39 protein-coding genes (2 of these 39 running past the window's edge) are annotated in these 57,671 nt (G+C 40.5%); 7 read left to right on the forward strand and 32 right to left on the reverse strand.

All coding sequences use genetic code 11. The features are described 5' to 3' along the window. Nucleotides 1-130: the final stretch of a hypothetical protein gene (locus tag ABDW32_RS14615; protein ID WP_343563624.1), read on the forward strand. Its footprint begins 764 nt before the window's first position; the window shows 130 of its 894 coding nt (coding positions 765-894); its start codon lies beyond the left edge, outside the window; its stop codon occupies nt 128-130. A gap of 36 nt (nt 131-166) precedes the next feature. Here the strand turns inward: ABDW32_RS14615 and ABDW32_RS14620 are convergent, their stop codons facing one another. The 12 genes from ABDW32_RS14620 to ABDW32_RS14675 form a co-directional block, all read right to left on the reverse strand. Continuing rightward, the gene (locus ABDW32_RS14620) at nt 167-457 is read right to left on the reverse strand and encodes a chaperone modulator CbpM (protein WP_343563627.1); all 291 of its coding nucleotides are present in this window, start codon (nt 455-457) and stop codon (nt 167-169) included. A 4-nt stretch (nt 458-461) separates the two neighbouring features. Then, nucleotides 462-1,394, reverse strand: coding sequence for a J domain-containing protein (locus ABDW32_RS14625; RefSeq protein ID WP_343563629.1), 933 nt, complete (start codon nt 1,392-1,394; stop codon nt 462-464). Nucleotides 1,395-1,522: 128 nt separating this feature from the next. Then, nucleotides 1,523-3,097 (reverse strand): M28 family peptidase, encoded by a 1,575-nt coding sequence (locus tag ABDW32_RS14630; RefSeq protein WP_343563631.1) that lies wholly within the window; start codon nt 3,095-3,097, stop codon nt 1,523-1,525. A gap of 252 nt (nt 3,098-3,349) precedes the next feature. Continuing rightward, nucleotides 3,350-3,796 (reverse strand): ribose 5-phosphate isomerase B, encoded by a 447-nt coding sequence (gene rpiB / locus ABDW32_RS14635; RefSeq protein ID WP_282250232.1) that lies wholly within the window; start codon nt 3,794-3,796, stop codon nt 3,350-3,352. Nucleotides 3,797-3,809: 13 nt separating this feature from the next. Beyond that, on the reverse strand, nt 3,810-4,670 hold the full coding sequence (gene tatC / locus ABDW32_RS14640; RefSeq protein ID WP_343563633.1) for a twin-arginine translocase subunit TatC: 861 nt from the start codon (nt 4,668-4,670) through the stop codon (nt 3,810-3,812). 76 nt (nt 4,671-4,746) lie between these two features. Then, nucleotides 4,747-6,102 (reverse strand): acetyl-CoA carboxylase biotin carboxylase subunit, encoded by a 1,356-nt coding sequence (gene accC / locus ABDW32_RS14645; protein ID WP_343563635.1) that lies wholly within the window; start codon nt 6,100-6,102, stop codon nt 4,747-4,749. Between the two features lie 72 nt (nt 6,103-6,174). Continuing rightward, a complete protein-coding gene (gene accB, locus ABDW32_RS14650; protein ID WP_343563637.1) occupies nt 6,175-6,660 on the reverse strand; it encodes an acetyl-CoA carboxylase biotin carboxyl carrier protein in 486 nt (161 codons plus the stop codon). A gap of 75 nt (nt 6,661-6,735) precedes the next feature. Continuing rightward, the gene (locus ABDW32_RS14655) at nt 6,736-7,725 is read right to left on the reverse strand and encodes a beta-ketoacyl-ACP synthase III (protein WP_343563638.1); all 990 of its coding nucleotides are present in this window, start codon (nt 7,723-7,725) and stop codon (nt 6,736-6,738) included. A 6-nt stretch (nt 7,726-7,731) separates the two neighbouring features. After that, a complete protein-coding gene (gene plsX / locus ABDW32_RS14660) occupies nt 7,732-8,670 on the reverse strand; it encodes a phosphate acyltransferase PlsX (protein WP_077437805.1) in 939 nt (312 codons plus the stop codon). Between the two features lie 106 nt (nt 8,671-8,776). After that, complete coding sequence (rpmF, locus tag ABDW32_RS14665) at nt 8,777-8,968, reverse strand: 50S ribosomal protein L32 (protein WP_077437804.1); 192 nt, start codon at nt 8,966-8,968, stop codon at nt 8,777-8,779. 14 nt (nt 8,969-8,982) lie between these two features. Beyond that, nucleotides 8,983-9,519 carry a DUF177 domain-containing protein gene (locus tag ABDW32_RS14670; RefSeq protein ID WP_046672268.1) on the reverse strand — a complete coding sequence of 179 codons (537 nt, stop codon included), beginning with the start codon at nt 9,517-9,519 and terminating at the stop codon, nt 8,983-8,985. A 102-nt stretch (nt 9,520-9,621) separates the two neighbouring features. After that, nucleotides 9,622-10,272 (reverse strand): epoxyqueuosine reductase QueH, encoded by a 651-nt coding sequence (locus ABDW32_RS14675; RefSeq protein ID WP_343563645.1) that lies wholly within the window; start codon nt 10,270-10,272, stop codon nt 9,622-9,624. Between the two features lie 178 nt (nt 10,273-10,450). On the opposite strand from ABDW32_RS14675, the gene ABDW32_RS14680 reads away from it, so the two are divergent. Then, on the forward strand, nt 10,451-11,593 hold the full coding sequence (locus ABDW32_RS14680; RefSeq protein ID WP_343563647.1) for a hypothetical protein: 1,143 nt from the start codon (nt 10,451-10,453) through the stop codon (nt 11,591-11,593). A gap of 12 nt (nt 11,594-11,605) precedes the next feature. On the opposite strand, the gene ABDW32_RS14685 is transcribed toward ABDW32_RS14680, so the two are convergent. Both ABDW32_RS14685 and ABDW32_RS14690 read right to left on the reverse strand, forming a co-directional pair. After that, nucleotides 11,606-12,457: a transglutaminase-like domain-containing protein gene (locus ABDW32_RS14685; RefSeq protein ID WP_343563650.1), complete on the reverse strand. Its 852-nt coding sequence runs from the start codon at nt 12,455-12,457 to the stop codon at nt 11,606-11,608. Between the two features lie 97 nt (nt 12,458-12,554). Next, complete coding sequence (locus ABDW32_RS14690) at nt 12,555-13,214, reverse strand: ABC transporter ATP-binding protein (protein ID WP_077437800.1); 660 nt, start codon at nt 13,212-13,214, stop codon at nt 12,555-12,557. A 163-nt stretch (nt 13,215-13,377) separates the two neighbouring features. Here ABDW32_RS14690 and ABDW32_RS14695 point away from each other — a divergent pair, with 163 nt between their 5' ends. Further along, nucleotides 13,378-13,503 (forward strand): hypothetical protein, encoded by a 126-nt coding sequence (locus ABDW32_RS14695; RefSeq protein WP_343563653.1) that lies wholly within the window; start codon nt 13,378-13,380, stop codon nt 13,501-13,503. 38 nt (nt 13,504-13,541) lie between these two features. Here ABDW32_RS14695 and ABDW32_RS14700 read toward each other — a convergent pair whose 3' ends face one another. After that, nucleotides 13,542-15,944 (reverse strand): ABC transporter permease, encoded by a 2,403-nt coding sequence (locus tag ABDW32_RS14700; RefSeq protein WP_343563655.1) that lies wholly within the window; start codon nt 15,942-15,944, stop codon nt 13,542-13,544. Between the two features lie 242 nt (nt 15,945-16,186). After that, nucleotides 16,187-16,411: a helix-turn-helix transcriptional regulator gene (locus ABDW32_RS14705; RefSeq protein ID WP_121126274.1), complete on the reverse strand. Its 225-nt coding sequence runs from the start codon at nt 16,409-16,411 to the stop codon at nt 16,187-16,189. 136 nt (nt 16,412-16,547) lie between these two features. Here ABDW32_RS14705 and ABDW32_RS14710 point away from each other — a divergent pair, with 136 nt between their 5' ends. Beyond that, nucleotides 16,548-17,222, forward strand: coding sequence for a hypothetical protein (locus ABDW32_RS14710; RefSeq protein WP_343563658.1), 675 nt, complete (start codon nt 16,548-16,550; stop codon nt 17,220-17,222). Nucleotides 17,223-17,373: 151 nt separating this feature from the next. Here the strand turns inward: ABDW32_RS14710 and ABDW32_RS14715 are convergent, their stop codons facing one another. The 16 genes from ABDW32_RS14715 to ABDW32_RS14790 all read right to left on the reverse strand — a co-directional run bounded on the left by ABDW32_RS14715 (nt 17,374) and on the right by ABDW32_RS14790 (nt 54,301). After that, complete coding sequence (locus ABDW32_RS14715) at nt 17,374-19,770, reverse strand: FtsX-like permease family protein (RefSeq protein ID WP_343563660.1); 2,397 nt, start codon at nt 19,768-19,770, stop codon at nt 17,374-17,376. A 27-nt stretch (nt 19,771-19,797) separates the two neighbouring features. After that, nucleotides 19,798-22,203: an ABC transporter permease gene (locus ABDW32_RS14720; RefSeq protein ID WP_343563662.1), complete on the reverse strand. Its 2,406-nt coding sequence runs from the start codon at nt 22,201-22,203 to the stop codon at nt 19,798-19,800. Nucleotides 22,204-22,502: 299 nt separating this feature from the next. Beyond that, nucleotides 22,503-24,887 carry an ABC transporter permease gene (locus ABDW32_RS14725; RefSeq protein ID WP_343563664.1) on the reverse strand — a complete coding sequence of 795 codons (2,385 nt, stop codon included), beginning with the start codon at nt 24,885-24,887 and terminating at the stop codon, nt 22,503-22,505. Between the two features lie 49 nt (nt 24,888-24,936). Next, on the reverse strand, nt 24,937-27,342 hold the full coding sequence (locus ABDW32_RS14730; protein ID WP_343563666.1) for an ABC transporter permease: 2,406 nt from the start codon (nt 27,340-27,342) through the stop codon (nt 24,937-24,939). 16 nt (nt 27,343-27,358) lie between these two features. Then, entirely contained in the window at nt 27,359-29,743 is a 2,385-nt protein-coding gene (locus tag ABDW32_RS14735) for an ABC transporter permease (protein WP_343563668.1), read from the reverse strand. Nucleotides 29,744-29,778: 35 nt separating this feature from the next. Then, complete coding sequence (locus tag ABDW32_RS14740; protein WP_343563670.1) at nt 29,779-32,142, reverse strand: ABC transporter permease; 2,364 nt, start codon at nt 32,140-32,142, stop codon at nt 29,779-29,781. A gap of 23 nt (nt 32,143-32,165) precedes the next feature. Continuing rightward, nucleotides 32,166-34,556 carry an ABC transporter permease gene (locus ABDW32_RS14745; protein WP_343563671.1) on the reverse strand — a complete coding sequence of 797 codons (2,391 nt, stop codon included), beginning with the start codon at nt 34,554-34,556 and terminating at the stop codon, nt 32,166-32,168. Between the two features lie 212 nt (nt 34,557-34,768). Next, nucleotides 34,769-37,129: an FtsX-like permease family protein gene (locus ABDW32_RS14750; protein ID WP_343563673.1), complete on the reverse strand. Its 2,361-nt coding sequence runs from the start codon at nt 37,127-37,129 to the stop codon at nt 34,769-34,771. Nucleotides 37,130-37,214: 85 nt separating this feature from the next. Continuing rightward, nucleotides 37,215-39,596, reverse strand: a complete 2,382-nt coding sequence (locus tag ABDW32_RS14755) for an ABC transporter permease (protein ID WP_343563675.1) — start codon at nt 39,594-39,596, stop codon at nt 37,215-37,217. Between the two features lie 58 nt (nt 39,597-39,654). Then, complete coding sequence (locus ABDW32_RS14760) at nt 39,655-42,063, reverse strand: ABC transporter permease (RefSeq protein WP_343563677.1); 2,409 nt, start codon at nt 42,061-42,063, stop codon at nt 39,655-39,657. 46 nt (nt 42,064-42,109) lie between these two features. Continuing rightward, nucleotides 42,110-44,512 (reverse strand): FtsX-like permease family protein, encoded by a 2,403-nt coding sequence (locus ABDW32_RS14765; RefSeq protein ID WP_343563679.1) that lies wholly within the window; start codon nt 44,510-44,512, stop codon nt 42,110-42,112. A gap of 57 nt (nt 44,513-44,569) precedes the next feature. After that, nucleotides 44,570-46,987: an ABC transporter permease gene (locus tag ABDW32_RS14770; protein WP_343563681.1), complete on the reverse strand. Its 2,418-nt coding sequence runs from the start codon at nt 46,985-46,987 to the stop codon at nt 44,570-44,572. Between the two features lie 198 nt (nt 46,988-47,185). Beyond that, the gene (locus ABDW32_RS14775) at nt 47,186-49,561 is read right to left on the reverse strand and encodes an ABC transporter permease (RefSeq protein ID WP_343563684.1); all 2,376 of its coding nucleotides are present in this window, start codon (nt 49,559-49,561) and stop codon (nt 47,186-47,188) included. Between the two features lie 254 nt (nt 49,562-49,815). Further along, on the reverse strand, nt 49,816-50,493 hold the full coding sequence (locus ABDW32_RS14780; RefSeq protein WP_343563714.1) for an ABC transporter ATP-binding protein: 678 nt from the start codon (nt 50,491-50,493) through the stop codon (nt 49,816-49,818). Between the two features lie 101 nt (nt 50,494-50,594). Further along, a complete protein-coding gene (locus ABDW32_RS14785; protein WP_343563686.1) occupies nt 50,595-52,961 on the reverse strand; it encodes an ABC transporter permease in 2,367 nt (788 codons plus the stop codon). An 86-nt stretch (nt 52,962-53,047) separates the two neighbouring features. Further along, complete coding sequence (locus ABDW32_RS14790; RefSeq protein ID WP_343563688.1) at nt 53,048-54,301, reverse strand: HlyD family efflux transporter periplasmic adaptor subunit; 1,254 nt, start codon at nt 54,299-54,301, stop codon at nt 53,048-53,050. A gap of 324 nt (nt 54,302-54,625) precedes the next feature. Between ABDW32_RS14790 and ABDW32_RS14795 the strand changes: the two genes are divergently transcribed. The 3 genes in view from ABDW32_RS14795 to ABDW32_RS14805 are tightly spaced (at most 31 nt apart) and all read left to right on the forward strand, a layout consistent with a single transcriptional unit that may run on beyond the window. After that, nucleotides 54,626-56,005 carry a TolC family protein gene (locus ABDW32_RS14795; protein ID WP_343563690.1) on the forward strand — a complete coding sequence of 460 codons (1,380 nt, stop codon included), beginning with the start codon at nt 54,626-54,628 and terminating at the stop codon, nt 56,003-56,005. Between the two features lie 31 nt (nt 56,006-56,036). Continuing rightward, on the forward strand, nt 56,037-57,398 hold the full coding sequence (locus ABDW32_RS14800) for a sigma-54 dependent transcriptional regulator (RefSeq protein ID WP_343563692.1): 1,362 nt from the start codon (nt 56,037-56,039) through the stop codon (nt 57,396-57,398). A gap of 3 nt (nt 57,399-57,401) precedes the next feature. Continuing rightward, nucleotides 57,402-57,671, forward strand: partial view of an ATP-binding protein gene (locus ABDW32_RS14805; protein WP_343563694.1) — the start only. 1,050 nt of this gene lie beyond the right edge of the window; the window shows 270 of its 1,320 coding nt (coding positions 1-270); its start codon is at nt 57,402-57,404; the stop codon falls past the right edge of the window.

The raw sequence follows: 57,671 nt of genomic DNA on the forward strand, positions 1-57,671 counted from the left end.
AATGAAGCCCAGAGATTTTTATGGGTCCTTTGTTGTCTGCAAAGGCGATTATGAGATTATCTATACAACACTACAGGATAAAATTGTCTGGCAGACCAAAATCAATACGGAGCAGGATGTTGTATTCTAGTTCTTCTATTTTATGGGGGAATATGAAAGCCCGGGATTAATAATCCAGGGCTTTTAATTTATTTTTAAGCTGTACAATTTCATTTTGGAGTTGTTCGACCTTATTCAATAGCTGATGGGCCACCTGAATCCCCTGTGGATTTACTTCCAGTTCATAATAGAGATTGGAGAAGCGTTCCAGTTTTTTGAGTTCATCTTCGTCAATGAATTGTTCTTCTTCTTGTATGACAATATGTATAAGACCATATTCCTCCATGGTCTGCAGGAAAGTTGTTTCAACTTTTCTGGATTGACAGAAGTCTATAACTTTTATGAGTGTTGTTTCCATGAGATTAATGCTTTAAATCCTTCAGTTGCTGAAACAATGCCTTTTCTTCTTCAGATAAATTGCTCGGCATTTTAATATTTAGGCTGACATATAGATCGCCAAATTCGCCCTCTTTCCGATAGACCGGGAATCCTTTGCCTTTGAGCCGCATTTTTGCTCCGTTTTGACTTTCAGGTTTAATCTTTAATTTGATCTTACCGCCGAAGGTATCCAGCGTTGCCTCTCCGCCTAAAATGGCTGTATAGAGATCTACATCCAACGAAGTATACAGGTCATTTCCCTGACGTTTGAAATTGGCGTCGGGAGTGATATTGATTGTAATATACAGATCGCCTTTAGGTCCGCCATTGATTCCTTCACTGCCATAGCCCTTTAATTTGATTTTCTGTCCGTCTTCGACACCTGCATGAATCGTAATGCGGATGCTCTTGCCGTTGATGTTAAAGGTTTGTTGGTGAGTTGTATAGGCCTGTTGGAGTGATAAACTCAGTTCGGCATTGAAGTCCTGCCCACGGAAGGTACTTTGTCTGCCTCCACCGCGTCGACTGCCAAACATCTGTTCGAAAAAATCTGAGAATTGACCATCATCAAAATTTCCGGTATACTCGTAAGAACCTGAGCCGCCAAAAGGGTTGCCCCCTGTGCCAAAAGGATTGCCACCAGCAGATTGGGATTGTCTGTATTGCTGTTGTGCCTTTTCATATTCCTCGCCATGCTGCCAATGCTCGCCATATTGGTCATATTTTTTGCGTTTTTCGGGATCGGACAATACCTCATTTGCTTCATTAATCTCCTGAAACCGTTGTTTAGCCTCATTATCATTGGGGTTGACATCAGGATGGTATTTACGCGCTAGTTTTCGATATGCTTTTTTGATATCATCAGCCGAAGCCGTTTTATCAATGCCGAGCACTTTATAGTAATCTACAAAAGCCATATGTATTTTGTTGTCTTGTAATAAATATAACAAATTATTGAGGGCTTTGTTCTGGATGATCTTCAAAAAAAGGGAGTCCCAGTGTTTAAACACTGGGACTCCCTTTTTTTGAACACAAAGTTGACTTATTATTCTTTGTTGCTATCGATAATTAATCGCTGATCTCTATTCGCGATCTGCCATGCCGTAAAAAAGACCAATTTTTCCCGTTTAACCATCAATGGGAAGTCTATTTTGTCATAGGTATCGGCCGGTGTATGATAGTCCGGATGGAGCCCCGAAAAGTAGAAGATGGATGGTATTCCTTTTTTCGCAAAGTTATAATGATCTGACCGGTAATAAAGACGCATTGGATCTTTCGGATTATCATACATATAATCTATTTCCAGCTTGCTGTGTTTTTCATTTTCATCCTTATTGATCTGATATAGCTCGGAACTCAGTTTGTCTGAGCCGATTGCATGGATATAGTCATGGTTTCCTTTGAGGTGTTTATCATCTACACGACCAATCATATCAATGTTAATGCAGGCAACGGTATTTGCCAACGGAAAGATGGGATTTTCGGTGTAGAATTTAGAACCCAGTAGCCCTTTTTCTTCAGCCGCATAGGTAACAAACAGGATACTGCGTCTTGGACCATTCCCCTCGGCCTTTGCGCGGGCAAAGCTTCGGGCAAGTTCCAATACTGCCGTTGTTCCGGAGGCATTGTCATCCGCACCAAAGAAGATAGTTCCTTTGGAATCTTTGCCGTCATGATCGTAATGTCCGCCAATGACTATAATTTCATCTTTTTTGTCGGTTCCCTCCAGGTATCCCAAAACATTGGGGTCAGTTAAAGGTTTGGCATTGGTGCCGAATTCAGCCTTAAGCTGGGTGTTGATAACAAAGGAATTTGCCTGTCCTGAACGGTTGATTTTGCCGACAACAGCAGCCAGATTTGTGCGTGCAAGATTAAAAATATAATTTGCAGCATGGTCGGTAATGTTGATGACCGGAATCATCGGCGACTTTTCGGGGGCAGGTTGATCAACAGCAAGGTTATAACGTCCTTCTGTCGCGCGGTCTCCAGCCTCTTCAAGTAATTGGGATAACTGGCTGTTGACGGCTAATATTAATTTTGGTTTCTTCTTGAGAATTTCTTTTATTTTTTTGTTCCTGCTCGTCGACCAGTCCGATGGTGTTTTTTTTCCGGTGATCCATGAATTTCCTTTATCATCAGTAGGTTCACCTTCGTTTAATAATAGCACAACTTTATTGGTCAGGTCAAGTCCCGCAATATCGGAGTATTTTGAATCCTCAATGCCGTAGCCTATAAAGATAATCTCATCGCTTTCAAAGAGTTTATTCTCGTTGTTGCCAATGATGAAAATATCTTTTCCATTTAGGAACGGTCGGTCATTAATTGTAAATTGTTTGACCTTAAAACTATTGTGTATAAGCTGAAGGGGTTGGAAATATGATCCATTTACTGGTGCTGAAAGGCCATATTTTTTGAACTCGTTTGCGATATAATCTGCAGCCAGTTGACCGCCTTTCTGCCCTGTTCCTCTTCCTTCAAAGTCTACAGAAGCAAGCGTGCGCAGATGTTTTTGTGTAGATTCTACGGTGATTTCACTCGCGTACTTGCTGCTGACATCCTGTGCCTGAGCACAGCTTACCATAGACAACGCTATCCAGATCAGGTTATGTATTTTCTTCATTTCGTATTGAGAATTTGGTATTGCGTATTGAGATCCGGGGCTGTAAGCTTAGATTCTCGTTGTACGCAATACTTATTGTTAAATATAGGATGATCGTTTGATAGCTATTAACGACTGTGCGTTATTATGTTCATAACAATATGAGTGATAGCAATGCCAATTTTGATCACCTTAATTATATACAATATAACTAAAAAAGCGGATGAAAAGTATCTTCTACCCTTCATCCGCTTCTTAAAATATGTTAATTTATTAACAGCTGCAAGCTATTTTATTGACACGATTAGCATGACGTCCACCTTCAAATTCGGTTGTCATAAAAGTTGATACGATCTTTTTAGCTAGATCAAGATCGATAAAACGGGCTGGGACACATACCACATTGGCATCATTATGTTGACGTGCCAATGCCGAAATTTCTTCCAACCAACAGATCGCGGCGCGGATATTCTGATGTTTATTGGCCGTGATCGCAACACCATTGGCACTACCACAGATTAATACACCTGCATCAGCCTCTTTATTTTCTACCGCAGATGCGACGGGATGTGCAAAATCTGGGTAATCGACCGAATCTGGGGAGTTTGTTCCAAAGTCGGTTACTTCATAACCCAATTCATTTAAAAAGCTAACCAATGCCGTTTTGTATTCAAAACCTGCATGGTCACTTCCGATCGCGATTTTCTTTACACTGCTCATTTCTCTTGTTATTTTATTTTTCTTGTGCTAATTTTTTTCTTTTGACATCCGCGGAGACCATGATACTTATTTCATATAATAAGAACATAGGCGCAGCAACGGTCAACATGGTAATAATATCTGCAGAAGGTGTAATTACTGCTGCGATAACTAAAATGATTACTGTTGCATAACGACGACTTGCACGCATAAATTCAGGCGTCATAATGCCTATTTTAGATAGAATAAATACCATGATCGGTAGTAGGAACACAATCCCGCAACCTAATGTCAACGTCGCGATGGTAGACAGATAGTTGTCTATTGTAATCTGGTTGACGATTTCATCACTTAAGGATACATTCGCTAGGAAATTGATGGATAATGGTACAACAATGTAATATCCGAACAGTGCGCCTAAAATAAACAATACAGAAGAGTAAAACACAAATCCACGTGCGGAACGTCTTTCCACATCTGTCAAAGCTGGTTTTACAAATAGCCAAATTTCGAAAAGAAGATAAGGGAAACCCATCATCAAAGCCATCAACAAGCAGGAGTTGATCTGGAGCATAAATTGCCCCGCCAATTCTGTATTGATAATATTAAAAGGGATTTTCTTGACACAGAAATCAGCCAAATTGAATACCTCAGCGGCTTTACACATCATGCGGTAGGTCCAAAAATCCAGATTTTTGGGTCCCATGATAATATCTTTAAATACAAAATCGTAGAATGTGAATGCGATACCTGCAAAGATACAGATAGCGATAGCTGAACGGACCAAATGCCATCTTAAGACCTCAAGATGGTCAAAGAAAGACATCTCGGCTTCTATATTCTTCCCCTTATTTTTGATAGCTTGTATTAGATCTTTCGAATTTGGTGTACTCATAAAAATTGTTTGAAAACAAAAATACCATTCTTATTGTAAAGAATGGTATTTTTTATGTATGTAAAGATAATTTTATTTAATCTTCTACAGGATATTCAGTTAGGTCAAATGTTTCCATAAACTTTGTGGTGAAATTGCCGGCTCTAAAGTTAGGGTCACGCATCAATCTCAGGTGCAAAGGAATGGTTGTTTTGATACCTTCAATCACGAATTCGCTCAATGCACGCTCCATGGTACAGATGGCCTCTTCACGAGTCTGTGCCACACAGATCAATTTTGCGATCATCGAATCGTAGTTTGGCGGAATGGTATAACCCGAGTATACGTGTGTATCTACACGTACACCATGACCTCCCGGTGAATGGAAGTTCGTGATTTTGCCTGGTGAAGGACGGAAGTTGTTGAACGGATCTTCGGCATTGATACGACATTCGATCGCGTGCATTTCCGGTTCATAATTTTTTCCGGAGATCGGAATACCAGCAGCAACCTTGATCTGTTCTTTGATCAGATCGAAGTTGATTACTTCTTCCGTTACGGGATGCTCTACCTGAATACGTGTATTCATCTCCATAAAATAGAAGTTGCGGTGTTTGTCAACCAAAAATTCGATTGTACCGGCACCTTCATAGTTTACAGCTTTTGCACCTTTCACCGCAGCTTCACCCATTTTAGCTCTTAACTCAGGTGTCATAAATGGTGAAGGAGATTCTTCGATCAATTTTTGATGACGACGTTGGATCGAGCAGTCGCGTTCTGATAAGTGACATACGGTACCGAACTGATCGCCTACAATCTGGAATTCAATGTGGCGCGGTTCTTCTACATATTTTTCAAGGTAGATACCATCGTTGCCAAATGCGGCTGCGGATTCCACACGGGCAGAATCCCAAGCTGGTTCGAATTCTTCGTCTTTCCAGATGATGCGCATACCGCGGCCACCACCACCGGCAGTAGCCTTGATGATAACGGGGTAACCGATTTCATTGGCTAATGTGATCCCTTCTTTTACGTTTGAGATCAAACCATCCGACCCAGGTACAGTAGGTACACCGGCTTTTTTCATGGTATCCTTTGCACGGGACTTATCGCCCATTTTTTCGATTTGCTCTGCGGTAGCACCAATAAATTTGATACCATACTCAGCGCAGATTGCTGAAAAACGTGCATTTTCGGACAAGAAACCATATCCTGGGTGAATCGCGTCAGCGTTTGTTAATTCAGCCGCAGAAATAATGTTCGGAATGTTTAAGTAAGAGTCTTTACTCGGTGGAGGGCCGATACAGACCGCCTCATCAGCAAAGCGTACGTGTAAGCTGTCTCTATCTGCGGTTGAATATACTGCAACACTCTTGATACCCATCTCACGGCAGGTACGGATAATGCGCAGGGCAATCTCGCCTCTATTTGCAATTAGTATTTTTTTAAACATTGTCTTGAATTATGAAGTTTACAAAAATGTAGCCCTTTTGGAGGCTACATCATATTCATTTACGTTTGTAAATTACTTAGGCTCAACTAAGAATAATGGTTGGTCATACTCAACAGGTTGAGCATCCTCTACCAAAATCTTAACGATTTTACCAGAAACTTCAGATTCGATTTCGTTGAACAATTTCATTGCTTCAACAATACACAATACATTACCTGTATTGATTTCATCACCAACGTTCACAAAAGATGGTTTACCAGGTCCTGCTGAACGGTAGAAAGTACCGATCATTGGTGATTTGATTGTAATCAAGTTCGCGTCAGCGTTAGCTGCTGGAGCAGCTGGCGTAGCCACAGGGGCTGGAGCTGGTGCTGCCGCTTGCGCAACAGGAGCAGCAGCAATCGGTGCAGCTGCTGGAACAGAAGCTGTAACGTACGTAGGCTCTTGATTTGTCTTTATTGTAATTTTAAAATCTTGCTCTTCAATCGAGACTTCATTCACACCTGATTTTGAAACGAATTTAATCAAGTCTTGAATTTGTTTGATATCCATACCCATAGTATTCTAGGTTTTGTTTGTTTCTTAAAAAATTCTAACTGTCAAAAGTAATAAATTATACCATAAAATGGACAATTAATACGCCCATTTTAAATAGATGGATCCCCAGGTGAAACCGCCACCGAAAGCGGCAAGGATCAGGTTATCTCCTTTTTTCAATTGAGATTCCCATTCCCATAGGCATAGGGGAATTGTTCCGCTGGTTGTATTTCCATATTTTTGGATGTTCACCATCACTTTTTCTTCCGGAAGACCTACACGTTCTGCTGTTGCATCGATGATGCGTTTGTTGGCCTGATGTGGTACCAACCAAGCAATGTCTTCTGACTTCAGATTATTTTTTACCATAATATCATGGGCAACATCGGCCATGTTGGTCACAGCAAATTTGAATACTGTACGACCTTCTTGGTAAGCATAATGCAGACCTGCGTCAACAGTGGCATGTGAGGCCGGATTTAATGATCCTCCGCCTTTAATATTAAGGAATTGGCCACCTGAACCATCTGTTTTCAAAATGGCATCCTGTATACCCAATCCTTCTTCATTTGGCTCCAATAACACACAACCACAACCGTCTCCAAAAAGGATACAGGTATTGCGATCTTGGTAATTGATGACCGATGACATTTTATCAGCCCCAACAACAAGCACTTTTTTATGCGTACCAGCCGTAATAAACTGTGTTCCGGTATTCAGACCGAACAGGAAGCCTGAGCAAGCCGCCTGTAGGTCAAAGCCCCAAGCATTTGTTGCTCCGATTTTATCGGCTAAGATGTTTGCGGTGGCCGGGAACAGCATATCCGGTGTACTGGTACAAAAGATAATTAAATCGATATCCGTCGCTTCTATTCCTCTCTTTTTCAATAAACCCTGAACGGCAGGTACAGCAAGATCTGATGTAGCAAGCCCTTCGCCCTTTAAGATGCGTCTCTCTTTGATTCCTGTTCGTGATACAATCCACTCGTCGTTGGTATCGACCATTGTTTCCAACTCTTTGTTGGTGAGGATGTAATCGGGAACGTAACCATTTACAGCCGTAATCGCGGCATGAATCTTTGACATAAATACTTAATTGAAAATAGATCTGATGCTGTCAATGAATTTAGACTCGATCATATCTCTTGAAAATAAAACCATATTTTTAATGGCCTCCGGTGTTGAAATACCATGACCAATAATGACAGGAGCATTGACTCCCAAGATTGGACTACCGCCGTACTGCTCGTAGTTGAATCGGTCGAAGAAATCATCTTTAAAACCTTTTTTCAGGGTCACTACATAAAATGATTCTGCAAGTTTCAGGACTACATTACCTGTAAATCCATCACAGACGTAGACGTCGGCATGGTCACTAAACAGGTCACGGCCTTCTGCATTTCCGATAAAGTTAATCTTGTCGTTGGCTTTAAGTAGGGGGTAGGTAGAGGTTGTCAGGATGTTTCCTTTTTCTTCTTCTTCTCCGATGTTCAACAATCCCACTTTTGGGTTGGATACATTGAATACATGCTCGGCAAAGAGGCTGCCCAACATTGCAAATTGATTCAGCATCTCTGGCTTACAGTCTGCGTTTGCACCGACATCCAGTAGGATTCCGAATCCTGATTTCAATTTTGGAACAATTGATGCTATGGCTGGGCGCAATACGCCTGGAATAGCTTTTACGCTGAACATCGATCCCACGAGCATGGCTCCAGTGTTACCAGCGGATGCGAATGAGTCGATTTCTTTGTTTTTTAAATATTCAAATCCCTTCGCAATGCTTGAGTTGGGTTTTTGAGTTATCGCTTTGGTTGGATGTTCACCCATTGCAATGACTTCTGGAGCTTCCACATATTCAAAGTCAGATGAATTTCCTCCGGCTTGATCGATTAATTGTTTAGTCTCTTCAGTTTTACCAAAAAGGACTATCTTTTGGTCTCCAGTAAGCTGTTTTTGTGCCTCAATAGCACCTGTTATCGTTGCTTTAGGAGCATAATCTCCTCCTAAAATATCTAAACCAATCTTCATCCGTTATTATTTAGTAAATCAATAATACGCAAAAAACATCCCAAAATAAAGCAAATTTCTAAAATATTGCTTGTTTGGGATGTTTTGGTGTTATGAAAGGTTTACCTTAGACAACAGCTGTATTTTCAATGATCAATTTACCGTTGTAATACAAGTTTCCGTCTACTTTGTAAGCACGGTGAGGTAAATGAACTGCGCCAGTTTCTTTACATACTGTCAAGCTAGGAGCTTCAGCTTTATAATGTGTTCTTCTTTTGTCTCTTCTTGATTTAGAAGTTTTACGTTTTGGATGTGCCATCTCGTATTTTTGTTTTAGTTATTTTTAATATTTCTCAATGCTTCCCAACGTGGGTCGATAATTTCTTCTTCTTTTTGTTCCTCTGAATCCGGCTCACTTGTAAATAGTGCCAGCATTTCAGGATCACATTGTATCCCTTGTCCTTGCTCTTCACATTTTACGATATAGGGAACAGCTAAATTGATGTATTCATACAATAACTCAGCTATATCCAACTCATGGTCGCTTTTGGATAAGATCAACACCTCTTCGGTATTATCCGTCCAATCTTCATCCGTGAATTTGACTAATATCCGTTCCTGAATTGAAATCGGTGACATGAACTCTTTCAAGCAGGTATCACAAGTCAATTGAATCTCGCCTTGGATATCAAAATGCAAAATCAATAGATTTTCCTGTTTTTGCAATTCAACTTCTGCTTTCAGATTGCCATCTTTTACAATCGAATGTTCGTAGCAGTCAAAGAACTTTTTATTAATGTCAAATTCAAAATTGTGCTTTCCAGCGTTGAGCCCCGAAAAGGGAATTCTGTATTGTTTTAGATGTTTCACAATCTTGCATTTGAGCCTGCAAAGGTATGTATAAAATCATTAGGATAGAAATATTTTTTTAAATATTCCAGTCGAATGCTTTATATACACACATAGCACGACTTATTCATAATAATTTTTACCTAACTCTATCTTTTCGCGTCCATTTGCCATACGCCATTTGTTGGTATCACGTAGCGAATAAGCACAGCCGCAATATTCCTGCATGTAGAATTTCTCTTTTTTGGAGACCTCTAACATCCTCGCCGAACCACCCTTTTTGCGCCAGTTGAACGTCCAGTACTCCATACCTTCATGACGGGAAGCTGCACGTAGACCACAGTCGTTGATCTGCTCCATGTTTTTCCACCGTGAAATACCCAATGAGCTTGAGATCACGTCAAATCCATTCGCTGCAGCATATTCCGCTGTTTTCTCAAAGCGCATATCAAAACACATGGTACAGCGGATCCCTCTTTCAGGCTCATGTTCCATGCCTTTCGCCAGATCAAACCAGTGATCTACATCGTAATCTGCATCAATAAAAGGGATATTATGCTTCTCCGCAAATCGAATATTCTCATCTTTGCGCAAGTCGTATTCCTTGCGGGGATGGATATTGGGGTTGTAGAAATAAATCGTAAAATCGATATCCGAAGCAATCAATGCTTCCATGACTTCTCCGGAACAAGGTGCACAACAGGAATGTAAAAGCAATTTCTTGCCTTCTCCTGGTAATGTCAGCTTCTCCCGTACAAATTCCTTCTTTTCCATAATCGTATGTGATATCAAAAACAAAGGCAATTTTAATCAAAAAGTAGCGGAATGACAAATATTTCCGTTTGACAGATCAACGGATCTGTCTAAAAGAATCAGATAAATTCATTGATATTCTGCATATATTAGTAGATTTGTATGTTTGACACTATAAGCTATTTATACTAAAAAATATATGAAATTTTCATTTCAAACCTGTGTTATTGTATTATTTGCCAGTTTGATAGGTGTTACTTCCTGTAAAAAATTGGATGATGAACCGGAAAAGGGTTTGCCGACACTTATTTCAAGATTGTATATTTCTTTCTCGGATTATCGGACAAATAACTCGATCCAGAATCTTATGATTGTTGATCCTGCGGACACCAATACACTGAATAATACCTTTCAATATCTATCCCCCGCAAGAGGCGGTGGACCGGTGATCTTTGATCCCAATGCAACATCAGTTTTTCAAGCCAGTGAGGGGGGCGTTGCTCAGGACACCTTTATCCAACGGATTCCTTTAGACGACATTTATGGGAAACCGGGTGATGCAAGTCAGCTTGGATTTAGAGGTTTTAGAAATGTAAGAGGATTGGCATATTATACCTATGCCCAACAAAATGGCACTGGTGGATCGGCCGTGACCAACTTTCTGCTAGCGGCGACAAGCGGGAAAATGTTATATGCGATAAGCCGTCCAGAGGGAAAAGGTGGAGCAGGTGGTTCTAAGATCATCGACAAGCAGATCAGTTTAGGGGATATTGAACCCGTCTCATTGAACTTATTGCAGGGAAATTCAGCTGATAAAAATGAAAAATGGGTGCTCATTGGATTTAATGATGAAGCTAAAAACAGAATTGGTTTTGCTGTCTATAAAGAACTTAAACAGGAGCTGATAGATAGGCCAGGCGACACAATCATCAATAAGGATAGATTTGCGCCTGCATTGACAGTCTATGTGGAGGGAAAAACAGACTTACGAGCAGTGTCTTATGCACCGAATAGAAAACTATTTGCTATCACAGCAGGTCAGGAAGTGTTGTTCTTTAGGAATCCTACTGAATTGTTTAGCGGATCTGCGGATAAATCCATTTCTCCTGACTATGTGGTTGCTGGATCGAAGACCGGGTTTAATAGACCACAGGGAATTGCGATAGACGACCGTGTTAAAAACGGTAAATTCTTTTATGTCTCCGATTATAATACGAAAAAAATCCTACGTTTTAATCTGACGGATCAGGGCGGAGATATCGCGCCCGAACTAACAAAAGAGTATGGGACGCTGACGCCAAATTATATTTTTTTAGATGCCAGAGAAGCAACCAACTTTTAAGCCATTGACTTATCAGGCAAGCAATTCGAACAGTTCTCTGATTTCCTGTTGCTTGCCTGCACTTTCATGTGCTTCATAGGCCGACAGTAAATTGCGCAGTGCCCGCTTTATTATGGTCACATTGTCACAGGGATAGGTAAATTCCCGATCTGGACTTAGATTTAACTGTTTTAGGAACGAATTTACATCACTTTTTTGCATAATCTGCCCCCGGTTAAATGCATTGATATAAAACAACACATGTTCATTTCCTTCTTCATCCGAATCCATATACGCCAAGATAAAATGCTTGGGCAAATTGATTCCGTAGATCGGGATATCCAGTTTTTGTGCGATAATGCTATAGATGCAGGATAAGGTCAAGGGATTCCCCTGTTTTGTGTCCAGTACCTGACCAATATAGGAGTTTTGTGGATGGTGATAATCCTTTGTATTACCCGATAATCCAAATGAACCAAATAGTACGTGATTGATCAGGTTTACCTTTTCCAGGGGACTCATATCGTATTGTAGCCCACGCCAGACCTCTGTTTTCAGATCCTCAATCTTCAATACAATTTTATGGTCTTCGTAAGAAGGATATTGATAGTTATTGAGAATGATAAGTCCTTCCAACAGATTGAAGGAATTACTCAGGTTCCAGATCTGCAGTTCGTTTTTTGTCTGGTCAAACTGAATTTCATGGATAATGTTCTCCAGCCGTCCCTGTACCCTTGGATCAAAGCTAGATTCCCAGAATTTTTCCAAATAAGGAACGATTTCAGGGCCTTGGCTTTTTAACTGATGTTCCACTTCCTGAATAATCTGCTGGTCGGTATCGTCCAGCAGAAATATTAACGATTTCAGCTCTCTCTCATTCATCATAACGAAGTTAAAAAATTGAATTGAGAAATGATACAAAAAAATCCCTACAGTAATTCATGTACCAGGTAGGGATTATTCAGGTTAAATTGGCATACAATTATTTAAGCTGACCATCCAGCATATTGACAATTCTTTTGCCGTACTCGGCATTTTTTTCGGAGTGGGTAACCTGTATGATCGTGACACCGTCATCATTCAATTGTTTGAACAGTTCCATGATCTCTTCGCCTTGTTTGGAATTGAGGTTACCTGTAGGTTCATCTGCCAGCAGGAGTTTCGGAGATCCTGCCAAAGCACGTGCGATGCCGACAATCTGCTGCTGTCCACCAGATAACTGCGCCGGAAATAGATCTTTTTTCCCCACAATACCAAAACGGTCTAGCATATCGGCCACAATGGCTTTTCGTTCTTTGCTGGAAATATCTTTATAGATCAACGGTGTTTCTATGTTCTCATATACTGTCAATTCATCCAGTAGGTGATAGGCCTGAAACACGTATCCAATATGGGATTGATAGAGTTGTGTCCGCTTTTTTGCTTTCATTTCCAATACATTTTCATCCATAAAGATATATTCACCTTCATCCGGTTCGTCCAGCATACCGATAATATTCAACAGGGTGGATTTTCCTGAACCCGAAGGGCCCATAATGGATATGAAATCACCTTCTGCTATATCTAAACTGACATCTTTAAGCACAAATGAGCGTGTACCACCTACGTTATACCACTTGAATAAATGTTTTAATTGTATCATTTTCTAGTATTGAGATTTTAGTATTGAGATTGTGGTTGTACAAGCCGAAGCTTACCTGATATCTCTTTTTTATTTTGTATTTTAATTTTTACTTAATCATCCTCGCATCAAATCTGCCGTAGAAAAAATACAATCCCCTTGCCAGTGTTTTAATGCTTTTATTATGAGTTTGTTAGCTGGTGTTACTTCCTTATGGATGTTCGATTTCGGACAGTTTTCGTTCGCAATCGAACATTCATCCCCCTCAGCCATTGGTTCATTGCCTGCCACGCAACAGGCAAGGCAATGACCAAGGCAACAAGCACCCATTTTTAAGATCTTCTGACTTTATTCATCCCTTAAACTATCGACAGGATTGGTCCGGATAGCTTTCCAGGTCTGATAACTAATGGTACCTAAGGCGATGAGGACAGCCCCCATGCCCGCTAAAATAAAGTACATCCAGTTGATATCTATCTTATAGTTGAAATCTCTGAGCCATTGGTTCATTGCCCACCACGCAACAGGTGAGGCAATGACCATGGCAACAAACACCAATTTTATAAAGTCTCCGGACAGCAGTTTGAGCAATCTGAGAGTACTAGCGCCAAGCACTTTCCTTACACCGATTTCTTTTGTCCGCTGTTGTGTCACATAGGTAGCGAGTCCAAATAGCCCAAGGGCTGCCACAAAAATGGCAACGATTGCAAAACAGCTAAAAATATTTTTCGTCCGTTCAACATCGTGATAAAGTGAGGCGAAGCCTTCATCCAAAAAGCTGTAATTGATTTTTTGATTGGGTGAAAATTTATCCCATACGGTATTAATTCCGTGTAGGGTCTCCTGTAGGTTTTCGGGCTTAACTTTAATAGAGAGGAGGGTTGGGTACCCCCGCAATACCATACACAGGCCGGCAAATCCTTTACCTTTCAGCGACTCAAAAATAAAATTGTCCACAACACCAACTACTGTCCAGGTATTGCCGTTGGTTATTTTTGCCCCGATGGGATTTTTTAATCCCAGATCATCCGCTAATTTTTGGTTGATGATTGCAGCGGTACTGTCGGTGGCCATTTTGGGATCGTAATTTCTACCCTTGGTCAATTGCAATCCGAATGTAGCAAGATAATCTTGGTCAATTTCCCAAAATTGTCCCTGGGTGGCCATATCAATTTCCCGTCTGCCTTCATTCCAAAATGGGTTTCCGTTTCTTTTGGCACCATCAATGGGGACTGGTATAAAATCGCCTAAGGAAACGGAACTTACATTTGCGATGGACTTTAATTCATTCTTAAGGCTTGGGATCTGGTTCCCCAACGTACCAATACCACGCAGTACAATGACCTGCTCCTTTTTGAAACCTAAATCTTTTTCCAGGATATAGCGTATCTGTTGATTGGTGACGAGTGCACTGACAATAAGGATGATGGATGTTGCGAACTGAAAAACGACAAGCCCATTTCTGAACAAGGAGGATTTGGTTCCGGTGCTCTTGTTCTTTAATGCTGCAATGGGCTTAAATCGGGATAGATACAAGGCTGGGTAGATTCCGGCCAAGCTGCCGATGAAAATTATCGCCAGCAATAAAGATGGGAAAAAGTATGGGGATGCCCATGGAATCGTCAGCGATTTATTGGCGAGATTGTTGAATATGGGCAACAAAACCCAACTCAGCAATAGACCAACAAGCAAAGACAATACACTATAGCAAATCGCCTCAAGCAGGAATTGTCCGATCAATAATGTTCTTGTGGAACCAATTGTCTTTCGGATGCCAATTTCTTTCGCCCTTGTAGCGGCATTGGCGGTCGATAGGTTAATAAAGTTGATACAGGCTATCAGAAGAATAAACAATGCAACAATGGCAAAAGTCCAGACCATACGGATATCTCCCCGATTCAATGTACTGACTTTATCGTCATCGATATCGGAAGACTTCAAATGGATATCAAGTGCATTTTGTAAGTTGATTTTTGCCTGTTCGAATAAAGGATTGAGCTTACGGCCTGATTTCTTGTATTCGGGCAAATAGTGCGCTTTGTAATTTTTTAAAATCTCCTTTTCGGTTTGTTCAATATTGACATTTGGTTTTAATTTAACGTAGACCGTGTAATTGTTGCTGAGCCATTGGTTCTGTTCGCCGGGATAAAAGGGCTCGCCTGCGAGCGACATGAAGAAGCTATAACCTGCTAAAGTGGAGTTTTTGGGTATATCTTCGATCACGCCGGTAATGGTATAGCGCTTAGATTTGTTATTGTTCAGATAGATGGTCTGTCCGATAGGATCATTTTTAAAGTATTTTTCCGCCTTACTTTTCGTAATGACAAGTGTATTGGGTTTATCCAATGCATGAGCGAGAGTTCCTGAAACCATGGGTGTCGGAAACATGTCAAGAATAGACTGGTCAATATAGACAAAGCCATCATCATAAAAGCTTTGCGGATTATCATTCAGGGAGAGCTGGTTGCTTCCGGCGCCAAATAAAGGGTTAGGAAGTATTCGGCCCGTTTGTTCGATGGAGGGAATTTCGGCTTGTAATGTTGGGGCAACTGGTGCTGAAAGTGATACCCAACGTTCTATTTTTCCTTCGATCGGAAGCTGAACGACGAGACGATAGATCCGATCCATCGCTGGATAAAATTTGTTGTAACTCGTCTCATGGTTGATATATAGTACGATGAGCATACAGATTGCGATCCCAAAAGCAAATCCCCCGATCTTTATAAAAGAATAGAGCTTATTTTTTGCCATGTTTCGCCAAGCGATTTTAAGGCTATTTCCTATCATAACAATACATTTTATGATCTTATTGAATCGGTAATCGACCGGTCAATCCAGACATTAGATTGAAGTCAATTGTATTGCCATTTTGTTAAGTTGCTGGTATTTAGTGTTTTGGTTTGTCCATTAGGTTTTATGTCTGTACGATATCGAACAGTTTGACGTCCAATACCGCACAGATCATCTTGTTAAAGGGGCTCTAGGAAAGTATCCTAATCCTCAATCTCTTTCAGTTGGAGATGTTCGCAGAGTTCGAGCATCATTTTGGCCGGGTCCGTATCGATGGCCAGGGCAATCAAGTACATTTCATCTAAACGTAATTTAGCCGTTTCGGTCATGGTTAATTCATTGATCCGCGCTTTGCTTAATCCAGTTTTGCGGGCAATCTGGGATTTATTCACAGATTTTTTCGCTAAAAATTCGCCTAGTTTTGTCATCCTTTTATTTTAATAATCTGTCCTTATGTATAGATAAATATATATAATGTTATTTTTATTTATACAAATGTTTTTGTTTTTGAAATATTTTCTGTTCTTTTGTATTGAAAATCTATATTATTTCAATGTGCCATTTATGAAAAAGGTGAAAAATCAAACAACAAGGATCTATAAGAGAAAATGTGAGGAAATAGAGATATTAATATATTATCGTATGCTGTTACAGCGTATTTCGCGGCACTTGTCACCTGAGGAAGTTTCCTTTCTAATGGGCAAACCATTGGATTTTATGATTAGAATTGAAACGTTTAAGATTAAATCAATTCTAGCTTATGATTCATTTGTTATGCATCGTGTATTGGAGATAAATAATTTAGGTGCTATGGTGCATTTGGGGCATGAGATATCATTTGAGGACAATGCCTACGAATTACATGTGACTACATTGGCTGACAGGGTTATTTACGACATGTATAAAGTTGATGTACAGGCGGATCAAAAAGTAATGGAATTTAAGTTAATAGACATTCGTCACGATATTGATCCTCATACAAATTCGACAATGAATGAGATCAAAAAGATAGAGACTTTTTTAAATGAGAAAATTGATGCAGGATTTTTTAATGAGGAAAGACAGCCGTATGAGATTCACAACTTGTGTTGTACGGAACTCAAACAATACATACAGCCTAAAAATCTGATGCTGGTTTTAGATGAATTCTTTCAAGGTAGCGAGGAGACAAGGATTGTTCGTCATCAAACTGAATACGGATTTGGCTATGTTTTGGCTGCTCACGCAAAACCGACTTAAAAGAGATAAGCAATTTTTAGCTGCTCGCAGTGAATAGCTAAAAATTGCATAAAAGATCCTAAGCCGTAGGTACACCAATTATAAACTTTCATTCCCAATAGGTTAATAATAGATACACTTTTTAGCTTCGATAACCTACGGCTTATTTTTCTTATTCATCCCGTAAACTATTGACGGGATTGATACGGGCTGTCTGGTAGATCTGGACAGCGATAATCGCTAAAGTCATCAAACCGATAAACATTCCGGTGAAAACAAATAGCGCGATCGGAACATCAATATGGTAGTAGAAGTTTTCCAGCCATTTGTGTGTAAACCACCATGCTATCGGGAAAGCTATTAGGATAGCGATCAGCAGAAGCATGATAAAGGATCTGGAAATCATATAGGTGATTGTATTTACTGAAGCACCAAGCACTTTGCGGATACCAATTTCTTTCACCCGCCGCTCTAGTGTATAAATGGCAATTGCTACAATCCCTAAGATTGCAATCAGCATGCTGGAACCCGTAAAAAGTGCCAATTGTTGGTACTGTTTTTTCTCTTTATTATACTGGTTCTGTACCTGATCTTCCAGCCAGTTTATCTGCACGATCCGGTTAGGGAAAAACTTGTTCCAGGTACTGTTGACTAAGGCTAAGGCATCCTTTTTCTTGTCTTCTTGTACACGGATCAGCATACAACCGCCTTCCCATTCTTTTTGTGCCTTAATCGCAAAAGGACCGATCGGAAACTTTAAACTTGCTCCGTTAAACTCTTTAAATACACCCACTGGTGTATTTTTTAAAGGCTCATTGCTCTTGTTGAGTTTTAAAGACAATCGCCGGGCGGTTCCTTCGGAGACGAGCATATTTGTAAAGACCCGCTGTCCGGCATGTACTGAATCCGTAAAGGGTCTGTCTAGCGCATAGTCTGCACTTAAAGGTCGGCCATCAACAAGCTTTATGCCCATTGTTTTAATATAATCATAATCTGCATAAACAAATACAACGGGGAGTTCTTGGTTTGGATTATCGGGGTCTTTTACTGTTTTAAAATCCACGCTTCCACTAAAGGGAGTCCAGCCTGTGAGACTGACCGAGGAGATGTACGAATTTTTTAATAACTCCTGTTTGAAGGCCTGATCCTTGCCTTCCCAGGAGGTATAATTGATGGCCAAAAGATTTTCGGGTTCGTAACCAAGATCTTTGGTGTACAGATAATGTAATTGCGCCCGCATGGACATCATACAGATCGCAACGACGATAGCAATGGCAAACTGTACAACTACGAGTACTTTGGTAAATGCCATATTGAGTGGGAGCCTGAAGAAAGAAAGCTGCTTCCGAAGTTCCAATGATGGCTGCGTTTTCGATAGTGACAAGGCTGTAGGTAAACTGCACAGCCAGCCCAGAACAATCCAAATGGATAGCAGCCCAACAGACATGAATAAGGAATGCTGGTAGCTCATGGTCAATGGATGTTCTACATAGTGCTCAAATGCAGGACTGATAAGCACATAACCAAAAAATGCAATCAGAAAAGAGCCAGCAAAGAGTATGGTACTTTCCAGGCCCATTTGCATGATCAGATTTTTTCGGCTTGCTCCCAATACTTTGCGGATACCGATCTGCTGAGTGCGTTTGAGGGCATGGGCAAAGCTCAGGTTGATGTAGTTGATACTGACCAATACAAGGATCAAGATGGCTATTCCTGCCAGCAGAAAAATATCTTGCATGGGGTTCTCCCAACCTGTAATACTTTGTAAGTGTATATCTTTGATGGGTTCGATAAAAAGATTAAAACTTTTTGCCCAGTCATTCAGTTTCTGGGTATTATACCACTTGTTTATTTTGGTTGAAAAGCCCTTAACATTGGTTGTACTTTTGAGCAATAGAATTTGTGTTTGTAACGAACCGCTTTTTTCAGGATTGAATTCATTTACCTTAGGCATTAGCACGAATGCTTCTGCCTGAAAGGAAGAATTATGGGGCATATCCTCAATAATGGCATTGACATAATAGGCTTCTGGTTCACCTTCTTGTGGTTTATTGTAGAATGTGCTACCGAGCAAGTCTTTGCCACCGAAGTATTTTTGTACTGCGGAAGCTGTCAATGTAATGTTTTTTGCGCCGGCGATAACCTGTTTCGGATTGCCGGCGATGATTTTTGTATCAAAAAGATTGAAAAAATCGCTGTCGATTTCCAGCGTATTGATTTCGGTAAATTCCTTTGCGCGCTTGTTTATTGTTAATTTTGGTGAAAATGAATTGATTGAAGTATAGCCTAGTACTTCTGGAAAATGAGCTTTTAATGTTGCCGATATACCTTCAGGAGCTCCTGAAATATTGTTTGTGACGCCTTCCTTCGTTTCCTTGGGTACTATCCGCATTCGGTAGAGCTCTTTGGAATTGCTCCATTGTCTGTCGTAAGATAGCTCATCAACGACTAGCGAACTGATTAACATAAACACCAGCAACGCAACGGTTAAACCAACGAGGTTTGATAGCGAATAAATACGATTGTGTATCAATGTCCGCCAGGCGGTTTTAACATGGTTCTTTATCATACTGTTTATATGGATTGGTTTCTGACATTATTCATCCCTTAATTTTTCAACAGGATTAAACCGGGTCGCCCGAAATACGATGAAGCCTACCAGTAGGCCAAGTATGCTCAGCAGTATGCCCAGAGGCAACAGGTAGGTAAATGCATTGATCTCTATCCGGATGATATAATTCTGTAACCAATGCTGCATCAGCATATAGCTAGATGGGACTGTAACCAAAACCGCTAACAAAAATATACCATAGTATTCCTTTGAAAATAACAGCATCAAATGTGCCAATGACGCGCCCAGTACTTTACGGATTCCAACTTCCTTGTTGCGGAGGTGAATCGATAGGGAGATCAAACCTGTCAGTCCCAATACAACGATCAAAAGTGAAACTGCACTCGCAATCTGTGCTGCCCGATGCAATTGCAGTTCCGTCTCATATAAACCTTTGATGCGGTCATCCATAAACTGATACTTAAATGGTGCATCGGGCATTAATGCTTTCCATTTCTTTTCCAGTCCCTGTACTGCGCTGGAGAGTTGGCCCGGTTTTAAACGGATACTCAGGTATCGGTATTGGAAATTTTCATGGATATCTGTCCAGACAATAGCGGGAGATGCCTGGTGAAGAGAATTTGCAACAAAGTTTTCGGTGACGCCCACAATGGTCATTTTCTCTTTTGGATCGTTCAGGGCGATCTGTTGACCGATCGCATTTTCAGCGTTACTGAAACCAAAATCTTCCATGGCTTTTTTGTTGATCACAACGGATCTATTTGTGGTACCAATCACTGCATTTTTGGGTAAAAAAGTACCCGCCAACAGGGGAATTTCATAGGTATCCAGAAAGTAACTGTCGCTGTTAATCCGTTGAACCTGTACGTCCCTATCGTTATTATTGCCAAAAGCCGGTTGCATATTGGTGCCTAGTAGCCCCGGGGTCTCATAGGAAAGGCTCACAGACTTAACCGCGGATTCCTGCAGCAGCTCATGCCGGATGGACTCCATTTTCCGGATACCAGTTTCTGACCAGTCCCTTGGTGCCTGTACAGTCAATAGATAATCTTTGTTGTATCCTAAATTGCTGTTTATAAATAGATGGACCTGTTTGGAGATAATCAGAGTACAGACCAAGATGAGCAGTGCAACAGCGAACTGAAAGAACAAGAGTACTTTTCGAACCAATTGCTTGTCGCCCAATGCGGAGAACTGATTTTTGACCGAAGGAAGTACCTTGATATTGGACAGTTTAATTGCTGGATATAGTCCCGCCAGCAAACCGACCACTATAGTCAACAGGCTTAATAGAATGAAAAAATAGCCCGGTAAATCGATCAGGGAGGGCAGCTCGCGCATCAGTACATGTGCAAACAGCGGGCGTATGATGCAATAGATGGGCAGGCTGATCAATGCCGCAATTGCTACGATAAGGATATATTCTGTCAGTAATTGCCATACCAATTGTAGTCTGGAAGACCCCATAATCTTGCGTACACCGATTTCCCTTAGCCGCGTTATATGCTGTGCAATACTAAAATTGATAAAGTTGATGATCGCCATGACCAGGATAAAAATAGCAATCCAGATTAGCGTCTGAATCATCTTGCGTACAGCGCCTTGATTATCGTCTAGATAATAGCTTTTCAGCGGTTTTAAATCAGGACTATATTCGATGGCAAATTCCTTATCGGTATTTTTATGAACTAGCGTTTGAATTGCCGCATCGAGTTGTTTCGTGGTTACTCCAGCCTTCAATTCAAGATAACCTGCGATGTAAGGATTATTCCAGTTATCAAGGGATCGACCGAAGTATTCTTCGTTGGCAATGGGCAGGAAAATATCGGAATGCATATTCTTTGTCAGGTCCATGACCGCATTTTGGACAGCGGTTTTGATAATTGCAGTAATCTCAAAATCATGTTTTTCGCCTTTGAAATTTTTAATCTGCAGGTTTTTTCCCAGCGCATTTATAGTCCCAAAATATTTTAAAGCGGCTTGATCAGTGATCACCACAGAAAAAGGATTGTTAAGCGCGGTCTTCGGATTGCCTGCTAAAAGCTCAAAACCAAACATAGTCAAAAGACTGGGATCACCGAGTGCCATTCCTTCTTCATAAATCGTAGCACCATTGGCTACAATACCAGTTAATCCATCGATACGGTAATAATCGGCTACCAAATTTGGATATTCTTCATATAGGGCTTTGGGCAGCGCTCCGATCGTAGTCAAATTGATCCCAAATCCTTCCTTCTTATATTTGCTCTGCAATAAAAATTGCCGATCTATATTTTTGATCTTGCTGTTTACCTGATGAACATCCCAGACATAGGCTCCGACCAGCAGTAAAAAAGTAATACCAAGGGTTAATCCGATTAGGTTGATCAGGTTTTGAATTTTTTTCTTTCGGATATTCCGCCAGGCGATTTTGAAATTTGTAAAAGTCATTGTCACTCGTATTATAAAGTTTATTTCCGTCACTGCAAACAGCATGGATGCGGGCTTCGGTTTTTGCTAATTGGTATACGATAATACAAATCCTTGGCCAAGTATATATTTGTTTGACTGTTAGTTTGTTAAAATGGTTTTTGCTGAATCGACTGTCCGATTTCGGACAGCCGATGTGCATCCGTGAACACCTTGATCCCGTCGATTTCCCGAAAGAATTGTAAATAAACAGGCAGTTAAACTTGGCATAGCTTAAGCTACCTATAGGATTGCTTGTTTCCTATTTAAAAGTTTTGTTTCTATTCGTCCCTTAAACTATTAACAGGATTGGCTGTGGCGGCTTTTATAGATTGGAGAGATACCACGACAATTGTTAAAATAAGCCCAACACAGAAAGCCAATGCAAAGATCCACCAGCCCATACTGATTCGAAATGGGAAATTGTCCAGCCAGCGATTCATCAGATAATAAGCCAGGGGAGTCGCAAATACAAAGGCAATTGTGATCCATTTGAAGAAATCCTGAGAAAGCAACAGGATAATACCTGTTACCGAAGAACCTAACACTTTCCGGATTCCGATTTCTTTTGTTCGTTTCAGGATGTTGATGGAGAGCAGTCCCAGAAGACCGAGCATACTGATGCTTATCGCAACGATAGCAGCAATCCAGATCAGTTTTTCCAGTAATGCTTCTTTCTTGTAGAGCTGAGCAATCTGCTGATCATAGAATCTGTATTGGAACACTTCATCGGGATACCAGTTTTTCCATTGTTGTTCCAGATCTTTCACGAGCAATTGATGATCGGTACCTTTCAATTTAATCGCTACATTTTTTAACCGTGTTTCGTTATAGCCAATTACTGTAGGGGAGATGGGTTCGTTCAGCGAATTGGTGCTAAAGTCCGCAACAACGCCTACAATAGTTCCCGCTTGTTCCTCATTCAACCCACCGGCATTTAAAGACTTGCCGATAATAGCATTAGGATCTTTAAAGCCCAATGCGGTAGCCATATTCTGATTGATCAGAAATTCTGGCTTCTGCGGATTGTCATTGAAATTTCTTCCTGCTAATAATTTGATGTTGAATGTGCTGATATAAGCCGAATCCCCGATAGCGTATCGGGCAGGCCATTTCTCCCATTCCGTCCTGTTATCAAACTGTATGGTTCCGCCCCAGACCTTTTCAGATGAGGGAGGGTTATCGCTAAAAGTATACGATTGAATATCGGTTCTATTGCTGATGAAATGAGCAATTTTCGCTTTTGATCGGATCATTTCTTTTGTGAACGGAAGCAGAATAATCTGTTCCCTACTAAATCCTATATCAGTGTTTTTGAGGTGATTTACCTGTAAGACAATAACGAAAGTGGCGATCAGCAGTGTCATGGCGATTACATTCTGAAACACAATAAGCGTTTTACGGCTAAAACTCCAGGGGCCTATGGTCAGCTTTTTCAGTGCCTGCTGGATGTTCATCTGACTGACAAAAATCAGTGGATAGAGGGAGGTTAATAAGCTCGTCGAAATCCAGATGATAGCTATGATCGCGGTAAAAGCAGCAGGATGGACAATCTGTACCGGCTCATTTGGAAAAAGTGCCTGATTTGCCCAATTGGAAAAGATCAGCAATAAAACTAAGGCAAATATAATAGCAGCAGCGGTCAGAATCAGAGTTTCAATCAGAAACTGAATATATAGCTGTCTTTTTGAACTGCCCAATACCTTTCTCACGCCCATTTCCACACTGCGGTTCATTTGTCTGGCAAAGGTGATATTGCTGTAATTGACCAAAGCCATAATACTGACTCCGATTGCTATCACAACTAGGATATTCAGCAACGTATGTTGTGTTCCCTTTCCGTAATCTATGTCAAAATGGTAACTAGTCAATGGCAGGAGTTTATAACTGAATGTCTGTAATACATCTTTATGCCAATACTTGGCAACAAGCGCATGTATAGCCTGCTCAACGATACTTTTGTCGGCTGCATTTTTTAAGGTGACAAGAATATTATTACTTGAGTTGGAATAGCCCCAATTGTTGAAGAAGCCATCATCTTGAGGGATCTGCCATAAGGTAGCAACAGAACTTTGTGAAAAATAGATTTCAGAACGGAAGTCTGAATTTTTGTTACGGTCATCGATGATACCCACAACTTTTACCGGGAACTTGCTGTCGACTAAGATCGTTTTGCCTAGGGGGTTATCGTTATTAAAATAAGTTTTGGCAATTGTTTTGGTCAATGCGACGGTGTTAGGCTGATCCAGATCTTTTGGGGATCCCTCCAGCCAGGGAAAATTTAAGGTGTTGAAATATTCTGATGAAACAAAGGCAGCTTTACCCGCTGTTTTATATAACTGATCCGCTATCCGTAGGGTCAGGTCTTTATTATCCATATACAATACTGTCCTTTCCACTTGGGGGATTTCACGTGAAATAGCGTTGTACATGGCATAGGATCCGCCTTTGCTATGCTCTACCTGCTCCAGTTTGAGATCCTGTACGACCAGAAAGGTGCGATCCTTATCAGTATGAAATTGATCAAAACTATATTGGAAGCTGTTGTAGATATAAATAAATAAACTACAGGCAATTGCTAAACCTAAACCAGCAATCGTTAAAAGGGTATAATAGCTATGTTTCAACAATTGTCTCAGGGCTGATCTGAAATATATTTTGATCATAATTTTATTGTGTTGCGTTTACAATATCTTGTTTTTGTCGTATTGGCGGTTATTCCTCCCGCAGGCTATCGACGGGATTTGCTACAGCAGCCTTGATGGCTTGCGAACTCACGGTTAGCAGTGCGATAAGCACAGCGAGCAATCCTGCAATGGCAAACATCCACCATTGTATTTCAATCCTGTAGGCAAAATTTTCCAACCATTTGTACATCGCCCACCAGGCAATCGGCGAGGAAATCATAATGGCGATCAGGACAAGTTTGATAAATTCCGCCGAAAGCATTCCTGTAATACCTGGAACAGATGCGCCAATGACCTTACGTATACCAATTTCTTTCCGGCGTTGGTTTGACGTAAAAATAGCTAATCCAAATAAACCCAGACAAGCGACAAAGATTGTCAGCCCGGCGAATATGCTCAACAATTTTCCAGTTTTGACTTCGGCCTGATAGGTTTGAGCATAGCGTTCGTCGAGGAAAGAATAATTGAATGGAATATCGGAAGGAAAAGATTCATATACAGCTTTCAACTTTTTAATCAGCGCCTCAGTGTCTTTTGTCTGTGTTTTCACAATTAGACTTCCAGCTTGATCACCCAGCACCATGACCAAGGGTGAAATGGGCTCATGTAATGATTTAAAATGAAAATCTTTGACAACACCCACGACACGATAGGTTTTATTATCCTTATTGGTCAATGTACGGCCAAGGCTTTTTCCTTTCCAGCCCAGATCTCTTGCTGCGGTTTCATTCACGATAATGGATAAGGTATCGTTACCAAAACCTTTGGAAAAATTTCGTCCCTCATGAAGCTGCATGCCCATTGCAGGAATATATTCCTCATCTACATCATAACGTAGTGTTTTGACCCATTGTTCTGTATTTCCATCCGGATAGACAAAGAAGTTGTTGTTGTTGGTTTCACCGGCGGGAAGATAAGACGAACGGGAAATATGTTTGACACGGCTGTCTTCGGATAGCAATTTGACGTAAGTTTTCTCGTTTTCGCCCAAAGGCCAGCTCTGGATCACAATGACATTCTCTTTCTCATAGCCTAATTTGATGTTCCGCATATAATCGAGCTGTCGGACGACAACTACGGTACAGAAAATGAGTCCCACAGAAATAATAAACTGAAAGACCACAAGGCTGCTTCGGAGATTAAACCGTTTTGTAGAACGCAACAAACGTCCTTTTAATACGCTCAAGGGGTTAAATGCCGCTAGATATAAAGCAGAATAGGTACTCGAAAATAGACCGACCAGTAAGCCGAATGCGAGTAGAATCGGGATTATTTTGGCAAAATCGAGCTGTTGAATCGCAATGGATTTACCCGATAATTGGTTAAATAGGGGAAGAGCAAGTAAAACAAGGCCGACGGCCAAAAATAGCGCTAAGTAGGTCAATAGAACTCCTTCGGTGATGAACTGGCGGATCAGGCTCTGTTTATTGGCACCGAGTACTTTCCGTACGCCTACTTCCCGACTTCTCCGGAAACCGCTGGCTGTAGACAAATTCATAAAATTGATCGTCGCGATCAATAGCATAAAAAGGGCGATAGCACTAAAAATATAAATATAGCGGATATCGCCTGATGGGCTGAGATCGTAGCCAAAATTTGAATGTAGATGGATGTCAGTCAGGGGCTGCAAATAAAGGCCTATTGTATTGCCTGATTTTTTGTAATCCTCATAACTCATTCCGAAACCGGACATGAACTGTGCCCCAACATGTTTGTCAAATAAGGTCGCTAAGTTTTTTTCTAGATTCTTTAATGCGGTATTTTCCTTGAGGAGCGCATAAGTATAGTACTCGGATGTCATCCAAGAGTTGGAACGGGAGTCTTCCAAGGCTGCCATTGAGGTAAAAATATCAAAATGGAAGTGCGAGTTTTTGGGAATATCCTTCATTACCCCGGTAATTTTTAGGATATTTTGATCACCTTTTATGGCGAGATCCCGACCTACGACGTCTGTCGTTCCAAAGTATTTGCGTGCCATGGATTCAGATATTACCGCCGTATAAGGCATCTTGACAGCGGTATTCGCATCACCTTTGATAAGAGGCAAGGTAAATATTTTAAAGAAAGATGCATCAACATAGGCTATCTGTTCATCACGAAAAACCTTATTGCCAACCGTAAATAGGGGAGCTCCGCCTTGTCTCAGACGGGCTGTTTCCTCGACTTCGGCTAATTCAGCCTTCATTGTGGCTGCCACGGGAGGCATCACATGTGCCTCATTGATTGTTCCTCCTTTTACTGTACCCCGGAAGACTATACGCACAATACGATCTGCATTTGTATTGAAGCGATCAAAACTGAATTCATCAGCAACATATAGGCTTATCAGTAAGCAGATCGCAATACCCATGGCCAACCCAGTGATATTGATGATCGATGTGGAAGAATTTCTTCTTAGATTTCGCCACGCTATTTTTAGATTGTTCTTTATCATGATGAGATCGTATTGGTTATTCATTTCTGAGGCTATTCACCGGATTGCTAAGTGCTGCCTTAATGGCTTGATAACTGATGGTTGCCATACTGATCAATATGGCCATTAATCCGGCGAAAGCGAAATAATGCCATTGAACCTGTATGCGGTAGCTATAATCCTGCAACCATTTGTCCATTACCCACCACGCGATCGGTGAGGCGATCAGGATAGCAATAACCACTAATTTAATAAAGTCTACAGATAGCAATGAAGTTACTTGTGCCACACTGGCTCCGAGGACTTTGCGAACGGCAATTTCTTTCATGCGTGTCTCCGCCATATAAGCGATCAGAGCCAGTAGGCCAAGACAGGAAATAAAAATGGTCAGCCCCGAAAATAGCATTGAAATTGTCCCAATAGCCTGTGTTTCTTTGAATTTAGCTTCAAAATTTTCGTCGATGAATTTATATTCAAATGGATATTCTGGATTGAATTTTTTAAAGATTGCCTCGATGGTTTTTAAATTCGCGGCGGTGCTGTTGTTTGGATTTAAGCGATAATGAATATTTGTGAACCAGGATTTTGGTCCAAGGACGATCATTGGATAACTTGCTGCAAAAGGGGATTCTGTGATAAAATCTTTAATTATCCCAACCACGGTCCAATTCTGACCGTCCCCGTTTATTGTTTGCCCAAGAGGATTCTTTAAGCGCATCTGTTTGACAGCTGTTTCGGTCAGTAACATGGCATTACTGTCTGTTGGATATTTGTATACATCGATATCACGTCCAGCTACAAGTTTAAATCCTAACGTTTTAACGGCATCGGCGTCGGTACTAAAACGGTCAAAGGAAAACTTTTTATCGCTCTCTGTACTACCCTGCCAGGAAAAGCCCCAACCGTTGCTATAACGATCCGTTACCGGGGACATGTTTTTGGATACTGATACCACCGCATTGCTGGCCAACAATTCATTTCGAAGAGTTTGATAAATTTTTCCGCCATTGATTTTTCCAGTAAACCGGGTTGCTAAAAGTCCATTATCATTATACCCACGATCCCGGTCCTTGGTATGCTGGATCTGTTGCGAAACGATGATGGTTGCTATAACCAAGATAATTGCGAGGCTGAATTGGACAACAACCAGGATAGAACGTACACTGATTCCTTTGTTGTAGGTATTCAATTTTCCTTTTAGTGTTTTCAACGGTTTAAAAGAGGAGAGAAAAAATGCGGGGTAACTTCCCGCCAATATGCCTGTCAACAAAGTGAATCCGATTAAAAATAACCAGGTATTGCCGGACAGGATGGATATCGTGAGATTTTTTTCAACCAGATTATTAAAGGCAGGAAGAACCAGTACAATAGCTATGAAAGCGATTATCATAGCTGCAATACTGACCAGGATACTCTCGATAATGAATTGTAAGATAAGGCTTTTTCTTTGTGCACCGACTACTTTACGTACGCCGACCTCTTTGGCTCTTTTCTCGGAGCGGGCAGTACTTAGATTCATAAAATTAATACAGGCAACGAGCAAAATAAAAGCCCCGATCCAAGTAAATAAACGAACTAATTGGATTCTTCCGGCCGTATAGGCTCCATTTTCACTTCTATTGTAGAGGTAAGTGTCTTTGTATGGGAATGCAAAAATTTCGTTTGTTGATTTGATTTCGTTATCTCCCACATTGATATGGTTCTGGCTGAAAAGTCTGATTTTGGCATTAAAGTCCTCCAATGTTGTCCCTTCCCGTAACAGCACATAGGTATAAGTAGAGTTATTAGACCAATTTTCATCTACATAGCCCATTTTCTTGGCCAGCTCCCATGAAAGCAAGTAATCAAATTGTATGCTACTATAACTTGAAGGGTCTTTTACGATCGCTTGGACAGTCACTAAATACGTTGATTCAATTTTGATGGTTTTACCGATTGGATCCGTATCACCGAACAGGGCTTTTGCATATTTTTCCGTAATGACAACTGAGTTTGCATCTTTAAGCGGATTGGATTTATCACCTTTAAGCAAGGGATAGCTAAACATATTAAAGAAGCCAGGATCGACAAAACTAACGCTGGAAACTAGATTTTTATCCGCATAGCTTGTCAGAAACTTATCATCCTGCTCGATGCGTGTAAAACTTTCGATTTCGGGAAAATCACTCTTCAGTGTTGGCCCCATGATCTTAGGCGTATTTGTCCAGGCATGTGTTTCGCCTTGATAGGTATCGCGGTTGCTGATAATATAAAGACGTTCACTTTTTTCGTGAAAGCGGTCTGTGCCCAACATATTTTGCAGCCATAGGGCAATAAGTAAGGCTCCGGCCATACCGATGGCCAAACCAAGAACGTTAATCGCTGAAAAAGCTTTGTTCTTCAGTAAATTCCGCCACGCTACTTTGATGTATGTCTTGATCATGTCTTTTCTGTTGAAATATGAGATAATAGATAATTTTATTCGTCTCTTAATGTTTTTACCGGATTGTAATTTGCGGCCCTGATAGCTTGTGAACTTACTGTCACGAAGGCGACCAAAAGGGCTGCAGCGCCCGCCAACGCAAAAATCCACCATTGTATTTCAATCCGATAGGAGAAATCCTGCAACCATTGGTTCATTGCCCACCAAGCAATTGGTGAGGCCAGCACAATAGAAATAATCACCAATTTGATAAAATCTTTGGAGAGCATGGCTGTAATGCCACTAACAGAAGCGCCGAGTACCTTGCGTATACCAATTTCCTTGGTCCTTAGTTCTGCAATATAGGATGCCAATCCAAATAAACCTAGGCAAGATATAAAAATCGTTAGCCCCGAAAAGATGAATGCCAGTTGAGCTGTCTGTTGCTGATCTTTAAATTTGCCGGCAAATTTTTGATCGACAAATTGATATTCGAAAGGGTATGCAGGGTTGAACTTTTTAATGATCTGTTCGATTTGTTTTAGCTGATTGCTCATTGAAGTTGTCGGGCTGGTACGAATCACTAGATTGAAAAAGGATTTCTTGTTGGCGTAAATAAACATAGGCTTTACGGGATTATAAGGAGAACCGCTGATGTAATCGTTGATGACTCCAACGATGGTATAGGTATTGTCTCCCCATTTTAGAACGCTTCCAATAGGATTTTCTAGTTTCATTTCTTTAATAGCGGCTTCGTTCAGCAATGCAGCAGCGCTATCGGCAGCTAATCTGGGATAATCGATATCACGACCAGCGGTGAGTTTTAATCCGAGAGTTTTGACAAGGTCATTTTCTGCTCTTCCTAGATCAAAGCCCATTTTTTTCTCCTGTTCAGGTGTTGAACCAGTCCAGGAGAAACCCCCAAAAGCACTTCCAGCAAAGCTAGTGATTGATGATCCGGTACGTGTGACAGCAGTAGCAACTCTACTGTTGAGCAGTTCGGATTTGATCGCTTCGTAATTTTTACCCATATCACCTTCTATTCCTATCTCAATAAGTTGATCGGTATTATAGCCAACATCACGTTGTCCTGCATATTCAATTTGTTTCCGGACGACAATCGTAGCAATAATAAGTATGATGGCAATACCGAATTGAAAAATGACCAATAATTCACGGAAATTCAAGGTGACATTTTTTGATGAGCCAAATATTTTTAGTGATTTTATCGGTTTGAAAGCCGATAGCACAAATGCAGGATATAGTCCCGCAAGGATACCTGTTAGAAAAATGAACCCGATCAACGAGAACCAGATTGTCGGATCTGACAAAGCGAGTACCAACGGTTTATCAAATATCTTATTGAATAATGGAAGAATCAGTACTGCCAATGTGATGGCAAGGGGTCCTGAGATCATCGCCAATAATAGGGATTCTGTCAGAAATTGTGCAATGAGGTTGAAACGCTGTGCCCCGACAACTTTTCGTATAGCAACCTCTTTTGCCCTTTTTTGGCTGCGCGCCGTACTGAGATTGATAAAATTGATACAGGCTATCAATAAAATTAATAAACCAATTCCCGCAACAAGTTTAACCTGATCGATTTTTCCACCAACTGGAATACCCTGTTCAAATTTTGAATACAGGTGCATTTTGGATATTGGATATAAGAAAAGAGACCCTTTTAACTCGTTGTTGGATTTTTTCTCAATTATGTTGACAAGCTTTTTATTAAAAGCGTCAATATTAGTTCCCGCCTTTAATTGTACGTAACTTGAGAATGTGATTGTATTCCAATTTGGTGAATATTTGCTAGCATCGACTAAAGGTATCAGGTAGGTGAAATCAAAACTTGTATTATTTGGAAGATCCTGCATAACTGCAGAAACCTGATAAGGCTCCTTATTATCAAGTATGATGGTTTTATTCAATGGATCTACGTCACCAAATATGCTTGTGGCCAAGCTTTCCGTAAGAATAATATTTTTTGTTTCTTGTAAAGCTTGATCACCATTTCCTTTGAGGAGTTTAAAATCAAACATGCGGATAAAATCTGGATCGACTTCATTTCCTTTGGATTTGATTTTTTTGTCATCAAATGATATCAGTCTAGTGGTACTCCAATACATACGCGCAGCATGTTCAACTTCTGGATAGTCTTCCACGAGAGCACGTGCTGCTCGTCCAGAAGTAATCTCATTCATACCTACTTTTCCCTCATCATTTTGGCTTTTAATCCAGATCTTATATAAGTTTTCTTTGTTGCTATAAAAATTGTCAAACTGTAATTGGTTTTGTACCCATATGCCGATAATCAATACAGCAGTCATGCCAATGGAAAGTCCAAGGATATTAATAATGGAATAACTCTTACTTTTCCAAAGATTCCGCCAAGCGATTTTAATATGGTTTTTAAACATGTTATTTCTATTTTTTTATTAAATTATTCATCCCTTAAACTGTCAATGGGATTTGTGAGTGCTGCTTTTATCGTTTGAAAACTGATTGTTATAAAGGAAACCAGCAGTGCGCTTGATCCTGCGATGATAAATACCCACCAGTCCAGTGTAATGTGATAAGCAAAATTGTCCATCCAACGATGCATGGCGTACCATCCCAATGGTATGGCGATCAAAAGTGCTGAACAAACGAGTACCATAAAGTCAACGCTGAGGATCTTGACGATTTTGAATACGGAAGCACCCAATACTTTGCGGATTCCGATTTCTTTGACACGCTGTTGCACGGCATAAGCGGATAGTGCGAATAATCCCATGCATGCAATGGCAATTGTAATAAGCGAAAAGAGCTGCATGACTTTTGTCGTCTGTTGATCTTTTAAATAGAGTTTACTATAGTCATCATTTAGAAAATGATACTCAAATTGATTTTTCGCATCAATATCTTTCACGACAGATTTCACTTGCGCTATTGCATCCTGAATTGGTGCATCTGGGTTTAGACGGATGAAAATATTACCAAAATAAAAGTATTCCGGAAAAAGTACAATTGGCTTAATCTCATTGTGGAGTGAGGCAAAGTTAAAACTGGCAACGACTTGTTTAATACTGCCTTTACGGCCGTTTAAATTGATTTTTTTGCCGACTGCTTGTTGTGGTGTAAATCCCATCGCCGATGCAGCGAGTGTATTGATCACAAAACTATATTCCGGAGATAGGGTATCCCGTGCACGTAAAATATCTGTATCGGAAAGAGGTTCCCCAGCCACTGTTTTGATACGGAAGACTGATACAAAATCTTTTTCGATAGGAATTGCTGTCACATTCATTTCGAAATCAGTCGGTTGACCTTCAACAGAGTTAATGCTATATCCGCCTTGAATATTGACCGGGTTGTCATAGGAGGCAGTTACACCCCGAACACTATTGAGTTGCATCAATTTATCTTTTAATAATTGCCGCTCCTTGTCCTGCCATCCCTGGCCATCGATGACCAGCATATCGGTACGGTCTAGTCCTGTATTTTTGGATTGTATAAATTGCATTTGACGTCCCGCAAATAGGGTACAGATGATAAAGAAGATGGATATGCTAAATTGGAAAGTAACCAATACCTTGCTAAAAGAAATCCCGCTTTGTTTCTCCGCCAATTTCCGTTTGAAAATAGACATTGGTTTTGAGCTGGCAATGGAATAGGCCGGCCATCCACCAGAAGTTAGTGTCAATACGATAAAAAATAAAAACAGGATCGCATAGAACCTAGGATCTGTCCATATCGTTAATTGCATTTCGCTTCCCATGTACGAACTGAATAGGGGCAATAATAGAAATGTAGCCAGCAAGCCGAAAGAAAGGGAAAGCAATACCATCAAGCTACACTCTAAGAAGAATTGAAAGAAAATCGTTTTTCGGGCAGCGCCTAAGACTTTCTTAACGCCGATTTCCTTTTTGCGTTCGATGGCATGTGCCAATATTAAATTTGTGAAGTTAATGCTCGTCAGGATAATAAGCGCAGCTCCTAGAGCCATCAAAATATAGATATATACCAGGTTGCCAGAACCTGCAGCCTTAGAATGAAGATGAATATCTATTAGTTTTTCAATTGAAAAGCTAAATTGATAACCTTGTTTGGTTGCCTCGGCAAATTTCGCTTTGGTGATCTGATCTAATTTTTGTTGGATCGTGCCAAAACTGTCTTTGTTTTTTAACAGCGCAATGGTGATGTCATTTGCCGAAGACCATTCTGGTTGCTTGTAGCGTGGCAAATCTTTGTTGGAAAGAATGGCCGTGAAATTTATCTGTGTATTTGTTGGCAGATCTTGTATGACACCGGAGACTTTCCAATTGACTTTATCTATCGCCAAGGTTTTTCCCAGTGCAGATTGTTTTGGGAAGTATTTTTCGGCTAGTTTTTTTGTCAGTACGATTTGATTAGGTTCGGTTAACGCATGTTTCGCGTCGCCCTCGATAAATGTATAGCCTAAGGTGTTAAAAAAATTAGGATCGGCGTACATCAGTTTTTTTTCCTTCGTAGTCTCATCTTTCGAAGCTATATTTCCGGCTTTGGAGTATCCATATAATCGGGTTGCCTGTTCGATTTCGGGAAGCTCCGCTTGCAAGGTTGGTGCTAGTGCTGTGGGCGTTACACTGGAGTTTACCTCTTCGGTACTATTGGGCGCCTTATAGGTCAGACTGAAATAAGCTAAACGGTCGGCATTTGGAAAAAAACGTTCATAACTTGATTCGTGAAATATATAGGCTGCTAATAACAGGAAGCAGGTAATGCCCAAACTTAAACCAAGCATATTTAATAAGGAAAACCCCTTATTTTTTTTGATATTCCGCCAAGCAATTTTAAGGTAATTCTTAATCATCGTATTGAGTTTTTGACTTTTTCAGAAATTCCGTCCCTCAAACCAGTTTATCCAATAGATCATTGTCTGCTGATCATGGCACAGTGTAAATAGCTAATTCAATTCGTTTGCCATAAGTATAAGTTTTTGATTTTTAGGTGTTTTTGTATTATTGTGGTCGCGTGGTATGTTCGGAAACGGACAGTCTGCTGTCCGTCGCCGAACATGTAGATCTACTCGTTCCGTAATGTGATTACTGGGTTAGTCAATGCTGCTTTAATGGCTTGATAACTAACCGTTAGGAGGGTGATGACCAGTGCAGTTAATCCGGTAAAGGCAAATACGGCCCAGCTAATTGAAATGCGATAAACGTAATTGTCGAGCCATGTTTCCATTAACAGATAGGCTAGAGGAGCTGCAACGAGGAAACCCATCAATGTCAACCAGAGGTATTCGGTGCACAATAATTTCCATAAACTAAGTTCTGATGCCCCAAGGACCTTACGGATACCAATTTCTTTTTCGCGTTGTTCGGTTAGAAAGGAGACCAAGGCATATAGCCCAAGACAGGAAATCAATATTGCCAGTCCCGTAAAAATACTAGTCAGACTTTTGATCATTTCCATTTGTTCAAATTGCTTGGCATATTCTTTATCTGTGAAGATGTAATCAAAGATGAGATCCGGATCAAAGCGATTGAACTGTTGGGCGATTGCTTTCATCGTTTGGCTAATATCTTGCTGCTCATTCAATCTGATTGTTATTTTATTTTTGGGTAAAAAATCAAGAAAGTAGGCTGTAGGCGTAATAGCGCTGAAGGGGGATTCGGATAAGGTATTTTGTATAATGCCGATAATCGTATAGTTGATTCCTCTTTTAGATAATTGTTTGCTCGTTAAGTCTGTAACCCCCATAAATTTCGCCGCGGCTTCATTGATAATTACGGCAGTTGAATCAGTCTTGAAATCCTTTGAGAAGTTCCTCCCTTTTAAAAAGTTCCATTGTACAGTTTTGGAAAAGTTTTCGTCTATGGTGAAAATTCCCATAATAGACCCTTCCTTTGTTTCATTCCCCTGCCAGTTGAAACCTCCACCGGTCAAAGAGAGATGGTTGACAAAATTTGAAGTGAGTGAGGCGTCCTGAATCAGACGTTGATCCACCAGTTGTTTTCTCAGGACCTCAAAGTTTTTGGTAATTAATTCACTACTATTGTTTACGTTGATTAGGTTTGAACTATTGTAGCCAATCGGACGATCTTTTGTATAACGCAATTGTTTTATGACCAAATAGGTTGCAATCATCAGAAAGATGGAAATAGCAAACTGGAGGACAACCATACCTTTTCTAGCATTGAAACTACCCTTACTTATGCTCACTTTTCCTTTGAGTGCAAGGACCGGATTAAAAGAGGATAAGAACAATGCAGGATATAGACCCGCAAGAAGTCCAATAACAAGTATTCCTAATAGCGAATAACTATAAAAACGAAAATCGGCGAAAGGGATGTGCAGTGTGGTATGAGTGATGGTATTGATCCAAGGAAGGATTAGGGTAGCCAGTAGTGTCGCGATCAAAAAGGCGCAACATACCGCTAGGGTTGACTCCACCAGAAAACCAGCGATCAGTTGTCGACGATTGACCCCAACAGATTTTAAAACTCCAATTTCTTTCCCTCTTTTTAAACTTCGGGCTGTATTGAGATTAATAAAATTTATACTTGCCAACAGCAGGATAAAAATACTGATCCAGGCAAACATCCATACATATTGAATTTGTCCGCCTGCATTTTTACCATTTTTGAATGCATCATAGAGATGCCATTTGGACATAGGATGCAAAAGAATTTCGGGGTTTATATCGGTAAGGTTTGTTCTAAAGATATTGGTCAATTTACGTTCAAGCCCAGAGATGTTTTGTGGGTTCTCGATTTTTCCGAATGTGCGAAAATAACAGTGCGACCACTTTTGGTCTATACCTTCGTTTTTATGGAGATAATCTCCAAACGGAAGGATATATTCTAATCCTTGAAAAGTACTATTTTCTGGGATGTCCTCAAAGATACCCTGTATGCTATATTGTTCTTTTCCATTGAATAGAATAGTTTTTCCGACGCTATTATTGGAACCAAATAGCCGTTGCGCCAATGATTCAGAAATAATAATGGTAGAGGCAGCGGTTGGGGTTGAAATATCTCCCTGTATTGGTTTTAACGAAAATAATTCAGAAAATTCGCCCATGGCATAAAAGCCCTCAGCATTGAGCTTCTTGTTCCCGACTTTAAGGTTATTACTTTCATTTGTTATCAATGTGATATGCTGCATCTCATTGGTGAAATCAGATGCAATAACCTTTGCAAGGGGAATAGGAGTCGAATGGCCAGTAGATTTTTCATTATTGAATGTACCTGTTAACATGACCTGATAAATATTGTCATAATTCTCATGATTGCGGTTGAAGGAAAACTGTTTTAAGATCCATAGCGTACTTACTAAGGCAACGGTAAACCCTAACGACAATCCGAGAATATTGATTGTCGTATGTAAGGGGTTTCGTTTAAGATTACGTAAAGCAGTTTTCAAAAATAATTTAATCATGGTGCTGTTTGATGGTTATGTTTGTTATTTCGGTGTGCTGATTAATTGTTCAATATATTTTGGGTCGATTTTTTATGAATAAAAGCTATTCGTCTTTTAGACTCTTGACGGGGTTCGCGATCGCTGCTTTGATGGATTGAAAGCTAACGGTAAAGAGGGCAATGATAATCGTTAGTAGCCCAGCAGAGAAAAATATTGTTATGGGTACTGTTGTCCTGAAGGCAAATCCATCTAGCCAATCTGAAGTGAAATATAATGCAATCGGAAGTGCGATAATATTAGCGATAAGGATCAAAAGCAAAAATTCTTTATTCAGCATCTGTATAATATGGAAGACCGTCGCGCCGAGAACTTTTCTGATGCCAATTTCCTTGGTTTTCAGTTGTGCGGTATAGGTGCATAATCCAAGAAGTCCCAGGCAAGAAATCAGTATCGCTATGACGGCAAAGAAGTTAAACAATGTTCCTTGTTTTTGCTCGCTCATATACTGCTTTTGATAACTTTCATCCAGAAAGCTATAGTTGATGGGCATATCGTCATAGTAGTTTTTCCAGATTTGTTGGAGGGCATGTAATGCTGATTCGGTCCCAGCAGGGGTTGTTTTGACATAAAGTTGCTGACAATCTTTTGGACTAAATTGAAAAACCATAGGCTCTATTTTTTGACGTACACTCGCATAATTAAAGTCTTTGACGACACCAATAATGGTTCCGGAAACTGTTCGGATCCGTAAGCGGCTACCAATTGGATTTTTCAATCCCATCTCACGAACGGCAGTTTCATTGATTAGAAAGTGCGTAGAATCTGCCATCGAGCCAGTGAAGTTTTTTCCCTGTATTAGCTTTATCTTGAAAAAATCAAGCGCGGATTGATCCGAATAGGTCATGCTGAACCACAGATTTGAATTGCTGGGTTTTCCATCCCAATCATTATCTCCAGTGGATGCTCCACCGTATACCATATCGCGGCCAAGCCGAATGACATCGCTTATACCTTTATTTTTGAGGAGATCACTTTTGACGGCATCAAAATGCTGCGCCATTTTTGGTGCCATTGCAACGGAGATAATATTGCTCTTTTCGTAGCCTAGGTTCTTGTTGCGTATATATTCCAATTGTCGGCCAATAACAATTGTCATTGCGATAAGAACTATAGAAACTGTGAACTGCAAGACAACCAATATTTTTCTGAAATTGGATTTCTTCATTCCGAATCTACCTTTTAATACGTTGATCGGATCAAATTTTGAAAGCAATAGTGCAGGATAAATGCTGGTCAGCAGTAAGGTGCCTATTAGCATCATTAATATGTAGCTCCATAATTCGGTGCTAAATAGTTGCAGAGAAATTTGTTTGCCTGAGAAACTGTTGAACAAGGGAAGGAAGATAAAAACAATGCAGATGGCTAAAGTTGCGGCGACGGTAAAGAGCAGCGTGGTCTCTAACATAAACTGGAAAAATAGTTCTTTTCTTCCGGCGCCTATAATTTTACGGATGCCAACCTCTTTGGACCTGGACAAAGATCGTGCGGTAGAGAGGTTGATGTAATTGATACTGGCGATGACGAGGATGATCAAAGCGATTCCGATAAAAATACGCACTGTGCCAATACCGCCATCGCTGCCATCCATCTGGTAAAGGTGCATCTTGGCTAATTCCTGTGTAATGTAAGGAACGGGGGCATCTTCCGGTTTATTACGTTCATGTATCTTTTGTAATTTCTGAGCCACCACAGCAGGATTCGCGTCGGGTCTTAATTGCAGGTAGGTCCCAAAGGAGAAGTTCGACCAATCTTCATCCATCGATGACAGATAGGTTTTATTGTCATAGGTAGTTTTATTTTTTATGTAGGCTTGCTCGTTAAACCGTGAAAGGGGGAGTAGTACCTGAAATTGAAAGGAAGAATTTTCGGGATAGTCGGGGATAACTCCGCTAACTGTACATAGGTCTTCTATTCCCAATACTACTGTTTTGCCGATTGGATTTTCATCACCAAAATACCGACGGGCGGTGGTTTCGGTAAGAACAACAGAATTGTTATCGGGAAAAGGTTGCTTTTGGTTGCCTTGAATAAGCGGAAAATCAAAAACACTAAAATAACTGGGATCTACAAAAGCGAAATTCTTTTCTGTAAATCGTTTGTCTTTATACTTGATGGTGGCATCACCGATCCTAAAGATACGTACAGCATCCTGAACTTCAGGAATTTCTTTCTTGGCAAAACTTCCAACAGGAGCAATGATAGATCCAAATATTCGCTTTGAGATCCCTGTTCCGCCCTCAATTCCAATTTTGTAGATAGCGCCTTGATTCTTATGAAAACGATCAAAGGACAATTCATCCTTTATCCATAGTAATAGGAAGATTCCCACAACTAATCCTGCGGTCAATCCGAGGATATTGATAGCGCTATAGAATTTGTTGGAAAAAATACTGCGCCATGCGGTTTTGATGAAATTCTTTATCATTGTGCTCTGTATTAGATTCAAAATTAACTGTATGCCATTCTCGCCACCATTAGCTGATCTATTCGTCCCTCAGGCTATCTATCGGGTTTGCTTTTGCAGCCATAATACTTTTGGTTGATAGCACGAAACTGGCAAATGCTATCAGGCTGAGGGCAGACAATCCAAAAATCCATGGTTCCATAGTGGTGCGATAGGCGAAATCATTTAGCCAATGTGACATAAAATAATAAGCGATCGGGAATGCAATCAAACAGGCTATTGCCACCAGGGAAAGTAAATTCTTGAGCAATAAAAAAGTAATCTGCACTATTGAAGCTCCTAAAACTTTACGTATACCAATCTCTTTTGTTCTTTGATTGGCGGTAAATATGGTCAGTCCAAATAAGCCTAACCCAGCAATAAATACGGAGAGCCCGACGGCCCAGGACAACAATTTGGAAAGTCGTTTTTCTTGGTTATAGAATTTTTGAACAATCTCATCTACAAAGCGAAGGTCGATCTCGTCGTCGGGAAAAGTAGATTTGTAGGTGGCCGTTATCTTGTCGATTGCCTTTTTCCAGTTTTCCGGATGTTTTTGGTCCAATGCGATATGGAGCACATAACCTGTCTTACTTCCGATGTACAATACAGGCTTGACAGCTTGGCGCGCCGAGGCAATGTCAAAATTTTCCATAACACCGACAATGGTAGATGCTCCATTTTCGAAGGTTTTGCCAATTGCATCCTGCGGTTTTTGGATACCTAATAATTCTAAACCTTTTCTATTGATTAGTATTTCTCTTGTAGAGTCCAGTAAACGAATATTTCTTCCGGCCAGAAGTGGAATATTATAAACATCCAAATAGTTTTCATCGCCTGAGCGGATATCAAAAGTTAAGGATTTTTTGTCCGAAGACTGATCGTAAACTATTGAAGTCGTCATATAACCATTCATTGCTGGCGCAATATTTCCAAAGCTTATTTTTTTTACTTCGGGAAGTTTTAATAGCTCATTTTTGAGGAGTAGTCCTTTGTCCGAGTTCTGAAAGGCTCCAGGGATATCGATATTGATGATGGCATCACGTTGAAATCCCATATCCTTGTGGGATAGGTAATTGATTTGCCGAATTACAATTAATACACAGATTAAAAAGGCCTGGGCCATCACAAATTGGAAAATGGTCAGTGCTTTACGTATCCATGCACTTCTGGAAAGATTGGTGTTTTTCCCCAGCTGATTTTTAAGGGCCAATGCCGGTGCATATCCCGTCAATACCCAAGCAGGATAAAAACCTGCCAGTAGCGTGACCAAAAAAAGCTGCGCCAATAGGAACATTATAATCAATTTTTTATCCAATAAATCCAGGTTTAAGTTTTTAGGAATAAATCCTTCGAAGACTTGTAGAAAAAGAGGTAACAGTAGAACCGCCAGTACAGTTGCTGCAAGCGTGATCAGGAAAGTCTCCAATAAAAATTGTTTAATTAAAGTGGATTTTGAACTTCCCAGTGTCTTTCGGATGCCCACTTCTTTTGCCCGTTCGATGGATTGCGCGGTAGATAAATTGATAAAGTTAACCGCGCCTAAGGCCAAAAGGAAAAATGCCAACAGGATCAGATTTCGTAATGTTTCAGGCTTAGTAGCCTCATAATTGAAAGTCGTATTAAAATGGACATCCGATAGCGGTTGTAACAGCAGGTGGTCAGTAATTTTCTCGCCATTTTTAAATTTATACTTTTTTAATAGGTTTGCAATATTACTTTCTACCGCGTTTGGTCGGGTACCGGGTTTGGTTTTGATCAAAACCTGATGGGAGTCAGAGATGCTGTTCCAGGCTTCCCAATTAAACATCTCCTTTAAACTATTGTTCTGGGGAATTGTTTTTTCGGAGATAAAACTATCAAAATTGAAGTCTGAGTTATGCTGCGCATTTTCGACGACGCCGACGACCTGGAGCGGAATACTGTCTGCATAAACAATGGTTTTGCCAATGACATTGGCTGGAGACTCATTTCCATAAAATTTTTCCAATGTTTTTTCTGTCAGCACGATATGGCCTGCTGTATTGAGGCTAAGTGGATTTCCGGATAGCCATTTGCGTGGTAAAATATTGAAATATTGGCTATTGGTCAGTACAATGCGATGCTCTTTTGGAAAAACTTGAGCTTGTTTGCTGGGAGTCGTGATCTTCAATTTTTGAACATGACTTCGATAAACGGGAGCTATGGCGTCGAGGTTTGGTAGCTCATCTTCCATGGTTCGAACCAAAGGCATGTATACCCCCGCGTTTTTAATGTCACCGTCACTAACAATACGGTAAACCTGTTCACGGTTTGGTACATGTTTATCGAAACTATAGTCATACTGGATCATCAAAAAAATAACTAATGTTGCAGTGATGCCAATGGCTAAACTCATCACATTGATACATGTGATCAACTTATGTTTTTTCAAAAAGCGATAGGCTGTTTTTAGTGAATTTCCAATCATTATCGTTCAGTTTTAATTGATTCAACCATGTGAAGATATATTAGATTTATTCGTCTCTCAGACGATCTACAGGATTCAATAACGCGGCTTTCAATGTCTGGAATCCTATTGTGATAAATGCCAGCAGGGTTACTGTTAATATTGCAATCAGATATGCCCACCAAGGCATCTCAATATGGTACACAAAATCATTTAACCAATTACTGAATAGATAGTAAGCGATCGGTCCAGCAATAAGAAAAGCAAGCAGAATCAGTTTGATATAATTCGAAGATAATAAATGAATAATACCCAGGACACTGGCGCCGAGTACTTTGCGGATACCAATTTCTTTGCTTCGGGCTTCGGTGGTATAGGCTGCTAATCCCAAAAGACCGAGACAGGCTATAAAAAGGGTAAGAAATGAAAACATGCTCATGATATTGGACGAGCGGATTTCATTTTTGTATTGGCTTTGGACATGTTGATCTAAAAATGAAAAATCGAATGCAGCTTCTGGAGCAACAGCTGTATATATCTTCTTTATTTGTTTGATATATCCTTGAACATCAGTGGTTTTATAACGGATCAACAAGTTGCGTGGTGATTCTGAGGGATCATTCATGGTATAGTAGCTGTAACCTCCGATTTCGGATTTAAGGTTTGTATAATTAAAATCTTGAACGACACCGGTGATGATTGAGTTGGTCGGACTCATCTCGGTGACAATATGTTTTCCAATGGCTTCTTGCGGTGATTTATAGCCTAAATATTTCATTACTTGTTCGTTGATCAAAACATAGCAGGTAGAGTCTGGACGTCCCCATATGTCAGGTAAATCTGTCCCCGCGAGTAGCTTTAATCCGAGTGTATTTACTATCTTTCCGTAAGTAACACAGCTCAGTGTTGGCAAACCCTGTTTATCTGTGACGAATTTATAAGTTGTTTTTCCGCTTTCATTACTTCCGGGTAAAGACTGTGCGAATGTGGTGGACAGTGTATTTGATAAGCTTTGGACCTGTTTATTGAGCGTGTTGAGCTTTTCCAGGCTCCGAAAGGAACGGATTGGAACCGAGAGCACATGTTCAGGTTGATAGCCTAGGTCTTTATTTCGAATAAAATTCATCTGGGTGAGCATCACAGAGATGCCAATGATTAATATAATCGAAATGATAAATTGGCATACCACCAATATTTGTCTGATCAGGACTGTTTTACCTTGTTTGTTATAGCCTTTATTCATCAATGCGATCGATTTGATTTTAGATAAGAATAAGGCTGGATAGCTGCCTGCAACAAACGTAATCAAACACCAAGAGAGCGCCAAAATCCCCAGCATATTCCAGTTCAGGAGTTGTTGAATGGTAATGTTTGTACTACTAATTGCATTAAAAATCGGGATCAAAATACTGGCCAGAACCACACCGATTGTCATTGCAAATAGACTAATCGTTGCGGTTTCCACAAAGAAGCGGACAATCAATTGACCTCGAGTAGCGCCGAGTACCTTGTTTACACCCACTTCTTTGGCGTTTTTCTGCGACTTTGCGGTCGCTAGATTCATGTAATTGATACAGGCAATCACGATGACAAGAAAAGCTAGGACAGATAATGCCCGAATGGTATCAATATTCCCTGTACGCTCGGTAACCCCCTCGCCAAGATTCGATGAGTAGAGATGCACCTTTAACAGTGGTTGCAGGAAAAATTGGGTATAATATCGGTGGTCTTTTTCAACATACTTGTCAATCAGCTTTGTTGCTTGTTGAGCAACCATAGCCGGATCGGTTCCTTTCTTTAGTAATATATACGTTTCATAGCTGGCATTGCTCCAATGGACATTTTGCCCCATCCAGGAATCCATAATATTCATGACCATATTACAGTCTAGGGTGCTATTTGCGGGAAGGTCCCTGAATACACCGGTTACCTGTACGGTATCTCTTTGGTTGATGGAAATAAGTTTCCCTAGCGCTTCATTTCTTCCAAACAGTTTTTCCTTTGTTGATTGGGAAAGGACGATACTTTTCTTATTTATAAACGCAGTATGAACATTGCCTTCTATAAATTGGAAATCAAAGATGGAGAACAACGTTGAATCGGCTAAATACAATTGCTTCTCACTAAAATTTTCTGCTCCAGCGCGAATGGAAGCCGTTGCACCATAACCATCTTTTACCAGTCGTACCATATTATCAACCTGCGCAATATCGGATTTCATTGCAGGCCCCACTGCATTGGGCAGGTTGATCATTTTCTCCTGGTTGTATTCTGCCGAAAGCTGCATGTGCAAACGATAGATATTATCGGCTTTTGAATACATGGTATCAAAACTCAGTTCCTGACGGATGAAAGCGAATAGCAAAAGGGATATGCAGATGCCAATCGCCAATCCGCTAATATTAAGGATGCTGAAAAATCGGTTGGCCCGAATACTCCGCCAGGCTGTTTTTATGTAGTTCTTGATCATGACCGTATCTATTTGTATCGTGCTGATATATTAAGTTTATTCTTGCTTGTATACTATTTATTCGTCTCTCAGGCTATCTACCGGATTGGCTTTAGCTGCTTTAAACGTTTGGAAGCTAACAGTAACCAAGGCGATGAGAACAGCTGAAAATCCGGCAAAAGCAAACATCCACCATTTTGGTTCAATATGGTAGGCGAAATTATCCAGCCACTTGTTCATTGCTATCCATGATAACGGCGTAGCGATACAGAGCGCAATGACTAATAATCTGATAAAATCGGAAGAAAGCATTAGCACTAAATTGTATATGGAAGCACCAAGTACTTTGCGTACCCCGATTTCTTTGGTGCGCTGCTGCGCTGTATAGGTCACCAATCCCAGTAAACCCAGACAAGCAATAAAAAGGGCGAGACTTGAAAATGCCGTAAAGAGTCTTCTGAAGTTATAATCGGCCTCGTATTGACGGTTAAAATTATCGTCCAAGAAACTATATAGAAAGGGACGGTGAGGAGCGAGCTCAGTCCATAATTCGCCAATTCGTGCGATTGTTTGTTGGTCGACATTTCTTAGGTTCACAGCCAAATAACGGCTGCTACTTGGCTCAAGTCGTAGTGTCAATGGTTCAATTTTGCGATGTAGGGACAGGTAATTGAAATCTTTTACAACGCCGATGACTGTACCTTCTTTGCCCCACTGTCTAAATTGTTTGCCGATGATATCCTGTGGGTTTGAATAGCCCCATAATTTGGCTGCCGATTCGTTGATCACAAGTGAATGGGTGATATCTGCTGGAAAATCGCGCGAGTAAGCTCTTCCCGCAGCCATCTTGATGCCCATATTGGGGATAAAGTCTATATCTACTTCATATAGTGAGGGAGCGAAATCGGTCATTTTGCCATCTATCGACATAATCTCTGTTCCAGCATTTGGAAAAAATGTTCCCGGTACTGTGCGTGAAGCTGTCACCGACTGTACATCTTTATCTTTTGCGAGTGTATTTTTGATTGCTTCTAAATTGTTGTTGACTTTCTCATCAAAATTATAGTCGATGATTAGACGTTGTGCTTTTTGAAATCCAAGATCTTGCTGTTGCAGTTGATTCAATTGTGAGAATACGATTACAGTACCAGCAATCAATGCGATGGAGAGGCAGAATTGGAAGACGACAAGACCCCGACGTAATAATGTACCGCCTCTACTGTTGCTAAAACTTCCTTTAAGAACTTTAATTGGTTTGAAATTTGCCAGGATCAATGCGGGATAACTGGCTGCTAATAGCCCGGTTATAAGTGTGACCAAGGAGAAAATCGTCCAGGTATTACCGTTAAGGAGGGTTGAATAGCCAAATTGTTTACCGGAAAAAGCTTCCATAAAAGGAAGAAAGGTAATGACCAAAGCGATAGCCAATATACTACTGATAAATACGAGTACCAGCGACTCCGACATAAACTGTAGAATCAGATTGCTTTTATTGGCACCAATGGCTTTTCGGACACCGACTTCCCTGGCGCGCTCCATGGATCTGGAAGTCGCGAGATTCATAAAGTTAACACAGGCAATCAGCAGGATGAATCCGCCGATAATCGCAAAAATGTACAAATTTTGAAAGCTACCTGTTGTACCCGGTTGCCGATCCGCAGAGGAATGCATATACGCCTGGAGCATGGGCTCGAGATGGAAACTGTATTTTGAATTGGCGTTTACTTGTGCCGGGATATGCCGTTTGAGAAAGTCAGGTATCTTCTCATTGAATTTTGTGGGATCGAATTCTTTCGATGTTAAAAAATAGGTGTAAAAATCTACATAGTCCCAACCTTCTTTTTCGAAGATACCAGGTCTTGCTTTCCGAAAAGTACTCATGGATAGTAAAGCATCGAAGGTAAAATGTGAGTTGGCCGGAACATCTTCCATTACAGCTGTTACAGTATATAGACCTGCATCAGCGCGACCTGCTGCTAAGCCTCCTTCAATGGTTTTGCCAATGGGGTTCTGATCACCGAAATATTTTTTAGCGGTGCTTTCAGTCAATACAACAGAATATGCATTTTTTAATGCTGTTTGTGGGTTTCCGGCAAGGATTTTCCAGCTGAATACATCAAAGGCGGTGGAGTCCATGAAAAATACATTTTCTTCCTGAAATTTATTTTCTCCTTGTTTGAGTAGGATCGAGGTTTGCCCGGAAAATTGAACGATCTTCTCTATCTCTGGGAAGGCAGCTTTCAGTGCATCTCCAATTGGGGCATTCCCCCAGATTTGATGCTGTTCTGTGCTACCGACTTCTTTATAATCATGTACGACACGGAAAATGCGGTCTTTGTTGATATGATACTTATCGTAGGAGAGTTCATGCTGTACATAAATAACAATTAATAAACAGCAAGCCAAGCCGATGGCGAGGCCTACAATATTTATGGTGGCATAGCCTCTATTCTTAAGTATATTGCGCCAGGCTATTTTAATATAATTTTGTATCATTGTTGCTGTTTTTAAAATTATTTAGTTCAGTAATTCGCTTTTTCGTAGCAACGCTAACTTTAGTATTTCATTTATTCGTCTTTTAAACATTTATCGTGATAAATATTGCCCTCACTTCTAATTGTGATGATGTTGTAGAGAACGCAATGGACTCATTATTGAGACCTATTACTTTCTCTGATCACTATTGAGCTTCTTTTATTCATCTCTTAAACTGTCTACGGGATTACTTAAAGCGGCACGAATAGCCTGGTAACTAACTGTGGTAATTGCGATCAGCAAGGCCAGAATGCTGCCGAAGATTAAGGTCTGTATGTCCAGATCTGTTTTATAGGCAAAATTGCTTAACCATTTATTCATCAAATAGACCGCAATGGGGCAGGCAATCAAAATGGCAATAGAAACGAGTATCACGAAATTTTTGCCCAATAGTCTTACGACACCAAAGGTGCTTGCTCCGAGGACCTTGCGGATTCCAATTTCTTTTATGCGCATTTGTGCTTCGTGAGTTGCTAGTGCAAATAAGCCCAAAGCGGATATAAAAATCGCAATACCTGCAAAAATGTTGAATAGAAGTCCTGTTCGACGCTCCGACTTATACAGATTGTCAAATTGCTGATCGATAAATGTATAGTTAAAAGGAGCATCGGAAGGGTAACGGTTATAAATCTCGGCTAAAGCTTTAATGGCTTCCGGTGCTTTTGTGGTAGTGGTCTTAACATAAAGCGTACCTGATCCCCAACGTGTCCAAAAGACCATAGGCCCTATTTTATCTTTGATTGATTTGAAATGAAAATCTTTTACCACTCCGATAATCTGTCCGGGAAAATCGTGGAAACTCATATTGGATCCCACATATGGTGGAGTTAGCCCCATCTGTTTAGCCAATGTTTCGTTGATAATATAGCCAGAAGAATCGGCTGGCATACCGGTAAAATTTTTCCCTTCGAGAAATTGTATGTTCATCAATGGAATAAAATCCTTATCAATGGTAGCCTGAGCTACAATCAGTTTGTTGTCTTTAGATTTACCTGGCCAATCTATATCCCCAGTGGCATTTCCGAAGTCGGTCATGTTGTAAACACCGGATAAGGAGACAGCTTGTATGGCGTTATTATTTTTGAGTTCGGTCCGTATTGCGTCAATATGTTTATAGGCTTCTTCTGGAAGACCAAGGGTTATAACATGATCTCTGTCATAGCCCAGGTTGATCTTTTGGATAAAAGCCAATTGGTTTCGAATCACCAGTGTACACACAATTAACGTCACGGAAAGGGTAAACTGGAAAACCACCAATATTTTACGCATTGTATTGGATGAAACACCTTTTACTGATTTCCCTTTTATGGATTGAATTGGATTGAATGAAGACAGTTGAATTGCGGGATATATACTGGATAGCGCGAGTGTTCCCAAAATTGCAGCCCCAATATACAGCCATACTGTGGTATTACGGAAAGAAAAGCTGATTGATTTTTGCGCGATCTGGTTATATCCTGTATGAAGGATCAGAATCAGGATAAAAGAGATCACTAACGAGCAAAGAAACACAATAACTGTTTCCGTGATGAATTGTAAGAATAAGTGGAGACGGTTGGCACCAATAATCTTTCTGATACCCACATCTTTGGCGCGATCCAAAGCTCTTGCGGTGCTTAGATTAACATAGTTTACCGCACCGATTACCAGCAACAATAGGGCTATGATTCCAAAAATCTGCACCATGCGAAGCGTAGATTTATTGCCGTCGGGCGCAATTAAATGCATGGTTTTTAACGGGTCTAAAACAAATATGGTCGAATTTTCACCGTCGCGTGCTTTGGTATAAGAATCTGTAATGGATTTTCCAATGAGCGTTGAAGAAGCATTGGGCTTAACTTTAACATAGGTTGAAAAGCTGTAGTTTCCCAGATCTTCATCGATTGTTTTCCATTTTCCATTACCACCCCAGTTTGTAAATCGCTGTGCATGATATCCTAACGGGATAACGACATCGAACTGCATGGAGGAGTTTTGGGGGAGATCTTGTAGGATACCGGACACAGTAAAGAGATCTTTTTGGTAACGAAAAGTCTTTCCGATAGCCTGCTGACTGCTAAAAAGTTTTTCGGCTGTTGATGCAGTGATAAGTGCCTGCTTGTAATTAGCCTGAAAACCTGCAAGAGAGCCTTCTTGCAGTGGAAAATGGAACATGTTGAAAAAATTGCCGTCCACATAATAGATGTTCATATCAGTTACGGGGCGTTTCAACTTGTCATTGACCAATGTTGTATTGTGGTCCTGTGAAACACGTGTTGCATAATCAACCTCAGGCACATTTTGTGCATAATTTCCAATAGGACCTGGGGAAGATCCCCATATAGAGCCGTTGTGTTCGGGATCTAAGTGAGAATTGACTGTATATATACGCTCATAGTCTGGGTGGAATTTGTCGAAGCTCCGCTCATCCTGTACCCAAAGTATTATTAATATCGAAGCTGTGATACTGACGGACAACCCTAAGATATTGATAACGGTATAGAACTTCTTTTTTCTTAATTCTCTGATGGCAGTTATTAAATAATTCTTTATCATATGGTTAGTCTTTTGTGGTGTTGATCAATTTTGCTGTGTATTCGCTTGCGGTTTGTTCTTCAAAAACAAGGATTGTGATGGGAACATTACCGAATCCCATCACAATCCTTGATCACTATTGAGCTTCTTTACTCTTCTATCTCTTAAGCTATTTATAGGATTTGCACGTGCAGCCTGGAAGGACTGAAAACTAATTGTACTTTTCGGCTCTCGTTGGGTTTATTGGACTAACAGGATTCACAGCGTTTATTTTTTTATATCACACTTGTTTCCATAATAACCTGACCGTCCAGCATACGAATCACGCGATCAGAAAATTTGGCGTCGTGTTCACTGTGGGTTACCATCACGATGGTTGTGCCAGCTTCGTTCAGTTCAGTTAAGAGCTGCATGACTTCGTTACCATTGTTGGAATCCAGATTACCAGTAGGCTCATCGGCAAGAATTAATTTGGGATTATTGACGACAGCACGGGCAACGGCCACACGCTGTTGCTGTCCTCCAGAAAGCTGTTGCGGAAAGTGATTGCGGCGGTGCATGATCTGTACTTTCTCCAGCACTTCTTCAACTCGTTTCTTACGTTCGGCTGCTGGGACATTGGTATAGACAAGAGGAAGTTCCACGTTTTCAAATACCGTCAGTTCGTCAATCAGATTAAAACTCTGGAATACGAAACCGATATTGTGCTTACGCAGATCCGAACGGCCACGTTCCTTAAATTTGGCCACCTCGATATCGTTGAATAAATAGCTCCCTTCATCCAGATCATCCAATAGTCCGATTATATTCAGTAAAGTTGATTTGCCACAACCAGATGGACCCATCACGGCAACAAATTCACCTTCTTTGACATGGATATTCAAATTGTTCAATGCGACAGTCTCTACTTCTTCCGTGCGGTAATACTTTTGAAGATTGGTTATTTTAATCATATTTTTTGCGCTCATGGTTTTATGTTTTGGGCCCTTGGCAATCGCTTTAGGCGGTTATTATTCTGTTTAATTTGATTCTTTTAAATTGTTTATTTTTCTGTTTATTCGTCTCTGAGTGTCTTCGTCGGGTTGGCTATTGCAGCTTTAAAAGCTTGTGAGCTAATCGTCAACAATGCTATTATTATTGCAGATAGGCCACTCAGTACAAATACCGTCCAGGAGATGCTAATATGATGTGCATAGTCCGCTAGCCATTTGTGCATGAAAATCCAGGCAATCGGGAATGCAATGATACAGGAGATACCTATCAGGATAATAAATTCGCGATTGAGCATCTGAATAAGACCGGAAACAGAGGCACCAAGGACTTTACGGATACTGATCTCTTTGGCACGTTGTTCTGTCGCAAAGGCGGCTAAACCAAATAGACCCAAGCATGAAATAATAATGGATATAACCGCAAATACGCTGGATAACTGCTGTATAAAAAGTTCAGCCTGAAATTTGCTGTTGAAGGTTTCGTCTAAAAATTTGTAATCAAAAGGAAATCCTGGATTATTTTTCACGATAATCTCTTCAATTTGCTGAATGGCTTGTGACAGGTCAATTCCGGCTTTTGTACGGATATTTAACAGACCGCTCTCTCTGACCAGAGGTATAAATAACATGGGATCTGGATCGGCATATACGTTGTTATAAACAAAATTTTTGACAACTCCGGCAATCGTGTAATTTTCTTCGCCGTAATTAAGGATACTACCCACTACATGACCATCTTCGCGGATTAATTTAGCAAGGGTTTCATTAATAAGTACCGACGTGCTGTCTCCTAGTAAGTTGGTGTGGAAATTTCTTCCATCAAACATTTTAAGATCTAATGCTGGTACTAAGCCTTCATCTGCACGCAACATGCCGATCAGAATACTCTTGTTGGGATCTTTTCCTTCCCAATTGAAACCAGAGGTATTATTGTAAATGTTAAGAATACTCACATCACTGACACCAACCTGCTCTACCAATCCTGTTGCTAGGAGCTGGTTTTTGATCAGGGGAAGATGTTTGGCCATATCACCTTGCAGTGTGGTGGTCAATACCTGACTCTTGTCAAAGCCAATGTCTCTATTTTTATTATGTTGTATCTGCTGATAAATGATAATCGTACAAATGATCAGTACAACTGATGCGGTATACTGTAGTACAACCAATCCCTTGCGGATAAGACTTCCGGATCCCGCTTTCTGTTTTGCTCCTTTGATTGTAGATAGTGGTTTAAAAGCCGACAGAAAGAATGCGGGATAGCTTCCTGCAAATAGCCCGCATATTAAAGTAATTGTGATGACAAAAGCAAGATGCATCGGTTTGAATAAATCGACCTGAAGGTCATGGCCAATCATGGTATTAAATGGCCGAATACAAATATAGACCAATAAAATAGCAACTAATGAGGAAATAGAAGCTAGGACCAATGATTCTGCGAGAAATTGTCCAATCAACGATTGACGACTTGCACCAACAACTTTGCGCATACCGACTTCTTTTGCCCTTTTTTCGGATCTGGCGGTAGCAAGATTCATAAAATTGATACAGGCAATCAGCAAGACGATCCAAGCAATAATGCTGAACAGACGAATATTTTTTAAACTTCCTTCTATTTCATTCCCACTGTTATCAAAACGGTTATGTGTAACCCATCTTTCCATTGGGTAGAGGAAGTTTTGTGAAAAAGTAACCTCACCATTGGTTCTGTTTTTGACATAGTTCATGAGCTGCTTGTTGATTTGATCAACGTTTGCATTGTCTTCAACCTGAATCAACGTCTGGATACCATTATTGTCCCATCTGGTCAGCCAGTCTTGGGTAGACTCAAATTTTTTGAAGGGAATTAACCATTGAAAATTATAAGTGCTGTTTTTAGGGAGGTCTTTTGTAATGGCTGATACGATGTAAAGTTCTTTGTTATTTGTCTTTACTGTTTTACCTAGGGCGGGTTGATTACCAAATAATTTTTTCGCACCAGATTCTGATAAAATGATGTTATCTACTTTGTCAAATGCGGTCTTACGATCTCCCTCCATAAATTCCAGGGAAAGTACATCGGCGACGGTCGCGTCAGCATACAGCCCATTTTGAAATAAATTGTTGTCCCCAACAGAGAATAGCATTGAGCTAATCCATGTCATGCGTACGGCATGTTTAATGCCTGGAATCTCTTTTGCTATATTCTGTGCCAAGGGACCGGGGGTTGATTCAAAAACAAAGGTTGCGCCATCGTAGGTCTGTTTTGACTTGACAACATAGATATCTTTTTTGTTGGGGAAGTTATCGTTATAGCTTAACTGATTTTCTACCCATAAAAAGATTAAGGATGCTGCTGCAATGCCGATCGCTAACCCAAAAATATTGAGTAAGCTGTACCCTTTGGTTTTCCAAAGGTTACGAAAGGCTGTTTTTATAAAGTTCTTTATCATCGTGGTATTGCGTAATTGCTGTTGTTTATTCAGATTTGGTTAATTAAGCCAGTAGTCATCCACTGACTTTATTTTTTACTTCGAATTTACCGCTTGATACTTAATTCCTGCACTTTGTCATAGGTCTCGTAACTCGATACGACGACCTTGTCTCCGGGTTGTAAACCTTTGATTACTTCATAGTATTCTGGGTTCTGTCTGCCTAGTTGGATATCGACACGGTAAGCTGTATTTCCATTTTTATCGAGTTTGAAGATCCAGTTGCCACCGGTCTGTTGGTAAAATCCACCTTTTGCTAATAATAATGCTTTTGTTTCATCACTTAAGGCGAGACGTATCTGTAGCGTCTGTCCACGACGGATTCCTTTGGGCACTTCATTGATAAATTCCATGTCGACCTGGAACCTGCCATTGGTTACCTGCGTATATACCTTTTTAATACGAAGCTTGTAGGTTTTGTCTCCAATGGAAAACTCGCCCTGAAGATCTGGAAAAATACGGTTGATATAATGCTCGTCGATATCAGCACGAACTTTAAATCCAGTCAGGACATCAATCTGACCGAGACGCTCGCCCGCATTTTTGTTCTGTCCGATTTCGGCATCAAAAGCAGTTAACTGACCATCTACAGGTGCCCGTACGATGAGGTCACCAATTTTTCGTTTCATTAATTCCAACGCACTTTGTGTACGTTGGTAGGTCTGTCTGTCCTGATTCGTTTTTTGAGCGTTGGATATTTCGTCTTGTTTTAGAATCTGTTTCGTTAGATTAACCCGTTCCTTTTGGTAATTATATTCATTTTTTGATTTTTCAAATTCCTGTGATCCAATAGCCTTTTCCGCAAGTAATTTCCTGTTTAAGTTATAGATACGCTCGGCTTCCCTAAAAGCCTGTTCAACATCGGCCATCTGGTTCCGGTTGTTAATAGATGCTTGTTGGGCATTGGTCTGCGCGATCTGCGACTGTGTCAAGAGGTTCAGTACTTGTGTTTCCTGTTGAACCAACGTGAGCTCCTGATCTGTATTGGATAGACGCATAATCGGATCACCCTTTTTTAAGACAGTACCATCTTCAACAAATTTCTCCTCCACACGACCACCTACAGAAGCATCGAGATAGATGCTGCTGATTGGAAGCACTGTACCATTGATTGGAATGAATTCCTGAAAGTTACCATTTTTTATTTCGACAATAGAGATACGGTCCGCTTCTACATTTAGCTTGCTTTTGCCCGAGGTAAAGTAAAAACTAGCGCCGATTAATCCAACGATGCCAGCAATCCCTACAATGGTCATGATACGTTTGCTATTCCACTTCTTCTTTTCTAAAGGTCTGTCCATAATTTAATATCAATTTGCTATGTAGCTATGAAAGCTGTGCCAATAATTTAACCTACTGATTTTTAACTGTTTATTTTATGTGTGTTGCTGTTCGGTGTTCGATAGCGGACACTTCATGTACGATGGCGTACAACCCAGGTCTTATCTGCAATTTCTACGAATTATTTTTATTGTATTTTAATATAATTGCGTGGGTGTTCAATATCGGACAGTTGATTGTACGAACTTGGACATTGATGGTTTATAGTTTTGTGCATCTTGTTGATAATCAGAAATTTTATTGTTTGGCATGGCGATGGTCTGCTTGGAAAACAAAAAGTGGATATGAAGAGAATCTATATATATAGTACATTGTGTTTTTTGCTTACTTATATGAAAGTTAATGCACAGCAGACTGAGCGAGGAACAGGGGAGAAGGATGTTGTAAAAGTAGCAGCTGCCAGGGGGAATGAGTCGGAATCAAAACGTAGCTTGGCCGATTGTATCCAATTGGCGATAAAAGCCAACCCTACCTTATTGCAAAATGAATTAGCAGTAAAACGAGCTGAAGTGAATCTTTCACAGGCAAAATCGAATCGATTACCTGATTTAAATGGACGCTTGGGGCATAGCCTTACCTCAGGACGTTCTGTTGATAATGCGACAAATCAATATATTACTAGCAATAACTCTTCTGGAAATTTTTCATTGGATGCTAGTGTGCCTGTTTTTAATGGATTTCGCATATTGAATGATATTCGGATGCGCGCCGATGCGAAGGCAGCGGGAAAACTTGAATTTGATTCGCAGGTCAATGCATTGAAACTGGATGTTATTACGGCTTATATCCAAGTGTTAACAGCACAAGATGTTTTGAGGCAATCAGAGGTGCAAACAGAGGTGACACGTGAGCAGGTACGTCGTGCCGAAGCGATGCAAAAAGAGGGTGCAATTAATCCGGGGGATTATTTTGATCTAAAAGGACAGCTTGCTAATGATATCAATATGATCGAAAGCAATAAACAGCGGCTTTATACGAATCGTGTAAAGTTAGCCGGTTTATTAAATATAGAAGAGGCACAATTGGGCGATTTGCAAGCATTGGAATTAAAAGCTGATGCACAAAAATTGGATGCTACAACACTTTATAAATTTGCATCAGAGAATCTTCCAGATATTACGGCCCTAGATTGGAGAATTAAAGCTGCCGAAAAGAACATCAAAATAGCGCAATCCTCCTATTGGCCTTCTTTGTCATTAAATGGTGGATTGGGTTCGAATTATTCCAAAAATGTGAAAACGGGCGGTTATTGGTATCAGATGAAGAATAACCTTGGAAAGTCTGTTTCATTAAATCTTTCAATCCCTGTTTTTAACAGATTTAAGGTTAAGAATGATGTTAAACTGGCTAAATTGGATTTGGAATCAAGCAAATTTCAACGCGAGATTGCACTGAATAATTTGAGGGCTGAAACTGCAAATGCGGTTTTTAACTTGCAAAATGCCAGCAATACAATCACCCAATTGCAGGAGCAAAATACAAATTACGCTGAATCATTTCGTATCGCCAAGGTAGTTTTCGAACTTGGAAACAGTAATTCAGTCATATTCTTAACAGCAAAGACCAAATATGATAATAGCCAGATCCAATTGGTTGTCAAGCAGTATGAGTGGTTGCTACAAAAATATATCAATGATTATTACGCAGGCTCGTTAAATTTATAGTTATCTTAGTGTCTGAATGAAGCCAGGGAATATGAAAAAAGCATCTATTTTAGTAGTCGACGATGACCAAGATTTACTTACAGCAGCAAGAATCTTGCTAAAACCTAAAGTCAGCCATGTTCATGTCGAATCTAATCCAGAGAACCTGATTGGGCATTTGGAGAAAATGCCTTATGACCTTGTGCTTCTGGATATGAATTTCAAAAGTACAATCAATACCGGAAATGAAGGGTTATATTGGTTGTCGCGGATCAAGGAAAAATTTCCACAGATTCATGTGATTATGATTACAGCCTATGGGGCAGTAGACCTGGCTGTGAAATCACTGAAACAGGGCGCCGCCGATTTTGTGGTCAAGCCCTGGGAAAACGAGCAGTTGCTGGCAACCATTGAAAGCACACTTGCAGAATCAAAAAATAAAGAGAAGAAAAATAAGAGTTCGCTGTTACGCTCCAGCAATAGCCCTGATCTGATCGGTAATTCGGTGGCCATGGACGAGCTGCAATATAAGCTTGAGAAGATAGCACCAACGGATGCGAATATCTTGATCTTGGGTGAAAACGGCACAGGTAAGGATTTGATTGCACAGGCGATTCAACGGCGATCGTTGCGCTCGGATCAGGTCTATGTGAAAGTTGATGTAGGTGCATTGACGGAGACTTTGTTTGAAAGTGAACTTTTCGGCTATAAAAAAGGGGCATTCACAGATGCGCGAGAAGATCGTCAGGGACGTTTTGAAGCGGCCAATGGTGGGACGTTGTTTCTGGATGAAATCGGTAATATCTCGTTGCAGCAACAGGCCAAACTATTGACTGTACTACAAAATCGTCAAGTTACACCGCTGGGTTCTTACCAATCGATCCCAGTGGATATACGCCTAATCTCCGCAACAAATGTATCCCTTAAACATTTGGCGGATGAAAGCCGTTTTCGGAAGGATCTCATTTATCGGATCAATACCGTAGAAATCCAAGTCCCTCCTTTACGGGATAGGGGAGAAGATATCAGGCTGTTGGCGACATATTTTCTGGATATCTATGCCAAGAAGTACAATAAACGCATTGAAGGATTTGAACCGGATGCGATAAAAAAGCTCTTTGCCTATCACTTTCCCGGAAATGTGCGTGAGTTGCAATACAGTATCGAACGGGCTGTTATCATGGCCGATCAGGTAAGTATTGCGGGAAATGATTTATTTTTCTCTCCTATTGAACAGCAAGCAGAACAGGTCGTTGTTGAATCTGTTACTAGCAGTCAAAATCTGGAAGAGCTGGAGCGAAAAGCCATTAAATCGGCCATCGAACGTTATAATGGGAATATCAGTAAGGCCGCTAAGGAATTGGGACTTACCCGTGCAGCACTCTATAGGCGTTTAGAGAAATACGATATCTAGTCTATGAGACATGGAAAGATTTTAAATGTAATTAAGATTGTTTTACTGTTGGTAGCTGCGGTTGTGGCTGCCTACCTGTTGATGAAGCGTGAGTATGTACAAGCGTCTTTGATCTTCTGTATTATGCTCTATCTTGGCTTTAATCTATATGCCCAATATAATTTTTTGGAAAGACAGCTTGTGGAATTTGCCGAGGCCGTGAAGTATCGCGACTTTACGCGGCGTTTTTTGGTGAAAAATCCGAAATCGGTCGAAGGGCAGCTTTTTCGCGCT

Source organism: Sphingobacterium sp., from assembly GCF_039596235.1.
Classification (GTDB): Bacteria; Bacteroidota; Bacteroidia; order Sphingobacteriales; family Sphingobacteriaceae; genus Sphingobacterium.

What these genes read in the sequence shown, in the direction of transcription:
- ABDW32_RS14620 (WP_343563627.1), bottom strand. Translation starts at nt 457, where the DNA reads ATGGAAACAACACTCATAAAAGTTATAGACTTCTGTCAATCCAGAAAA.
- ABDW32_RS14625 (WP_343563629.1), bottom strand. Translation starts at nt 1,394, where the DNA reads ATGGCTTTTGTAGATTACTATAAAGTGCTCGGCATTGATAAAACGGCT.
- ABDW32_RS14630 (WP_343563631.1), bottom strand. Translation starts at nt 3,097, where the DNA reads ATGAAGAAAATACATAACCTGATCTGGATAGCGTTGTCTATGGTAAGC.
- rpiB (WP_282250232.1), bottom strand. Translation starts at nt 3,796, where the DNA reads ATGAGCAGTGTAAAGAAAATCGCGATCGGAAGTGACCATGCAGGTTTT.
- tatC (WP_343563633.1), bottom strand. Translation starts at nt 4,670, where the DNA reads ATGAGTACACCAAATTCGAAAGATCTAATACAAGCTATCAAAAATAAG.
- accC (WP_343563635.1), bottom strand. Translation starts at nt 6,102, where the DNA reads ATGTTTAAAAAAATACTAATTGCAAATAGAGGCGAGATTGCCCTGCGC.
- accB (WP_343563637.1), bottom strand. Translation starts at nt 6,660, where the DNA reads ATGGGTATGGATATCAAACAAATTCAAGACTTGATTAAATTCGTTTCA.
- ABDW32_RS14655 (WP_343563638.1), bottom strand. Translation starts at nt 7,725, where the DNA reads ATGTCAAAGATTCATGCCGCGATTACGGCTGTAAATGGTTACGTTCCC.
- plsX (WP_077437805.1), bottom strand. Translation starts at nt 8,670, where the DNA reads ATGAAGATTGGTTTAGATATTTTAGGAGGAGATTATGCTCCTAAAGCA.
- rpmF (WP_077437804.1), bottom strand. Translation starts at nt 8,968, where the DNA reads ATGGCACATCCAAAACGTAAAACTTCTAAATCAAGAAGAGACAAAAGA.
- ABDW32_RS14675 (WP_343563645.1), bottom strand. Translation starts at nt 10,272, where the DNA reads ATGGAAAAGAAGGAATTTGTACGGGAGAAGCTGACATTACCAGGAGAA.
- ABDW32_RS14680 (WP_343563647.1), top strand. Translation starts at nt 10,451, where the DNA reads ATGAAATTTTCATTTCAAACCTGTGTTATTGTATTATTTGCCAGTTTG.
- ABDW32_RS14685 (WP_343563650.1), bottom strand. Translation starts at nt 12,457, where the DNA reads ATGATGAATGAGAGAGAGCTGAAATCGTTAATATTTCTGCTGGACGAT.
- ABDW32_RS14690 (WP_077437800.1), bottom strand. Translation starts at nt 13,214, where the DNA reads ATGATACAATTAAAACATTTATTCAAGTGGTATAACGTAGGTGGTACA.
- ABDW32_RS14695 (WP_343563653.1), top strand. Translation starts at nt 13,378, where the DNA reads ATGAGTTTGTTAGCTGGTGTTACTTCCTTATGGATGTTCGATTTCGGA.
- ABDW32_RS14700 (WP_343563655.1), bottom strand. Translation starts at nt 15,944, where the DNA reads ATGGCAAAAAATAAGCTCTATTCTTTTATAAAGATCGGGGGATTTGCT.
- ABDW32_RS14705 (WP_121126274.1), bottom strand. Translation starts at nt 16,411, where the DNA reads ATGACAAAACTAGGCGAATTTTTAGCGAAAAAATCTGTGAATAAATCC.
- ABDW32_RS14710 (WP_343563658.1), top strand. Translation starts at nt 16,548, where the DNA reads ATGAAAAAGGTGAAAAATCAAACAACAAGGATCTATAAGAGAAAATGT.
- ABDW32_RS14715 (WP_343563660.1), bottom strand. Translation starts at nt 19,770, where the DNA reads ATGATAAAGAACCATGTTAAAACCGCCTGGCGGACATTGATACACAAT.
- ABDW32_RS14720 (WP_343563662.1), bottom strand. Translation starts at nt 22,203, where the DNA reads ATGACTTTTACAAATTTCAAAATCGCCTGGCGGAATATCCGAAAGAAA.
- ABDW32_RS14725 (WP_343563664.1), bottom strand. Translation starts at nt 24,887, where the DNA reads ATGATCAAAATATATTTCAGATCAGCCCTGAGACAATTGTTGAAACAT.
- ABDW32_RS14730 (WP_343563666.1), bottom strand. Translation starts at nt 27,342, where the DNA reads ATGATAAAGAACAATCTAAAAATAGCGTGGCGAAATCTAAGAAGAAAT.
- ABDW32_RS14735 (WP_343563668.1), bottom strand. Translation starts at nt 29,743, where the DNA reads ATGATCAAGACATACATCAAAGTAGCGTGGCGGAATTTACTGAAGAAC.
- ABDW32_RS14740 (WP_343563670.1), bottom strand. Translation starts at nt 32,142, where the DNA reads ATGTTTAAAAACCATATTAAAATCGCTTGGCGGAATCTTTGGAAAAGT.
- ABDW32_RS14745 (WP_343563671.1), bottom strand. Translation starts at nt 34,556, where the DNA reads ATGATTAAGAATTACCTTAAAATTGCTTGGCGGAATATCAAAAAAAAT.
- ABDW32_RS14750 (WP_343563673.1), bottom strand. Translation starts at nt 37,129, where the DNA reads ATGATTAAATTATTTTTGAAAACTGCTTTACGTAATCTTAAACGAAAC.
- ABDW32_RS14755 (WP_343563675.1), bottom strand. Translation starts at nt 39,596, where the DNA reads ATGATAAAGAATTTCATCAAAACCGCATGGCGCAGTATTTTTTCCAAC.
- ABDW32_RS14760 (WP_343563677.1), bottom strand. Translation starts at nt 42,063, where the DNA reads ATGATTGGAAATTCACTAAAAACAGCCTATCGCTTTTTGAAAAAACAT.
- ABDW32_RS14765 (WP_343563679.1), bottom strand. Translation starts at nt 44,512, where the DNA reads ATGATCAAGAACTACATAAAAACAGCCTGGCGGAGTATTCGGGCCAAC.
- ABDW32_RS14770 (WP_343563681.1), bottom strand. Translation starts at nt 46,987, where the DNA reads ATGATACAAAATTATATTAAAATAGCCTGGCGCAATATACTTAAGAAT.
- ABDW32_RS14775 (WP_343563684.1), bottom strand. Translation starts at nt 49,561, where the DNA reads ATGATAAAGAATTATTTAATAACTGCCATCAGAGAATTAAGAAAAAAG.
- ABDW32_RS14780 (WP_343563714.1), bottom strand. Translation starts at nt 50,493, where the DNA reads ATGATTAAAATAACCAATCTTCAAAAGTATTACCGCACGGAAGAAGTA.
- ABDW32_RS14785 (WP_343563686.1), bottom strand. Translation starts at nt 52,961, where the DNA reads ATGATAAAGAACTTTATAAAAACAGCCTTTCGTAACCTTTGGAAAACC.
- ABDW32_RS14790 (WP_343563688.1), bottom strand. Translation starts at nt 54,301, where the DNA reads ATGGACAGACCTTTAGAAAAGAAGAAGTGGAATAGCAAACGTATCATG.
- ABDW32_RS14795 (WP_343563690.1), top strand. Translation starts at nt 54,626, where the DNA reads ATGAAGAGAATCTATATATATAGTACATTGTGTTTTTTGCTTACTTAT.
- ABDW32_RS14800 (WP_343563692.1), top strand. Translation starts at nt 56,037, where the DNA reads ATGAAAAAAGCATCTATTTTAGTAGTCGACGATGACCAAGATTTACTT.